The organism is Amycolatopsis sp. NPDC021455, assembly GCF_040640995.1.
GTDB lineage: Bacteria > Actinomycetota > Actinomycetes > Mycobacteriales > Pseudonocardiaceae > Amycolatopsis.
In genome coordinates, this window is record NZ_JBFACT010000070.1 from 1 (window position 1) to 47,308 (window position 47,308).

Here is a 47,308-nt window from a genome sequence, read left to right on the forward strand (position 1 = left end):
CGGTGATCGCCGAGCTGATGGGCCTGGACACCGCCTCCGACCGCACGCTGTGGCGCGACCGGGCGCTGGTCGAGCTGACCCTGGCGGCCCAGCACTCGTTCGGACAACGTGAATGGTGCTCATGAATTGCCGTCGGGCCGGTTCCGCCGCACGGGGCGCTGCGCGCCGGCCTGGGCCGCCACGGCGTGCGCGGTCAGCGCGGCGCTGAGGACGTTGATCCCGCGGACGCTGCCGGGGTGCAGGCCGGTCAGCTGCTCGATGCGCTGGATGCGGTAGTCGAGCGTGCTGCGGTGGATGATGAGCCGTTCCGCGGCCTGGCTGCGGTTGCCGTCGGTCGCCACCAGGACCTTGAGCGTCTCGAACAGGGCGGCGTGCTGCAGCAGCGGCTCGACGATCCGCACCAGGTTGTCGCTGACCGTGGGTTCGCAGGCGACCGCGAACTCGACGAGCATGTCCTCCAGCAGGTACACGCCGGGCCGGTGGTCGGCGGCGAGCGCGAGGGACAGGACCTTGGCGGCCTCCTGGCGGCCCCAGGCGACTTCGCCGCGCGGGCGCCACGAAACCGACATCCACACCCGGCCGGGCAGGGCGGCGTGCACCTGCCGGGCCAGCTGGGCCGCGCGGGCCTCGTCGCCGGCCGGCAGCAGGGCGAAGCCGCCCGCCGGCCCGAGCGCGGTCAGTGCGTCGTCCGCGGCCACCTGCTCGAACGTGCCGATCATCGTGGCCGTGTCGAGCGGTTCGCCGCAGTGCACGGCCACCACCGCGTAGGCGGGGGCGAGGTCGTAGTCGTCGCCGGTCTCGGAGCGGATTCCCCGCAGCAGTTCCTGGGCGCGCTGCGACCGGCCCTTGGCGAGGGTGCCGCGGCGCTTGCGGGCCGTGGTGTGGTGGGCGCCGGAAAGCAACTCGGCGACGAGCCTGCTGCCCACCGCGGACACCGCCCGCGGCGCGGCGGCGGGGTTCCCCGTGTCGCCGGCCATCACGACGTGGAGCACCCGGGAGGTCAGCTCGCTGACCATGCCGACGATCGGGGTGACGTCGGCGGTCGCCTCGGCGATCTTCCCGACGTTCGCGCGGATCCGCACGGCCGTTTCCTCGCACCAGGGGTCGTCCCCGCCCGCGGCCGACGCCATGAGCGGGATGGCGGACCGGAGCAGGGAGTGCAGTGCCGCATCGAGCGGTTCCGGCACGTCGCGCAGGATCGGCGCGACGTCCGCCCAGAGGCTCCTGGCGAGATCGGTGGTGACGACGAGGCCCGGCTCGGGACGCAGCGTTGTGGTCATGACATGACCCCCGTTCTGACCTGTGAATTCGCGGATGGGTGTGCCGAATCTAGCGGGGGCCGATCGGCGGAAGTAATCAGAGCCGTCGGGAAAGGTTTCAGCGATTTGCGTAACGGCCCGGCCCGGGCGGGAAACGGATGTTCCTCCGGGCAGGAAGTGTGCCCTAATACGCCGGGGTGTCCGCGCGGTGGGGGTAATTGAATCATTCCCGGGCCGGGTCGGTCCAGGAGATCCGCTGGTGGCGGCGGCCGGAGAGCCAAGCAAAGCGACTATCCGGACATATCGCCCGACCTGTTCGGGGGGCCGCAGTGCGCGGACAGCGTTCGGAAAGGTGCGGCCGTGGCGTCCGAACCGTTGCGGCAGGCGGGTGTTTCCCCGCTCACACTTCGATTTCGTCGAAGAATGTTCCGGTGTCCGCGCACTGAACGTCCGGTGTCCGGCCGATAACGTGGGGGAGATTTCGCTCGGTGGAGAAAGGCATCTGTGATGACCAGCACGTCGATCCGCGGCGAGGCGGCCTTCGCGTCCGGAGGACCGTCCTCGGCGCGGACGGCCTACCCGGCGGTGGCCGGGCTCCCGGCCGAGCTGCGGGCGGAGGTCGTGGCCGCGATCGAGGGGCAGCCCCGCGAGGCGCGAGCCGACGTGCGGCGGCTCCTCGGCGTCACGGTGGCCGCTCTCACGTCGGGTGACGACCGGGTGTGGACGTCGGCGCGCGAAGCCGAGGAAACCGCCCGCGTCGGCAGCGCGCTGGCCGCGGCGGGGGCGCTGCCGGACCCGCTGCTGGTGCTCATCGGCCGGCTCACGGCCTGGGCCGTCGAGCGGGCCGCGGCCGCGGGGCCGGGGGCCGCGGGCGCGCTGAAGGACGTCGTGCGCGTCGGGCACGCCGTGACACGGGGCCTGGCCGGCGGGTTCCACCGGTACGCCCGGTCGCGGACGGGCGTACCGCTCGACGGGGAACAGCTCGCGGCAGCCTTGCTGTCCGGGCAGCGCGTGCCGGAGGCGGCGTCGTCCTACCAGGTGCTCGCGGTGCGATGCGGCCACGGTGCCCTCGACCGGCTGCCCGCGCTCGGCGGCGTGGCACTGGTCCGGGGGAGCGCCGGATTCCTGCTCGTGCCGGAGGCCGGTCCCGGCCGCGGCCCGGAGCTGGCGGCGGAACTGCGTGCCGCGCACCCGGCGGCCTGGGTGGTGCCGCACTGGGCGCGGACCGCCGAGATCCCCGCGGCCGCGGAGACCGCGGGCGACGTCGTGGCGCTGGCGGTCGGCTCGGGTGCCCCCGCCGGCGTCCACCGGCTCGAGGACTTCGCGGTCGAGTACGCGGTGCTCCGGCATCCCTCGATCGAGGCGGAGATGCGGCGGCTGATCGAGCCGGTGCTCGGCGGCCCGGGGCTCGCCGAGACGCTGCGGGCGTTCGTCCAGGCCGACGGCAACCGCACCCGCGCGGCCGCGGAGCTGATCGTGCACCGCAGCACGCTCGACTACCGGCTCCGGCGGATCGCGCAGCTGACCGGGTACGACCCGGTGAAGCCGGCGGGCCTGCAGGTCCTGGCGATCGCGATGACGGCGTCGCGGGCGGCGGCGGTCCAGGCGCAGTTCGCCGCCGTGGCGGGCACGCGGTGACCGGCCCGGCATGACCCGGGACAGGGCCCGCCCGTGGTCGCTGCGCCGCCGCCTGGTGCTCACCGGCGGGCTGGTGGCGCTGGTGACGGTGCTCGCGATGAACCTCCTGGCCGTCGGCGGGTTCGTGGTGTACCAGCAGATCCGCAACCGGCAGCTGATCGACGCGAACCGCATGTACCAGGTCGCGCGCGTCGCGTACGCCGCCGAGCCGGACGGCTGCCTCGGCGGTTCCGACGACGACGGGGTGGTGCTGGTGCTGCGTCCCGACGGCGCGGTGGCCGAACGGATCGGGGTCCGCGCGGCGGGGTTCGAGGTGCCCGGCCCCGCGGTGCTGCGGGCCGCCGCGGCCGACGGCCGGTTCCGGTTCTTCGGCTGGTTCTACGGCGTGGTCGACCGGGTGGACGGCGGCCGGTTCGTGATCACCGCCCGCGCGCTGGGCGAACAGCTCGCCGTCGCGGCGCGGATGTCGGGGGCGATGGCCGTCCTGGACGCGGTCGTGTGCGTGCTGGCGATGGCGATCGCGGCCTCGCTGTTCCGGCGGACGCTGCGCCCGCTGGAGTCGTTCGCCGCGACCGCGGCCCGCGTCACCGCGGGCGAACCGGGTGGCCGGGTCGCCCTGACCGGGGTGCCCGCCGAGGTGTGCCGGCTCGGGACCGCGATGAACCGGATGCTCGGCAGGCTCGAAGCCTCCTACACCCGGCTGTCCGAAACGGACGACCGGCTGCGGCGGTTCGTCTCCGACGCCGGCCACGAGCTGCGGACGCCGCTGACGGTGATCATCGGGTACGCCCAGCTGCTGCGGCTCGGCGTGCTCGCCGACCACGACGCCCGCGAACACGCCGTGGTGGAGGTCGAACGCGAGGCGCGGCGGCTGACCGCACTGGCCGATCACCTGCTGCTGCTCGCGCGGATCGACGAAGGCCCTTCGGGGTGTTCCGGGCCGGTCGACCTCGACGTGCTGTGCCGCGAGGTGGTCGGGACGAGCCGGGCGGCTCACCCGGAGCACGAACTGGGCTACCGCTGCGAGGGGGAGCCGCCCGTGGTGCCCGGCGACGAACCGTGGCTGCGGGAGGCGGTGTCGTGCCTGCTGGCCAACGTCGGCATGCACACGCCGGCCGGGACGCACGCGGAGGTCGTGCTGCGCACCGAGGGCACCGACGCCGTGCTCGACGTCGTCGACCAGGGGCCGGGGATCGGCGCGGCGGACCGCCTGCGGGTCTTCGAGCGGTTCTTCCGCTGCGACGAGGCCCGGCGGCGGCCGCCGGACCGGCGCAGTGCCGGGCTGGGGCTGAGCGTCGTGCATTCGGTCGTCACGGCCTGCGGGGGGACGGTTTCGGTCCGGCCGAGCGAGCGCGGGACGTGGATCCGCGTCCGGTTGCCCGGAGTTCAGCGGAACACCGGGCAGGTTCCTCGGCCCGTCCATTGAAATGAAAATCATTGTCATCTAGTGTGGTCGCGTGATCTCGGAACACGGGCACGCGGCGGGCGAACGCGCCGTCGCGGGTGCCGACCTGGACGGCCTCGCGGCCCTGGTGGACCGCCTCGACGCGGTGGCGTTGGCGGCGATCGTGTTCACGCTGGGGCGCCACGGCTTGACCGGGACGCACCGCCTCGACGAGATCTACGCGGCCACGAAGGTCGCGCCGCGGCACCGGCGGATCGTCCGGCGGTGGCTGCGAGCCCTGGTCGCGGCGGGCCTCGCGGTGACCGAGGACGGCGGGTACCGGCTGCCGCGGCCGGTCGGGGCCGCCGAGGTCGAGGCCGCGCGCGCCGAGCTCGACGCCGCCGCCCGCGGCCTCGAGCACGGGGCCGGGCTCGCCCGCTTCTTCCAGCTCACCGTGTCGTACCTGCCCGAGCTGCTGCGGGACGAGGTCTCCCCGCAGGCGCTGCTGTTCGCCGACGGCGACCTCGACGTCGCCGGCGACGTCTACCAGCGCAACGTCGCCAGCCGGTACGCCAACGCGGCGGCCGCGGCGGTCGTCGCGTCCATGGCGCGCCCGGGGGTGCGGATCCTCGAGATCGGCGCGGGTGTCGGGGGCACGAGCGCGGTGGTGCTGCCCGCACTGGCGGACCACCGGCCGGACTACCTCTTCACCGATGTCTCGCGGTTCTTCCTGTCCTCGGCCAAGGAACGCTTCGCCGCCTACGACTGGGTCCGCTACGGGCTCTTCGACGTCAACGGCGACTTCGCCGCCCAGAGCTACGCGCCGGAGTCCTTCGACGTCGTGCTCGCGGCCAACGTGCTCCACAACGCCCGGCACGCGGGCGAAGTCCTCGCCGGGCTGCGGAAGCTGATCGCGCCCGGCGGCGCGCTCGTCTTCGTCGACACCACCGTCGAGCACCACCAGCTGCTGACCTCCCTGCAGTTCCTCATGTCACCCCCGGCCGGCGACCCGGAGGCCGACTTCGCCGACTTCCGGCAGGGCACCGACCGCATCTTCCCGAGTCGCGAGGAGTGGCTGGACTGCTTGCGCACGGCGGGTTTCCGGGCCGTCGAATGCCTCCCGCCCGCCGGGCACCCGCTCGGCCGGATCGGCCAGTACCTGTTCGTCGGACGCGTCTGACGTTTCTTTCCCTGCTGCCAAGGAATGGTTGATGAGTGAACCCCTCGCCGTCGTCGGTTTCGCCTGCCGGTACCCCGGTGCGCCCGACGCGGACGGCTTCTGGCGCCTGCTCGCCGAAGGCCGCGAAGCGCTGACCCGGTTCGACGACGCGGAACTGGCCGCACGCGGAGTTCCGGAGTCGTTGCGGCGTAACCCTTCCTACGTCCCGGTCGGCGGGTTGGTCGACGACCAGGACCGGTTCGACCCGGCGCCGTTCGGGCTGTCCGCCGCCGAGGCCGAGCTGCTCGACCCGCAGCAGCGCGTGTTCCTCGAAACCGCGTGGCACGCGCTGGAACACGCCGGGCACGCCGGCGGCCGGGACGCGGGCGTGGTCGGCACCTTCGCCGGGGCCGCGCTTTCGGCGTACCTCGCGACGAACCTCGCGCACCGGTTCGACCCGCTCGGCGGCGCCGACCCGGCGGGCAGCCTGCAACTGCACACCGGCAACGTCGCGGACTACCTGCCGCTGCGCACCGCGCACCGGTTCGGCTTCACCGGCCCGGCGATCGCGGTCGGCGCGACGTGCGCGACCTCGCTGGTCGCCGTGCACGTCGCCGCGCAGTCGTTGCTGGCCGGGGAGTGCGACACCGCGCTCGCCGGCGGCGTCTCGCTGCGGGTGCCACAGGGCCGTGGTTACCTGCACGTGCCGGACGGGCCGTTCTCGGCCGACGGCGTCACCCGGCCGTACTCCGCCGACGCGCGCGGGACCGTGTTCACCCAAGGCGCGGGCGTGGTCGTGCTGCGGCGGCTCGCGGACGCGCTGGAGGACGGCGACCGCGTGCACGCGGTGGTCCTGGGATCCGCCGTGGCGAACGACGGCGGCCGCCGGGCCGGGTTCACCGCGCCCTCGGCCGAAGGCCAGGCCCGCACGATCGCCGAAGCCCTCGCGGTGGCGGGCGTCGACCCCGCCGAGGTGTCCTATGTGGAGGGACACGGCACGGGAACCGTGCTCGGCGACCCGATCGAGGTGCAGGCGCTGCGGCGGGTCTTCGGGCCGGCCGAAACGCCGTGGTGCGGGCTCGGCTCGGTCAAGGGCACCATCGGGCACGCCGACTCCGCCGCCGGCATCGCCGGGTTCATCAAGACCGTGCTCGCGCTGGCGCACCGCACGATCCCGGCGTCCCTGCACAGCAGCCCGGTGAACCCGGAGCTGGGCCTGGCCGGCTCGGCGTTCCGGATCGTGGCCGAAACCGAGCCGTGGACCGCGGACGGCCCGCGCCGCGCCGGAGTCAGCTCGTTCGGCATCGGCGGCACCAACTGCCACGTCGTGCTGGAACAGGCGCCGCCGCCGGTGCCATCCACCAAGGACGAACGCGCGCAGCTGGTCGTCGTCTCGGCGGCCACGGCCGAGGCGTGCCGCGCGACGGCTCGTCGCTTGGCCGATGCGTCCATCGAGGACACCGCCGACGTCGCCCACACGCTCGCCGTGGGACGCAGGGAATTCCCGGTCCGGGTTGCCGTCGCGGTGGCGCCGGGCGAGGACGTCGCGGCGGCGCTGCGGGCGGCGCCGGTGGCCTCGCCGGTGTCGCGGGCGCCCCGGATCGTGTTCGGCTTCCCGGGCGGTGGCGCGCAGTACGCCGGGATGGCCGCCGGGCTGTACCACGACGAACCGGTGTTCGCCGACGCCGTCGACGAGCTGGCCGCGTTCTTCCCGGCCGAGGCCCGAGCCGTCCTGCTCGACCCGGCGCACGGGGCGGCGCGTGACCCCGGCATCGGGCTGCCCGCGCTGTTCACCGCGTCGGTCGCGATGGCGCGGCTGCTGGAGAGCTGGGGCGTGCGGCCGGATGCCGTGCTGGGACACAGCGTCGGCGAGTACGCCGCAGCAGTCGTCGCAGGCGTTTTGTCCACTTCGGACGCCGCCGCGCTGGTCGCCGAGCGGTCGCGGCTGATGACCGGGCTCGCCGGCGGCGGCATGCTGGCCGTCCCGCTGGGCGAGGGCGAGGTGAATCGCCTGCTCGCCCGGCACCCGGGGCTGGACCTCGCCGCGGTCAACGCCGAGGACGCCTGCGCGGTGTCCGGGGCCCGCGAAGACGTCGAGCGGCTGCGGGAGGAACTCGATGGCGTTCCCACGCGCTGGGTCGGCGTCGATGTCGCCGCGCACTCCCGGTTCGTCGAGCCCGCGATGCCCGCGTTCCGTGCGGTGACGGCCCGGCTTTCCCCGCGTCCGGCGGAGATCCCGCTGGTCACCACTTTGATCGGCAGCGATCCGGCCGACCCGGAGCACTGGGTCCGGCACCTGCGCGGCACGGTCCGCTTCGCCGAGGCCCTCGACACCGCGCTGGGGGAGGACGCCGTCCTCGTGCAGGTGGGGCCGGGCGGGATGATCGCGTCGCTGGCCGCGCGCCGCGGGCCGTCGGTCACGACGTTCCCGCGCGCGGACGAGGGCGGCGACGGCCGGGCCGCGGCGCTCGACGCACTAGGTCGCTTGTGGACACTCGGCGCCGACGTTTCGCCCGCGGCCACGCACCGCCCGGGGCGGCGACGCGTTCCGTTGCCCGGCTATGCGTTCCAGCGTGAGCGGTACTGGGTCGAGCCGGCGCCGCGCGTCACCGACGAGGCGAGCCCGAGCGAGCCCCTGCAACTGCCGGTGTGGCGGCAGCTGCCGCCGTTGCCTGCTGCGGCGCCGAGCGTGCGAGTCGTCGGGGAGGGGCCCTGGGCGGACGCGCTGCGGGTTGCGTCCGGCGACGGCGACCCGGTCGCCGTGGTCGTCTGCCCGCCGGACGGCTCCGGCGACGAGATGCGGCGGCTGGCCGACGTCGTCCTCGCCTACCGGGACCTGGGCGACCTGCCGGTGCTGCAGCTGACCGTGCACGGCGAGGCGGTCATCGGGACCGAGGACGTCGACCCGGTCGCGGCCGGGGTGCGGGGCCTGCCGCGGGTGCTGGGCCAGGAGCGCGGGGTCCGCTGGCGCGCCATGGACGTCACCGAGGTGCCCGACGCGCGGGCGGTGCTCGCCGAGGTCGCGGACCTGCTGGACGGGGAAGACGCCCAGGAGCTGGCGCTGCGCGGCGGCAAGCGGTGGCTGCGGCAGTGGGAGTCGTGGCGGCCCGGCGCGCCGGGTTCCCTGCCCGCCGAGCCGGTGGTCGTCGTGACCGGCGGTCTGGGCAACGTCGGCCAGGCCCTCGCGCGGCGGTTGCTGGCCGACGGGCCCGCCCACGTCGTGCTGGCGTCGCGGAACCCGCGTCCGGTGCCCGGGGTGCGGGTGGCGGCGGTGGACGTCACCGACGCGTCCGCGGTGGCCGCGCTGCTCGGCCGGGTGGTCGAGGAGCACGGCCGGATCGACCTGCTGGTGCACGCGCCGGTCGTCGTCGAGCTGGCCACACTGTCCGAAGTGGACGAAGAGACGGTGCTTCGTTCGCTGGCGCCCAAGGTGGCCGGCGTAGTCGCACTGCGGGAGGCCGTCGAAGGACTGCCGGTCCGGACGGTGCTGCTGATGTCGTCGGCGGCGGGCACGATCGGCGGGTTCGGGCTCGGCGCGTACGTCGCGGCGAGCCGGTTCGCCGACGGTTTCGCCCACGCGATGCGCGGCGCGGCGGCGACGTGGCTGGCGGTGGACTGGGACCGCTGGAGGTTCGGAACGGCGGCCGAGCGCGAGTCGGCGGCCGAGCTGACGATGCGCCACGCCCTCGACGCACCGGACGCGGTCGCGGCCCTGCTGAGGCTGGCGGCGGCGGAGGCGCCACCGGCTCAGGTGGCGGTGTCGCCGTCGGAGCTCAACAGCCGCTCGCGGGCACTGGCGACCCGGACGGTCCGGGCAGCGGCCGGCGGCTCGTCGGTGGCGAACGCGGCCGAGCGGCTGGTGGCGGAGTTGTGGAGCGAGGCGCTCGGGCGCGAGGTGACGAGCCGCGAGGACGACTTCTTCGCCCTGGGCGGCCATTCACTGCTGGCGACGCGGGTGCTGGCCCGGCTGCGTGACGAGCACGGGATCACGCTGAGGCTGCGGGACCTGCTGGCCCGGCCGACGGTGGCGGGGCTGGCGGAGCTGGTCGGGGAACCCCAGGCGGGAGGCGGTTCGGGCGCGCCTGCCGACGCGGCCGGAATGGTGTCGGGTGCCGACGGAACCGGCGGAGGGGCGCTGGCCGGCGTGGCCCGAGCCGGAGCGGGTTCGGGTGCGCTTGTCAGTGTGGCTGGCACTGCTGCCGAGGTGCTCGACGGTGCGGCCCGAGCCGGAGTGGGTTCGGGTGCGCTTGCCGGTGTGGCCGGCACTGCTGCCGAGGTGCTCGACGGTGCGGCCCGAGCCGGAGTGGGTTCGGGTGCGCTTGCCGGTGTGGCCGGCGCTGCTGCAGAGGTGCTCGACGGCGCCCCAGCCGGAGCAGGCTCGGGCGTGCCTGCCGGCGCGGCCGGAACCGCAGCCGAGGTGCTCGCCGACGCGGCCCAAGCCGAAGTGACCGCCATCGGAGCCTCGCCGGACTCCCGCGGGCCGTTTCCGCTCACCCGCGTCCAGCACGCCTACTGGGTCGGCCGCTCGGCCGGGTACGGCCTCGGCGAAGTCGCCTGCCACTTCTACCTCGAACACCTGGCCCCCGGCCTCGACATCGACCGCTACGAGCGCGCCTGGAACCGCGTGATCGCGCGCCACGAGATGCTCCGCTCGGTCGTCACCCCCGATGGCGAAAACCTCGTCCTGCCCGAAATACCCGGCTACCGGGTGCCGGTCCACGACGTCACCGAGCAAGGTCTCCTGGACCTGCGCGAGCGCCTCTCGCGGCGCGTGGCCGCCCCCGATCGGTGGCCGCTGATCGAAGCCCATGTCGCCCGGCTGCCCGATGGCGAACTCCGCGTGCTGCTCTCGGTCGACGTCCTGGTCTGCGACTCCGCCAGCTACCTGATCGCCGACCGCGAGCTGCGGACGCTCTACGAGCACCCCGACGCCGAACTGCCGCCCCTCACCACGACGTTCGCCGACTGCGTGGCCGCGCTGGAGCGGCGGCGGGGGAGCGTCGAGCACCGGCGTGCGGCGGGGTACTGGCTCGGCCGCGAGCTTCCGCCCGCGCCGCCGCTGCCGGTGCGGGAGCCGGACGGCCCTCCCCGCTTCGGCCGCCGCCGGGCGGTCGTCGGTGCCGGTCGGTGGGCGCGCCTGCGTGCGCGGGCCGCGGCCGCGGGGGTCACGCCGACCGCCGTCCTGCTCGCCGCCTACTCCGACGTGCTCGCCCAGTGGTCCGGCAGCGACCACTTCTGCCTGACGCTCACCGTGTTCGACCGTCCCGATCTGCAGGACGGCGCCGACCGGGTCGTCGGCGAGTTCTCGTCGCTGCTGCTGTTCGAAGCCGACCGGCGCGGGCTCACCGGGTTCGCCGCCCGGGCCGCCGCCGCGCAGGCGCGGCTGTTCGACGACCTCGACCACCGCGCCTTCTCCGGGCTGGAGGTGCTGGCCGAGCAGGCGCGCCGCACCGGACGGCAGGGCAACGTGCCCGTGGTCTTCACCGGGATGCTCGGCCTCGACACCCTCGGCGGCGAGCCGCACGACACCGAGTGGCTCGGCCCGGTCGTGCACGGCGTCAGCCAGACCCCGCAGGTGTGGCTCGACCACCAGGCCTACGAACGCCACGGCGAGCTGATCCTCCAGTGGGACGTCGCCGAGACCTCCCTGGACGCCGCCGACGCCGATCGCGCCTTCGCCGCCTACGTGGCCTGGCTGGAGAAGCTGGCCGACGCCGACTGGGCGACCGCCCCAAGCGCCCCAATGTGGCGTTCGGTGCGTCCAGCGCACCCAATGTGGCATTCGGTGCGTCCAACGCAACCAACGCCACATTGGGGCGCTCGGGCGGCCGAGGGAGGTGACCCGGTGCGCGACCGGCTCGCCGGGATCTGGGGCGAGCTGCTCGACCTCGACCCCGCCGGCATCGCCCCGGACACCTCCTTCCTCGCCGCGGGCGGGGACTCGCTGCTCGCCGTCCGGATGGCGTCCTTCATCCGCCGGCGCCTCGCCGTCGTCCTCACCCCCGCCGAGATCCGGGCCGAGGCGACGCTGGCCGAGCTGACCGACGTCGTCCGTGCCCGCTCGGTGGACGGCCCGGCCCCGCGCGCCTTGGCGACCCGCGTCAGGCGACGTCTCGACACCGAAGCGCCGTTCGGCCTGCTTCCGTTGCAGCAGGCCTACTTCGTCGGCCAGCAAGGCGGCTGGGAGCTGTCGTACGACTCCGCGCACGTCTGCACCGACGTTGCCTTGTCCGAAGTGGACGCCGAGCGCGCGCCCGCCGCGCTCGCCGATGCTCTTCGCCGCGTCACCGCCCACCAGCCGATGCTGCGCGCGCGGATCCTCCCCGACGGCACCCAGCGCATCCAGCCGGACGCCGAAATCCGCCTCGACGTCGTCGACCTCCGGGAAGGCGACGCAGGCGAGGTCCGGGCGATCCGCGACCGGATGGGCACCCACGGGCCGGACCCGGTGACCGGGCCGGGCCTGAAGATGTGCCTGGTCCTGCTGCCCGGCGGCCGGGGACGGCTGTTCACCTCGTTCAGCCTGCTGGTCGTGGACGGCTGGTCGGCCGCGGTCTTCGAGCGCGAACTGCTCGCCTACGTCGCCGACCCCAACACCGTCCTGCCGCCCCTGCTCGTCGACTTCGGCGACTACGCGGCGGCGCTCGCCGAGATCCGGCAGGGCGACGAATGGGCCGCCGACCGCGACTGGTGGTGGCAGCGCCTCGACACCCTGCCCGCCGCGCCGGACGTGCCGCTGCGCATCGAACCGCGGCACGTCGCCGCGACGCTCATGGCCGCCCGGGAGTCACGGCTGCCGTCGCCGGAGTGGGCCGCGCTGCGCGCCGGGTGCGCGCGCCGCGAGCTGACCCCGACGGCCGTCCTGCTCGCGGCCTACGCCGTCGCGCTGGCGAAGGCCGCCGGGCAGAGCCGGTTCCTGCTGAACAGCCTGCAGGCCAACCGCCTGCCGCTGCACCCGGACGTCGACCGCATGATCGGCGCGTTCTCCTCGACCGCCCTGCTCGGCGTCGACCTCGGCGACGGCGGCGCGTTCACCGGCCTGGCCCGCGGGGTGCAGGACGAGCTGACCCGGTCGCTGGCGCACAACCTCGTCAACGGCGTCGACGTCTCCCGGGAACTCGCCCGGCGGCGGGGCAGCACGCGGCCGGTGGCACCGTTCGTCTTCCAGAGCACGCTGGGCCTCGACAACGCCGTCGGCGGCGAGCGCCCGGAAACCGCCGGGCCGCTGGGCCGGATCGACGCCGGCGACTACGCCCAGCACATCCGGACCCCGCAGGTGTTCTTCGAACTGCGCGTCTTCGAGCTGGCCGGCGAGCTGGTGCTGAACGTCGCGGTCGTGGAGGACCTGTTCGGTCCCGAGCTGGTCGACAGCGTGTTCGCCGACGTCCTGACCCGGGTGCGCGAGCTGGCCGCGGGCCGGGGCTGGGACGAGCACGTCAGTCTCTCCGGGACCACCGCGGTCGCCACCACCGAAGCTCGTGCCGCCGCCGAGGCGGGCGCGCCGGCCGGAGAGACCGAACAGGCGATCGCCCGGCTCTGGACCGACCTGCTCGGCGTGTCCGAAGTGGACCGATCGGCCGACTTCTTCGCCCTGGGCGGGGATTCCCTCCTTTCCGTCCGGATGCTCGGCCGGCTGCCCGGGCCGCCGGTGCCACCGCGGGCGTTCCTCGCCGACCCGACCGTCGCCGGGCTCGCTCGCGCACTGCGCGCCGACGACGCCATCGCGGTCCCGCTCAAGCAGGGCACCGGCACACCGCTGTTCCTGCTGCACCCCTCCGGCGGCGACGTCCTCTGCTACACCGAGCTGACGCGGCGCCTCGACGCGCCGAACCCGGTCGTGGCGCTCACCGACCCGGGGCTCGTCGACGGCGTGGGCCCGGAAGGCATCCCGGAAATGGTGCGGCGGTACCTGCGCGTCATCCGCACCCATCAGCCGCACGGGCCCTACCTCCTCGGCGGCTGGTCGATGGGCGGCACGGTCGGCCACGAGGTCGCCTGCGCCCTGCGTGCCGACGGCGAAGACGTCGCGCTGCTGCTGATGATCGACGCCAACAGCCCGGAACGGATCGTCGCACTCGAAGGCCTCGACGCGGAGGAGAGCGAGGAGGAGACGCGGCTGCGCTACCTGCGCTCGGTCGAGTCGTTCCTCGGCTTCGACTACGGCGACGGGCTCGGCGCCGAGGCCCTGCGGCGGCGGCTGGAAGCCGACGGGCTGACCGTCGACGAACGGCGGTTCGAGGTGTTCGCCCGCCACCTGCGCGGCCTCGCCGGCCACCACGCGAGCCCGCTCGACGAGACCGTGCCCGTGCTGCTCCTGCGTGCGGGCGTGGTGTCCCCGCGCAACAGCCGGATCGGCATGGGCGTCGACGACTCCTTCGACGAACCCGAGCTCGGCTGGCGGCCGTACGTCGCGGGCGAGCTGACCGTCGAGGAGATCGCCGCCCACCACTACACGATCCTGCACGACCCCGCTGTGGCCGGAGTCGCGGCCCGGATTTCCGCCGCACTCGAGAAGACAGGACTCTGACTTGCTGCCCAACTGGCTCTACACCCAGAACCTCCTCCCGGCCGGGGTGGTCGCGGACGCGGCGAACCCGGCCGTGCCCCGGGCGGAGGTGATCGAGAAGCTCCTCGGCAGCCCGCTCGACGGCGCACCACGGCGCGGCGGCGTCTGGGAGCAGACCGGCCGTGCGCTGGCCGCGCTCGCGACGGTGTGCCCGGAGACGGCGATCGCGTTCGCCGGGCACCTGGCCGAGCAGTACCGCCGGGCCCGGCTGGGGCTGCCGGTTCGCGAGGGACTGCTGGCGGGGCCCGCCGACCCCGATGACCACCCGGGTACACAGCCTTACCTGGTCCAGGCCGCGCTACTCGCGTCGGCGGGAGTCGGGATCGCGACGACCGCGGTCCGCGCGAAGCCGGACGGCGCCGCGGCCACCGCCGTGCTCACCGCGCAGGCGGGCATCCTGCGGGTGCTGAGCATGCTCGACGTCCTCGGACTGTCCGGAAAGGACACCGGCGGCACGGTCTCGGCGAGCTTCCACACGGTGGTCCGGGGTTCGGTGCGGCTGCTCGAATCGGGCTGCCCGGACGTCCGCGTCGCGACGGACCACCCGGTGCTGCGCGACGAGCCGTGGCAGGACCGGGTGGAGCTGTCGCTGACCGGCGACTGGACCGGGTTCGGGGGTGCCGCGTGAGCCGGGAGTTTTCACGGCGGGCCGCGCTCGTCCTGGGCGGCGGGCTCGCGCTGGCGGCGTGCGGCAAGCCGGCCGCGGCGCCGTCGAGCGGCGGCACCCTGCGGTACGGCACGGTCGCCGCGGGCGGGGCGACGGCGGTCGCCGACCCGCACGGCGCGCTGTTCAACGAGTCCGACTGGGTCCGGATGGCCGCGCTCTACGACGTGCTGTGCGTGCCGGGGGAGAACGGCGAGGTGCTGCCGCGGCTGGCGACGTCGTGGAGTTCGTCGCCGGACGCCATGCGCTGGCGGTTCGAGCTGCGCACCGACGCGGCGTTCACCGACGGCCGCCCGGTCCGCGCCCGCGACGTGCTGTACTCGCTGCGTCGCATCGCGAGCAAGGCGGCGGCGAACGGGGCACGGCTCGGCACCGTCGACATCGGACAGTCCACTGCGGACGGAAACGTCCTCGAGCTGGTCACCGCCCAGCCGGACGCCGAGCTGCCCCGCACGCTGGCCGGCGTGACGTTCGTCGTGCCGGAAGGCACCGAGACGTTCGACGACCCGGTCGGCTCGGGGCCGTTCAAGCTGACGCGGGCCGACGCGCAGGGCATCGCGCTGGTCCGCAACGATCGCTGGTGGGGTGGCGGGCCGCACCTCGACGGGCTGGAGATCCGCGGGTTCGCCGACCCGCAGGCGCTGTCGGTCGCGGTGGTGTCGGACCTGATCGACGTGGCCGCGAACGTCAACCCGGCGACGGCCAGGACCGCCGAACGCACCGGACGGCTCGCGGTCACGTCCCGGCCGGACGCGCTGACCTACCCGCTGCTGATGCGGCTGGACAAGCCGCCGTTCGACCGGCCGGAGGTGCGGCGGGCGGTGAAGCTGGCGGTCGACCGGCAGGCGCTGGTCGACAGCGTCCTGCTCGGCTACGGCACGGTGGGCGACGACGCGCCGGGCCCGTCGGATCCGTCCGCCCCGCGCGATCTCGCCGTTCCCGCGCGCGACGTCGCCGAGGCGCGTTCGCTGGCGGGCGGGCTGTCGGTCGTGCTGAACACGACCACGGCGTACCCCGGAATGGTGTCCACGGCGACCGCCGTGGCCGGCCAGCTGCGCGAAGCGGGGATCACGGCCGAGGTGCGCCAGCACCCGGCGGAGACGTACTGGACGCAGGTGTACACGGTGGAGCCGTTCTGCCTGGGGTACACGACGGACCTGCCGTTCCCGGTGTGGGTGCGCCAGACCGCGCTGAGCACGTCGAGCTACAACGAAACCGGCTGGAAGGACCCGGCGACCGACCGCGACTTCGCCACGGCGATGGCGACGACCGACGCGGCCCGCCGCACCGGGCTGCTGCGCGGCATCCAGCGCCGGATGGCGGCCGACGGCGGCTGGGTGGTGTGGGGGAGCGCGGCGGCGCTGACGGTGGCGGCCCCGTCGGTCCGCGGGCTGCCGTCCGGGAGCGGGTTCGCGCGGATCTTCCTGGACGGCGTGTGGCTGCAACGCTGACCAGGGCGGCGCTGATGCCGGTCGCGGTGGTGACGGGCGTCTTCCTGCTGACGGCGTTGCTGCCCCAGGACGCGGCCCAGGTCCTCGCCGGGCGCCAGGCGGACCCGGCGCGGGTGGCGGCGCTGCGCGCGGACCTCGGCCTGGACCGGCCGCTGTGGGAGCGGTTCGGTGCGTGGCTGGGCGGTCTCGTCCACGGCGACCTGGGACGGTCCTATGTGGATGGACGACCGGTGGGGCCGGTGCTGGCGGACCGGCTGGGGGCGAGCGCGCTGATCGTCGTCCCGGCCTGGGTGCTGGCGGTGGTCTTCGGGGTCCTGGTGGCGCTGGTGGTCGCCCGGCGCCCGGCCGGATCGGCGCTGGTGGCGGCGTTCGCGGCGCTGCCGGAGGTGGTTCTGGTGACCGGGCTGGTGCTGGTGTTCGCGACGGCGCTGGGCCGGCTGCCGGCGGTGTCGCTGCTCCCGGTGGGCGGCTCGGCGTGGGACGCGCCGGAGGTGCTGGTGCTGCCGATCCTGGGGCTGGCGCTGCCGTCGGCTGCCTGGCTGGCCCGCTCGGTGCGCGGCCCGGTGGCGGACGTCCGGGAGCGGCCGTTCGTGGTGGACGCGCACTTGCGTGGCGTCTCCCCGGCGCGGGTGGCGGTGCGGCACGTGCTGCCCCACCTGGCGGGGCCGGTCGCCCAGGGGGCGGCGATCCTGGCGGGCGCCCTGCTCGCGGGGACGACGGTGGTGGAGTCACTGCTGGCGTATCCGGGGCTCGGGCAGCTGCTCGCGACGGCGGTGGCGAGCCGGGACGTGCCGGTGGTGCAGGCGGTCGCCTTGGTGGACGCGCTCGTGGTGCTGCCGGCGGTCCTGGCCGCGGACCGGATCGCGAAGGCGGGCGCCCGGTGAGCCCCTGGCCGCGTGTCCTGAACGACTCGTTCAAGACGTCCGGCGTCCTGAACGACTCGTTCATGGCATCGGGGAAGCCGCGTGTCCTGAACGACTCGTTCAGGTCGTCAGATGTCCTGAACGAGTCGTTCAGGACATCCCCCGGCGTCGGAGTGGGGGCGCGGTGAGGCGGTGGTGGCCCCTCGCGGGTCTTGCGCTCTTCGCCGCCGCGGTGCTGCTCGCGGGCGCCTTGGTCCCCGGCACCACCGCTGTCGTCGGGCTGCCGTGGACCCCGCCGGGTGCCGGGCACCCGCTCGGCACCGATGTCCTCGGCCGCGACGTGCTCGCCCGGACCCTCGCCGGTGGCGCCGCCGCGCTGGGGGTCGCCCTTCCCGCCGGGCTGCTGACCACCGCCCTCGGCACATTCGCCGGGCTCGCCGCCACCGCGAAAGGGGAGCGTCTCCTGGCCCGGCTCAGCGGGGGCGTGCTGATGCTGCCGTCGCTGCTGCTCGTCCTCATCGGCGCCGCCGTCCTGCCCTACTGGGCCGCGGTGCCGGTCGTCATGCTGCTGCTCGGCGTCCCGATGTCGGCCCGGGTGATCCACGCGACGGCCCGGCCGCTGCGGCGCGCCGGGTTCGTCGAGGCCGCCGCCGCCCACGGCGAAAGCCCCGTGCGCGAGCTGCTGCCCGCCGTCGCCGGGACCGTGCTCGGCGACCTCGGCCTGCGGATCGTCACCGCACTGCAGCTCGCCGTCGCCGTCACCGTCCTCGGGTTCGGCCCGCCGCCGCCCGCGCCGGACTGGGCGGCCATGCTGCGGGAGAACCTGCCCGGCGCCGACCTCAACCCCTGGTCCGTGCTCGCCCCCGCGGGCGCGCTCGCCGCTCTGGCCGTCGCCGTGACCCTCACCCTCGACCTCGCCGGTCACCGCCGCACCCGAAAACCGCTGATAGTCCACAAGAGACAGTCCGAAACGGACGGTCTCAGGCTCGAAGGCACCTGGCACGGCGGCGATCGTGTACTGGACCTGGACGTCCACGTGCCGGACGGGACGGTGCTCGGCGTGACCGGCGCGTCCGGCGCGGGCAAGACCAGCCTGCTGCGCCTGCTGCTCGGCGACCTCCCGCCGGCCACGACGTCGTGGCGCGGCTCGCTCACCCACCGTGGCACGACCATCCGCCCCGGGAGCGCGCGGGCCCGGCGCTGGCGACGGGCGCACGTCGGCTTCCTCGGCCAGGATCCCGCGCTGGACCCGTTGCGGCGCATCGGTTCCAGCGTCGCGGACGGCCGGCGCGACGCCCGGGCCGTGCGGGACCTGCTGTCCCGGCTCGGCCTGCCTGACGGCATCGCCCGCCGCTACCCGCACCAGATCTCCGGCGGCGAGGCACAGCGGGTCGCGCTCGCCCGGGCGCTCGCGGCCGATCCGGACGTCCTCGTGCTCGACGAACCGACCAGCGCGCTCGACGGCGAGACCCTCGACCGCGTCACCGCCGCCCTCTCCGGGCGCACCGCGATCGTGGTCAGCCACGACCGGGACTGGCTCGCCCGGGTCGCGGACGAGGTGCTCGACCTCGGCCAGGAGCCCCTCCCCGCCGGGCGTGAAGCCGTCCGTGTGGGCGAGCCGGTGTTCCGCGGCGGCGGTCTGGAGCTGCGCGAGGGCGAACTCGTCGTGCTGCTCGGGAAGTCGGGTGCGGGCAAGACGACACTGCTGCGGAACCTGGGCCGCACCGGCCTGATCCGGCGAGACGGCTGGGTCCGGCCGCGGCCGGGCGAAGTGGAGCTGCTCCGGCAGGACGTCTTCGGCGCGCTGAACCCGGCCCGCACCCTGGCCGACGCCGTGGGCCGCCCGCTGCGGGCCCTGCACGGCGTCCGCCGGCCGCGGCCGGAAGCCGTCCGGTTGCTCGCCGAAACCGGCCTCGGCCCCGAGTTCGCCGGGCGGCGGCCGGGCGAGTGCTCGGGCGGGCAGCGGCAGCGGGCCGGGCTCGCGCGAGCGCTGGCCGCGCGGCCGCGGGTGCTGCTGGCCGACGAACCGACGTCCGCCCTGGACGCGGCCACCGCCGGAGCGGTGCTCGGCGCCGTGGACCGGCGCCGGGCCCGTGGCCTGGCGGTTCTGCTGGTGACACACGACGAACGGCTCGCCGCGCGGGCCGACCGGGTCCTGAAACTCGAGGAAGGGCAGCTGCGGTGAAGTTCGACGACGTCTGGATCCAGGGCACCGGCCGGTACGCCGGGGAACCCCGGCCGGCACCGGACCACGTGACGGCGCACGCCGGGATCGTGTCCGTGGCGTGGTCCGGGCTTTCCGGTCCCGAGCTGGCCGTGCGGGCCGGGCGGCAGGCACTGGAGGCGGCCGGGCCCGGACCGGTCGGGCCGCACCTGCACGGCGCGATGGCCTACCCCGGGCTCGACATCTGGTCCGCGTCCTGCTGGGTCGCCGACCGGCTGCTGGCCGAAGCACCCGCCGTGTCGATGCAGTTCTCCGCGCTGTGCAACACTTCCGCGGCCGGGATCGAAACGGCGGCGAGCCTGCTGGCCGGACGTCCCGACTTCGCTCGCGTCCTGCTCACGGTGGGCGACCGCTTCCCGGAAACCGCCATCGACCGCTTCGAGGTCGACCCGGAGATCGCGCTCGGCGACGCGGGCGCGGCGGCGGTCCTCGGCCGCGGCGGCGGGCAGGCACGCGTGCTGTCCTGCGTGTCACGGACGGACCCTTCGCTGGAAGGTCTCCAGCGTGGCGACGAGCCGTTCCGGGACCGGCCGGCCGAGGGCCCGGCGGTGGTGCGCAAGCGGACCCGGCAGTTCTTCGCCGCGGGCACGCGGACGCCGGCGTCGGTGGTGCAAGCGCACGTGGACGGGGTGCGGGCGGTGGTGGCGGCGGCGCTGGCGGAAGCCGGCACGAGCGTCGCCGAAGCCCGCTGGGTCGTCCCGCCGTTCGTCGGCGTCAACGCGTTCGAGCACGGTTACGCGCGCCCGCTCGGCCTCGACCGCGAGCGGACGCTGGTCGAGGTGGGCCTGCGGCTGGGGCATCTGGGTGGCGGCGACCACCTGTACGCCCTCGACCACCTGCTGCGCGACGGGCTGGTGGCACCCGGCGACAAGATCGTGCTCGTCGGGGTCGGCGGCGGGTTCACGTTCACCTGCGTGGTCCTGGAAATCGCGACCCTCCGCTGATTTCGCGGACGGATTTCGTGAATTGCGCCGTTATCATGATGGATTCGCCCGGGGCCGGCGACCAGTAACCTTCGTGCTTGTCGAACTCCCGACAATCACGAAGGAATCGAACCATGAATGTTGTTGAGACCGCCGCCACCAAGCTGTTCGAGGGTGCCGCGGTGCAGCCGCTCGAGTTCCTCGGTGCCGAGACGCCGGTGAGCTGTGCGACGTTCGACGTGTTCCGGGTCGGCTGGGCGGCGCTGCGGGCCGCCGAGCGGGCGACGAACCACGCCGAAGCCAACCGCGTGGCCGAAGCGCTGATGCGCGCGCACGGTTTCGGCGGTTACGACGACGCCGCCGGCCTGCCCGCGCAGGGTGCCGTGGCGTTCGGTGACCAGCCGGCCGCCGGCCTGCTCGCGCTCCGGTCGTCGTTCGCCTGATCCCCGCACAACCGCCAGGCCGGGCAGCCCACCGCACACCCGAAGGGACGTGCGGTGGGCTGCCCGGATTTTCGCTTCGCGGGCAAAGAGAAACGGCCGCCCGGTGGGGAGGGCATCCACCGGGCGGCCGCTCGAGGGGGGCGGTTCAGCAGTGCGCCGAACGCGCCGCGATCAGGTCGGTGACCGCCACGCTGCCCGACGGCGCGCAGGCCACGCCGCTGTCGGCCACCGCGTTTCCGCCGAAGCCGCGGACCAGGTCGACCGCACGCTCGGCCCAGTGGGCCGCGGCGTGGTGCAGGCCCGCCATGCGGGCGAGCTGGGCGGTCAGCTCCGCGCCCTCGACGGTGGTGGCACAGCTGGTCGGCGAGACGGCGCGGAACAGGCCCAGCGGCTCCAGCACGCCACCGTCGGCCGGAACCTGCTGGACGGCGGCGGTTTCGATGACACTCATCATGGAAGTGATTCCTTTGCGAGATAGGGGCAATGCGCTTTCGAAGGTAACCAGCCGAAATACCGGCCTGCCCGGTTCCGGGCGCCTTTCCCCGGGAGACGGAGGACCGGTCCGTCCATTGAGGAGGGATCTCCGCCGGAAGGCCGATCCCGCTCAGCCCGGGATCGGCACGTCCACCCCCGCCCGGAACAGTTCCTGTTCCAGCCAGATCGCCGCTTTCGCCCCGTCTGCCGCACCCGTGATGACGAACGGCGTCGGACCGGGCAGCTCGGCCTGGCGGGCCGTGTCCCCGGCCGCGTACACGCCGGGGACCGTCGTCTGCTGCATGGCATTGACGCGCACACAGCCGTCCGGCAGCAGCTCGCAGCCCAGCCCCGCGGCCAGATCCGTGTGCTGCCGCTGCGCGGGCCGGTGGAACACCGCCGCCCGCGTCAGCGGCTCGCCCGAAACGAACTCGATCGTGACGTCGCCGTCCTCGCCCGCGAGCCGCGCGAGAGGTTCGTCGCGGACCGGGATTCCGGCGCGCGCCAAGGCGTCCCGCAGCTCCGGGCCGACCTGCACCGGCCCGTTCGCGCACAGGACGACGTCCTTCGCGAACCGGTCGGCGAGGTACAGCGCGAGCATCGCCTGCGAGAAGTCGCCGCCCAGCACCGCCAGCGGCCGGTCCGCCGCCTCGAACCCGTGGCAGAACGGGCAGTGGTACAGCCCCCGGCCGAACAGCCCGGCGACGCCGTCGATCTCCGGCAGCACGTCGACCTGCCCGGTCGCGAGGATCACCCGGCGTGCCCGCGCGGTGGTGCCGTCGGCGAACTCCGCCGTGAAGTCGTCGATCGTCCCGCCCAGGGCGGTGACCAGCCCGTCCCGGACCTCGACGGTCGGGTACTCCGCGAGCTCCGCGCGGCCGATCCGGCGCAGCGCCGCCGGGGGAAAGCCGTCCCGGGACAGGAACATGTGCATTTCGGACGCGGGCGCGTTGCGGGGCGCGCCGCTGTCCACCAGCAACGCCCGGCGGCGCTGCCGCCCCAGCGTCTGGGCCGCGTTGAGGCCGGCGGGACCGCCGCCGACGACCAGGACCTCGAACATTCAGTCTCCTTCGGTTTTCCGGGCGGCGGTGATCCGCCAGCCGCGGGCGTTCTCGCGCCGGGCGTGGAACTCGGCGTAGCGGCCGCCGAGCCGCAACAGCTCGTCGTGGCCGCCGTGTTCGGTGATCCGGCCGCCGTCGAGCACGAGGATCCGGTCGGCGGCCCGGGCGGTGGCCGTCCGGTGCGTGACGACGAGCAGCGTGCGCTCGCCGCGCAGTTCCTCGAGCGCCTGCGTGACGGCTCGCTCGGCGGCCGCGTCCAGGGCGGCGGTCGGCTCGTCGAGCAGGACGATCGGCGCGTCCTTCAGCAGCGCGCGGGCGAGTGAAACCCGCTGCCGTTCCCCGCCGGACAGCCGCGTGCCGCCCTCCCCGACGTGCGTCCGGGTCACCAGCCCGCCGATGCCCGCGCGGTCCGCGGCCGAGCGCACTTCCCGGTCGGTGGCGTCCGGCCGGCCGAACCGGATGTTGTCGGCGACCGTCCCGTCGAACAGGTAGGCGTTCTGGGAGACCAGGGCGATCCGGCGCAGCAGGTCCTCGCTTCGCAGATCGCGCACGTCGGCCCCGCCGACCCGGACGGCGCCGCCGTCGACGTCGAAGAACCGCGGCACCAGCCGCAGGATCGTGCTCTTGCCCGCGCCCGACGCCCCGACCAGCGCCGTCATCGTCCGTTCCGGCACGGTGAAGGTGACGTCTTCGAGCACCGGTGCGCCGCCGTGGCCGAACCGCACGCCGGCGAACTCGATCGACGGCGCGCCGAACGGCCGTGACACCCCGGGTTCGGGCAGCCGGGGCTCGGCCAGCACCCGTTCGACGCGGTCGAGCGCGCCGCCGGCCAGCCGGACGGCCGCGCCGAGCTCCGCGGCGACGAGCATCGGCTCGGTGAACCGGACGGCCAGGACGAGCGCGACCACCGTCGTCGGTATGTCGACACGCCCGCCGAGTGCCCCCGACACCGCGACCAGGATCAGCGCCGTGAACGCGGTCTGGACGGTCACCACGAACCCGGCCATCCCCGGCAGCGCGGTCTTGAGCATCCGGCGTGCCGCGGTCCGGTGCGCGGCCAGGGCGTCGTCGAGCAGCCGCAGCCCGGGCCCGCCGAGGCCGAAGGCCCGCAGCAGTGGCTGGTTGCGCGCGAACTCGACGACCCGGGCGGCGGCTTCGCCCGCGGCGGCGTTCGCGGCCTCGTCGGTGCGGCGGACCAGCCGGCCGGACCACCGGTAGGCCGCGACGGCGACTGGTGCGGCGGCGAGCGCGGCGACGCCCATCCGCCAGTCCACGGCGAACAGCGCGACCGCCGCGGCCGCGGGCGTCACGACGGCACCGATCAGCGGGTCGAGCAGGTGCGCGGGCACGCCCATGACGCTCATGACGTGCTGCGTGGCCAGCCGCCCCAGCGAGCCGACCCGGGCCGGGGTGAACCAGCCGAGCGGCAGGGTGACGACGTGGTCGCCGATCCGGCGGTGCAGGTCGGACGACAGCGTGTACCCGGCGTGCCGGGCCGTGACGACTCCGCGGTGGTAAACGATTCCGCACGCCGTGGTGGCGACGACCACCGCCACCAGCCAGGGCCAGGCGTCGTCCGGGGCACGCAGAATGGGCAACAGGAAGGCGAACACCGCGCCTTGGAGGGCGGCGGCGACGGCCAGTAACACCGCGGCGCGGTTCAGCGGCCGCGAGCGGTCGGGGCCGAGGAGGGCGGCCAGCCGGCGGATCATGCCGCGCACGCCCACAGCCGGGCGTACCCGCCGCCGGCGGCGACGAGCTCCTCGTGCGTGCCGCGTTCGGTGATCCGGCCCCGGTCCAGCACCACGATCTGGTCCACTCCGGTCACCGTGGCGAGGCGGTGCGCGATCACCAGCGTCGTCCGGCCGGCGACCAGCTCCGACAACGCGTCCTGGATCGCCGCTTCCGACTCCGGGTCCACCGACGCCGTCGCTTCGTCGAGGATCAGGACCGGCGTGTCGGCGAGCAGCGCCCGCGCGATCGCCAGGCGCTGGGCCTCGCCCGTCGAGAGCGTGACTTCTTGGCCGAGGACCGTGTCGTAGCCGCGGGGGAGCGCGAGCAGCCGCTCGTGGATCCGGGCCGCGCGCGCGGCGGCGTGGACGGCTTCGAGCGGCGCTTCGGGACGGCCGAGCCGGATGTTGTCCGCCACGCTCGTGCGCAGCACCCGCACGTCCTGCAGCACGAACCCGATGTGCCGGTACAGCCCGGACACCGGCAGGTCGCGCAGATCGGCGCCGCCGAGCCGGATCGCGCCGCCGGTGACGTCGTGGAAGCGCGCGGCCAGCGCCGCGACGGTCGACTTCCCGGAGCCCGACGGTCCGACGAGGGCGGTCACCGTGCCCGGCTCCAGGGTGAGGTCGATGTCGTGCAGGACGTCGGTTTCGCCGTCGTAGGTGAAGCGCACGGAGGCGAATTCCAGCCGGGCGCCTCGGCTGGTGGCCGATCCGGTGTCGGGCAACTCCGGAGTGGCGAGCAGCCCGGCGATGTCGGCGGCGGCCGCCTGGCCGGCGCGGGTGTCCTGGATGCCGTAACCCACGGCCAGCAGCGGCCCGGACAGCCCGGCGCTCAGGATCACGAACGGGACTGTGTCGGCCGGGGAGAACAGCAACCCGGCGAGGAGCAACACGCACAGCGCCACCACCGGGGACATCGCGAACTGGCTCCACGCCATCGCGGGCGTCACCGAGCGGGCCCAGCCCGCGACGAACTCGCCGTAGCGCGTGGCCGCCGCGTCGAACCGCCGGTGCGCGCGGCCGGTCTGCCCGAACGCCTTCACCTCGGCGATGCCGTCGAAGAACTCGACGACGGCCGAGTCGAGCGCGGCCGTGGCCGCCTGGTACTCCCGCATGCGCGCGCGGGCGTCCCGCATCGCCTTGCGGTGCAGGGCCAGGCCCGCGGCGAGCGGCACGACGGTGACGAGCGAGAGCAGCGGGTCGAGCGTGGCCAGGTACCCCGCGGCGGCCAGGGGCGCGACCACCGCCGTGGTCAGGTCGAGCAGCGCGTGCGCGACGAGGTGGTGCAGCGCGCCGACGTCGTCGGCGACCGCGCGCTTGACGCGGCCCGAGTCGTGTGCGGCGAACCAGCCCAGCGGGAGCCGGGTCAGGTGCCGGGCCAGCCGCCGCCGCAGGGACAGCTGCAGGTCGTTGTCGGCCAGGTGGGTCAGCGCCGAAGCCGCCACCAGCAGGGCGGCGCGGACCGGCAGGGCCGCGAGCGCGACGGCCACCAGCGGCCACGACGCCGTCATCGGCGTCCCCGCGAGGAGCCGGCGGCTCAGCTCGGCCGCGGCGATGAACGGGGTCATCCCGGCGATCGCCGCGCCGGCCTGGCAGCCCAGACCGCCGAGCAGCCGGCCACGGACCGGCGCGAGCAGGGCAGGCAGTGAGGTCACTTCCGGGTGTCCTGTCCTTCGGATGGGCTTGGTCACTCTCGCTCAGCGTAGTTGACAATGGTTATCGTTGTCGACAAGGTGGAGACACCGCTCGGGTGAGTGGTCATCCGTGAATGCGAGGAGCGTCTGTGAAGCACGATCCCACGGCCGGGGCCGCGTTGTTGCGTGAATGTGTCGCCGACCTCATCGGAGTGGCTCCCGGGGAAGTCGACCTCGCCCGCACTTTCGCCGAACTCGGCGTGGAATCCCTCGGAGCGCTGAAACTGCGCCGTGCTTTGGCGGCGAAATGCGGAGAAGAGGTTCCACTGACCGCGTTCCTCGGAGAAAACCCGGCCTTTCGCGTCCTCGAATCCCTGACCGGGAGCGCCGGCGCGGCGCCGCCGCCGGCTCCGGTGATTCCGGTCGAACCGGGAGAACCCGTTGCCCTGACACCGGTTCAGGGCGCCTACTGGGCCGGGCGCGGTACCGACTTCGCGCTCGGCGGGGTCGCCACCTTCTGGTACCACGAGTACGATCGGGAGACCGCGGACATCGACGTCCTCGAATCCGCGTTCGCCCGGCTCGTCGCCGGCCACCCGATGTTGCGGACGACGATCGGCCGGGACGGATTCCAGCGGGAAAACGCCGAAGTCCCGCCGTTCCGCATCGAGCGCACGGATTTGCGCGGAATGCGTACCGAAGACGCCGAAAGCGCGCTCGCGGAACTGCGTCACCGGCTTTCCCGCCAGGTCCGGCCGCCGCACGAGTGGCCGCTGTTCGACGTCCGGGCGGCGCTGCTGCCGGGTGGCGGGGCCCGGGTGTTCGTCGGCTTCGACGTGCTGATCCTCGACTTCGCGAGCTGGCGGCTGCTGATGACGCAGTGGGGACGGCTGGTCGCGGACCCGGAGGCCGCGCTGCCCGCGCCCCCGGCGGCGTTCCTCGACATCGTGCGGCACCGCGAGACCGACCCGGGGTACCAGGCGCGTCGAGACCGTGACCGCGCCTACTGGTCCGGTCGCGCACTCCCCGCGGGACCCCGGCTGCCGGTGCTGGACATCGCCGAGCCGCGGTTCCGCCGTCGCCAGTGCCGCCTCGACGCCGTCCGCTGGGCCGCGCTGCGGGCCCGGGCCGCCGAGCGCGGGCTGAGCCCGACGTCGGTGCTGCTCGCCGCGTTCGGCCTGGTGCTGCACCGCTGGGGCGCGACCGAGCCGTTCGCGCTCAACGCGACCCTGTTCGACCGGCCCGACAACGCGCGCGACGTCGTCGGCGACTTCACCACCACCGCGCTGGTCGCGATGCCCGCCCCGGCGTCCTTTGTGGACTACGCCAGGAAGACCAACGAGACGCTGTGGGAAGCGATCGACCACTGCTCGTACACCGGCGTCGAGGTGCGGCGCGAGACCGGCCACGCCTACCCCGTGGTGTTCACCTCGGGGATCGGCATCGGCGACGGCACCGCCCCGGCGGGCTGGCTCGGCGAGGAGGTGTTCGGGGTTTCGCAGACGCCGCAGGTGCTGCTCGACCACCTCGTCTGGGAGGAGGACGGCGCCGTCCGGCTGGTCTGGGACGCCGTCGAGGCGGCGTTTCCGGACGGCTACCTCGACGGCCTCGCCGGCGCCGAGTACACGCTGCTGACCCGGCTCGCCGAGGACGACCTGGCCTGGACCGCCGCCGACCTCGGCTGGGACCCGACGTTCGCCGCACCCGAGCCGCTGGACGTCACGCCGTTCGGGGACTGCGGCCCGCTGCTGGACGCGCCGCTGCGGCTCGCGGCGGACCGCACTCCGGAGGCCCCGGCGGTGATCGCGCCCGGAGAAAGGCTGTCGCACGGCGAACTCGCGGCCCGGGCGTCGGCGCTGGCCGGGTCGCTGGCGGCGGCCGGGGTGTCGGCGGGCGACCTCGTGCTGGTCGCGTTGCCGAAGTCGGCCGAGCAGATCGCCGCGGTGCTCGCCGTGCTGCGGTGCGGTGCCGGCTACGTCCCGGTCGACCCGGCGTGGCCGGCGGCCCGGATCGCCGCGGTGTGCTCACGGGCCGGGATCACCCGCGCTGTCGTGGCAGGCGACGTCCCCCTGCCGCCCGGAGTGACCACTGTGGACACTACCGCCGGTGATGTCCCGGTGGGGGAAGCCGATCCGGACGACCTCGCGTACGTCATCTTCACGTCGGGCTCGACGGGCGTGCCCAAGGGCGTGGCGATCGAACACCGGCAGGCGCGGACCACGGTCGACGACATCACCGACCGGTTCGGCATCACGTCCGCGGACCGCGTGCTCGCGTTGTCGGCGTTGAGCTTCGACCTGTCGGTGTACGACATCTTCGGCGTCCTCGGCGCGGGTGGCGCGATGGTGCTGCCCGACCCCGCCCGGCAGCGCGACCCGCAGCACTGGTGCGAGCTGGTCGAGGCCCACGGCGTGACGGTGTGGAACACGGCGCCGGCGTTGCTGGAGATGGTCGTGGAGTACGCGGAGTCCGACCCGGCCGCCCGGCTCGGCTCACTGCGGCTGGTGCTGCTGTCCGGCGACTGGATCCCGGTGAGCCTGCCGGACCGGCTGCGCGCGCTGGTGCCGGGGGCGCGCGTGATGAGCCTGGGCGGGGCGACGGAGGCGTCGATCTGGTCGATCACCCACCCGATCGGCTCGGTTGATCCGGAGTGGCCGAGCATTCCGTACGGCAGGCCGTTGCGGGGCCAGGGGTTCCACGTGCTGGACGAGGCCGGCCGGCCGTGCCCGGTCGGCGAGCCCGGCGAGCTGTTCATCGCCGGCGCGGGGGTCGCCCGCGGGTACATCGGCGACGCGGCGCAGACGGCCGAGCGGTTCGCGGTGCACCCGGTCCTCGGCGAACGGCTGTACCGGACGGGCGACCTCGGGCGCTGGCGCACGGACGGGACCATCCAGTTCCTCGGCCGCACCGACCGCCAGGTGAAGATCCGCGGCCACCGCGTCGAGCTGGGCGAGATCGAGTCGGCGCTGGATCGGCTGCCGCAGGTCCGCCAGGCCGTGGCGGCCGCGGCTCCCGGCCCGGACGGACGGCCGCGATTGGTGGCGTACGTGGTGCTCGCCGAGCCGTGTGCCGAGCGGGAGCTGGCGGCGCGGCTGGGCGAAGCGGTGCCGGACTACATGGTGCCGACGCGGTTCGTGCTGCTGGACGCCATGCCGGTGACAGCCAACGGAAAGGTGGACCACCAGGCGTTGCCGAACCCCTTCCGCCGCACCCCCACCCCGGAGCTTTCCCGTGAAAGCTCAGCGGAGACGGTTACTCCGGATCGCTTTCACGCGAAAGCTCCGCATGTGGCCGTGGGGGAGGTCGTCCGCGGTGTGCTCGGCGACGTCGACTTCGGCCTGGGCCTGATCGCCGCCGGGGCCAGTTCGCTCGATGTCGTGCGGCTCGCCAACGCCCTCGAAGACGCCACCGGCACCCGGCCGTCCTTCACCGAACTCGTCGCCCATCCGTCCATCGAGGACATGGTGCGGGCCTGCGCCGGATCGCGGCCATCCCCGGAAACGCCGGCCGGGCTGCCCGATCCGGGTGGGCTGGTGCTGGCCATGCGGCTCGAACGGCCCGAGGCCCGGCCCCTCGCCGACGCGCTCGCCGACGCCGGGCGCTGGCTGCGTGAGCTGCACGACTGGGCCGGCCACCACGGTTACCGCGTCGAGGAATCCCTGCCGTCCGGTGGGCGCGACCTCGTCGAAGTCCGGCTGCGCGGCGAGGAGACCACCGGGCCGTTCCCGCTCACCGAAATGCAGCTCGCCTACCTGGTCGGCCGGGCGGACACCTGGCTCGGCGACGCCGTAGCGCCGCACTACTACACCGAGGTCGACGTCCTCGACCTCGATCCCGACCGGCTCGCCGCGGCCCTGCGGACGGTGATCGCGCGGCACCCGATGCTGCGCGCGACGATCACGCCGGACACGCTGCAGACCGTCCGGGACGCCCCGCCGCCGTGCCGGGTCGACGTCTTCGACCTGCGGGGCCGTCCGGACGAAGCCCTGCGGATCCGCGAAGAACGTTCGCACCGAGTGCTCGACCCCGCCGGCGGTCCGCTGCTGCACGTCGCCGCCGGCCGGCTGGACGACCGGACGTGGCGGGTCCACTTCGGACTCGATCTGCTGTTCTGCGACGCGCAGAGCGCGGTCGTCCTCGCCGACGAACTGGTCACCGCCTACCACGACCCGGCGCGGCTGGCCGCGCCGCCGGCCGCGACGTTCCGCCAGTGGGTCACCGGCCGCGCCGAGGTGCCGGAAGAGTCTCGGGCGTACTGGCGGCGCGCGGCCGCCGAAATGGCCGACGGCCCCGCGCTGCCCGTCCGGGCCCCCGGCCCTGGCAAGGTCCGCTTCACGCGGCGGCACGCGGAAATCGAGGCCGCTCGCTGGGAGGCGTTGTGCGCCAACGCCCGCCGTCACGGCGTCACGCCCGCCGGGCTGCTGCTCTCGGCCCTGGCCGACACCCTGCACGCGGGCGGCGGCGGTGACCGGTTCACGCTCGTCGTGACCTCGTTCGACCGGCCCGCCGGCCACGAAGGCGTGATCGGCGACTACACCTCGACCGTGCTGCTGGACGTCGACCGCGTCGCGGGCAGCCACGCCGACCGCGCCCGGTCGGTGCAGCGGCGGCTCCTCGCCGACCTCGAACACGGGCAGGTGCACGGCAACGAGGTGCTGCGGGAGCTCGCGGCGCGGCGCGGCGGGCAGGTGCTGCTGCCGGTCGTCTTCTCCAGCGGGCTCGGCAGCACCCGCACCGCGGACGGCGCCTCCGCCGACGCGTCGCGGCTGCTGTCCCGCTTCGGCCGCACCGAATACGCCATCAGCCAGACCCCGCACGTCGTGCTGGACTGCCAGGTGTTCGAGGCGGGCGGAACGCTGCGGATCAACTGGGACGCCGTCGAAGCCGCCTTCCCGGACGGCTACCTCGACGCGCTGTTCGCCGCGTTCGTCGCGGCGGCGGGGGCGACGGAGTGGGACGAGCCCGACCCGGCCGGCCTGGCGGCCCGCGGGCTGACGCGCGGGCCGGTGCCGGCCAGCCGTCCGATGCCGCGGCAGCGAACCGGCAGCGCGGACCCGGCGATGGAACAGCGGATCGCCCGCGTGCTCGGCGGGCTGCTCGGCGTCCCGGCCGCCGAACTGGACCCGCTGCGGACGTTCTTCGAGCTGGGCGCGACGTCGCTGACGCTCGTGCGGGCCCACCGCGAGCTGGCGGCCGGGCTGGACCGGCCGGTCACCGTGCTGGACCTGTTCGCCCACCCGAGCATCCGCGAACTGGCCGCGTACCTGGCACCGGCGGCGGCGGAAACCGGGGACGACGTCCTGGCGGCGGCGCGGTCCCGGGGCCGCGCGAGGCGGGGACGGCTGGAGACGTCGCGATGACCGGCTCTTGGCCGCGCTCGTGGTTGTCGATGGCTCTCGGGCCGTCCGCGGATCCACCGCCTCCCCGACCACTGAACCCGGCCGGCGTTCACCGGCGGTCGTCGTGCGCCAGGAACGGGGCCAGCTCGTCCCGGGCGCGGCTCAGGTGGTCGTCCACGGCCTGAGCCGCGCCCTCGGCGTCGCCCGCTTCGATCGCCTCGAGGATCGCGGCGTGCTCGGCGGCGATCGCCGACGCCTCGAGCAGGCCGTGCGACTGCACCTGCGCCATGCACAGCCGCATCTCGCCCATGAGCGCGCGGTAGAGGCGGGAGACGCGCTCGCTGCCCATGCTGTCCACCAGGGACTCGTGGAACCGGACGTCGGGCTCCACGATGTCGAGTGACGAGGCGTCGCCGACCGAGGCGATCTCGGTGTGCGCCTGCCGGGCGGCGTCGGGCACCCGCTGCCGCCGGGCCAGCGTCCGGGCCACTTCGCGCTCGAGGAACATCCGGCTGAAGTAGAGGTCTTCGATGTCGGCGCGGCTCATCGCCGGCACTCGCGCGGTCTTGTGCGCGTCACGCCGGAGGAGCCCTTCGGCGACCAGCTTCTCGATGGCCGCCTTGGCCGTCGGCCGAGCCACCTCGTAACCGGTGGCCAGCTCGACCTCGGTCAGCCGGGTGTCCGGGGTGAGTTCGCCGCGGAAGATCCGCGAGCGCAGGTCCGCGGCGAGCGCTTCGGTGATCGACAGTGCCTGGGGCCTGCTCGGCATGTCCGTCCCCGTTCTTGACAGTCCGGCTATCTTGTCTTACAAGTATACAGACGACCGAGCCCCGGAGGAGAGTGGATGCTGCCGTGAGCACGTTGCGGGTGGTGGCCGCGCCGGACAAGTTCCGCGGCTCGGTCAGCGCCGTCGAAGCGGCGCAGGCGATGCACGACGCGGTGCTCGAGCACGGCGGGACGTGCTCGATGCTGCCGCTCGCCGACGGCGGCGAGGGAACCCTCGACGCGTTCGGCGGGGCCAACCGCTGGAGCGAGGTCACCGGCCCGCTCGGCACCCCGGTCCGGGCCGGGTGGCGGCTCGACGGGGAACGCGCCGTCATCGAGATGGCGCAGGCGTCGGGGCTGCTCGTCGCCGGCGGGAAGGAGCACAACGACGCGGAGGGGGCGACCACCCGCGGCGTCGGGGAGCTCGTCGCCGAGGCCGTGGACGCGGGCGCGACGCGGATCATCGTGGGGGTCGGCGGTTCCGCGACCACGGACGGCGGAGAAGGTGCCTTGGAGGTGCTGGCGGAGCCGGTGGCGGCCGAGATCCTCGTCTGCTGCGACGTCACCACCCGGTTCACCGACGCCGCACGGGTGTTCGGCCCGCAGAAAGGGGCGACGCCGGACCAGGTCGGCCGCCTCACCGCGCGGCTGGAACGTCTCCAGGACCGGTACCGGCACCGGTACGGCGTCGACGTTTCGGCGCTGCCCGGTTCCGGCGCCGCCGGCGGCCTGGCCGGCGGGCTCGCCGCCCTGGGTGCCCGGCTCGTGCCCGGCTTCCCCTTGGTGGCCGGGGAAACCGGGCTCGCCGGCGCGCTGGCCGGCGCCGACCTCGTCGTCACCGGCGAAGGGCTGCTCGACGAAGGCTCCTTCGCCGGGAAGGTGGTCGGCGGCGTGGTCTCGGTCGCGAGCGGCCTCGGCGTCCCGGTCCTGGCCGTGGTGGGCGAAGCGCGGCCGGAGGTGCGCGGCCGGATACCGACCCTCGCGCTGCTCGACCACTTCAGCGAAGCCGAAGCGTGGGACCGGACGCAGGACTGCATCCGGCGGATCACCGCGGCACACCTCGGCTACCACCGGTAGGTGCGGCGCAGGGCCTCCTTCACGACCTTGCCGGTCTCGTTGCGGGGCAGCTCGCCGACGAACACGACGTCGCGCGGCACCGCGAACCGCGCGAGGTGGTTCCGCACGTGGGCGCGGACCGTGTCGGCGTCGAGCCGCGCACCGGGGCCGAGCACGAGATACGCCGCGAGACGCTGCCCGTACTTCGCGTCGCCGACACCGACCACCGCGGCTTCCCGGACGCCGTCGAGCGTCAGCAGGACTTCCTCGACCGACGCCGGCGCCACGTTTTCCCCGCCCGACACGACCATGTCGTCCGCCCGGCCCTCGACGAACAGCCGGCCGTCGGCGTCGAGGTACCCGCGGTCGCCGGTGTCCATGAGCCCGTCGTGGCGGGCCGGCTGCGCCCCGTCGGTGTAGCCGTCGAACAGCATCTTGTTGCCGACGTAGAGGCGTCCGGTCGCGCCGGGCGGCACGGGCGTGCCCGCGTCGTCCAGGATCCGGATCCGCGTGCCGAGCGGGGGCCGCCCGGCCGTGCTCCGGGCCGCCCGCAGGTCGGCGGGGGTGGCGATCGCCGCCCAGGACACCTCGGTCGAGCCGTAGAGGTTGTAGAGGATGTCGCCGAAGGCGTCCATGAACTCCTCGGCCAGCCGGCCCGGCAGCGCGGCACCGGAGCTGGCCACCACCCGCAGCGACGACAGGTCGTAGCGGGCCCGGATCCGCTCGGGCACGTCGAGCAGGCACCGCAGCATGGTCGGCACGGCGAACAGCACCGTGCACCGGTGCTGTTCGAGCAGCCGCAACGTCGTTTCCGCGTCGAAGCGCCTGCGCAACACCAGGCTCGCCCGCAGGGCCATGCCGAGCTGGAGCGCGGCGAGGCCCCAGGTGTGGAACAGCGGCGCGGCGACCAGGATGCGCGCTTCGGCGCGCAACGGGATCACCGACAGGACGGCGGCCGCGTCCACGGGACCGCGCGGGGTGGGCCGGCGTGCGCCCTTGGGCGGGCCGGACGTGCCCGAGGTGAGCACGACGATCCGGCCCTGGCTCTTCGGGGGCGCGATCCGCTCCGCCGGCGTGCTCCGGATCAGCTCTTCCGTTCCTGCGCCGGGCTCGTCGCCGGAAGACCAGGTCCGGACCAGCGGTACGGAGGCGGGCAGGTGCCGGTCCAGCTCGGCGAACTCGTCGTCGGCCAGGACCAGCGCGCACCGGTGCCGGTGGGCGAACTCGGCCACGCTGCCCAGCGCCAGGCCGGTGTTCATGAGCACCACGTCCGCGCCGAGCTTGCCGCACGCGATCATCGCTTCGACCATCGCGTTGTGGTTGCGGCACATCAGGAGCACCCGCGACCCTTCGCCGACGTCGTAGCGCCGGAAGGCCGTCGCCAGCCGGGTGGTGCGCTCGTCGAGCTCGCCGAACTTCCGGCCGGACCGCTCGTCGCACAGCGCGAGCGAGTCGGCCGCCCGGCGGGCCCCGGACTCGAACCCGCCCGCCAAGGTCGGCCCCCACCGGCTCACGGCCTTCAGCTGCCGCAGCATCCCGGCGGGCTGGGCGGGGGTGAGCACGCCGGCCTTGATCAGGGACCGCCCGATCTCGAGCAGGGACTGGTGCGGCGGGAGCCGGTCCTCCGCCGGAACGCCCCCGAGGTGGTCGCTCGCGGCCTCGATGGCTTCGGTGATCCGCCGCCGGATCGCCGGCGCCCCCAGCGCCGGCGTGCCGAGGACGGCGAGCCACACCGTGACCGCGCAACCGCCGGGGACCGGCCGCAGGGTGACGGACAGCCGGTGGTGCCCGGCCTGGACGCTGGACCAGCCCAGCTGCTCGTTCCGGCGGTGGGTGAGGATTTCCACCACGTCCTCACCGCCGGCGAGGTACCGGTAACGCGCGCCCCGTCCGCGGCTCGTCGTCAGGCGCTCGCACCACGTGATTCCCCGGACAAATCGTGAATAAAGTTCAGGTCTTTCGACGATCGTCCACATTTCGGCCGGTGTTCGCGGCACGGTGACGTCGACCTCGATGAATTCGGGCTCCATCTCCACCTTCTGCGCGGGGAAAAGAGTCGCAGCATAGGGGCGCGCCGGTTCCCGTTCCGGCCGGAACTCGCGAGTAACCGGATTTTCCGCAGAACGCGGAAGTGGTTCCGCGCGGAGCCGCCGGACGCTGGGGGGCTTTCGCGAGCCACCGGCCGGAAAGGTCCCTCGGTCCTCGGAAATCACCTCGGTCTCCTGCGGATTACGCGCGCGGTGCCGGGCGTGGCACCTTACCCGGGTGACCGTTATCCGTTCCCCGGCGGAGTTCGACAGCGGCGACCTCTACGTCGATCTGCGCGAGAGCGTGGGTGTCCCGCTGTTCCTCAAATGCGAAGGCTTCAACTTCGCCCGGTCGATCAAGCTGAAGGCGGCGACCGAGATGGTCGACGGCGCCGAACGGCGGGGTGTCCTGCGGCCGGGGATGACGATCGTGGAGTCCTCCTCCGGCAACCTCGGCGTGGCGCTGAGCATGCTCGCGGCGAGCCGCGGCTACCAGTTCGTCTGCGTCACCGACGCGCGGTGCACGGTGTCCAGCCGGCGCATGATGCGGGCGCTGGGGGCCGAGGTGCACGTCATCACCGAGCCCAAGCCCGAAGGCGGTTTCCTCGCGGCCCGGATCGACCACGTGCGGGAACTCTGCGCGGGCGAACCCGGCGTGGTGTGGCTGAACCAGTACGCCAACCCGGACAACTGCGGCGCGCACTACCGGCGCACGGGCCCGGAGATCCTGGCCGCGTTCCCCGGCGTCGAAGTGCTCTTCGTGGGCGCCGGGACGACCGGGACGCTCATGGGCTGTGCCCGCTACCTGCGGGACCGGCGCCACGACGCCAAGGTCGTTGCGATCGACGTCGTGGGTTCGGTGACCTTCGGCGGTCCCGCGGGCGTGCGGATGATTCCCGGCCTCGGCACCGGGATCCGGCCCGCGCAGCTGGACGAGTCCCTGGTGGACGACGTGGTGATCGTCGAGGAGCGGGAAACGGTCGCGATGTGCCGCGAGCTCGCCGCGCGCGGCTTCGTCTTCGGCGGGTCCACCGGGACGGTCGTCAGCGGCGCCCGCCGCTGGCTGGCCCGGCACCGGCCGGACGCGGACGTCGTCGCCGTGGCGATCGCCCCTGACCTGGGGGAGAGCTACCTGGATTCGGTCTACAACGACGACTGGGTGCGCGACCTGCCCGGCTCGCCACCAAAGCCGTGAAGGCCTCCTTCCCGGCCATAAGAGCCGGGAAGGAGGCCTTCACGGACTTCAGGCGGAGTACGCGCGCTGCTCGTCGCACAGCAGCACGGTGATCGCCTTGTCCGGGGCCAGGTACTCCCGGGCCGCCGCCGTCACCTCGTCCGGCGTCACTGCGGCCAGCCGGGTGTCGTGCCCGCCGAGCCACGAAACCGGCAGCCCGTGCTGGTCCAGTTCGCACAGCGTCGCGGCCAGGCCCGTCAGGGTCGCCAGGCGCAGCCGCAGCGTGCCGACCGCGTAGCGGCGGGCGCGGTCCAGCTCGTCCGGTGTCACCGGCCGGTCCGCCATCCCGGTCAGCTCCGCGCGGACCTCCTCGGCCGCCGCGGCCGTGTTCGCCGTGACGACGTCGAGGGACACCGTGGCCAGGTGCGCTTCCGCCACGTGCAGCAGGGAACTGCGCGGTGCGTAGGAGAATCCCTTCTCCTCGCGGATGTTCTGCACGAGCCGGGACGAGAAGTAGCCGCCGAACGCCATCGCGGCCAGCGCCAGCGCCGGGTGGTCCGGGTCGTCGTACCGCGGCGCGGGCATCGCCATCCGCAGCAGCGACTGCGGCACGCCCGGCTCGTCCACAATGGACTCACCCGGTACCCAGGGGCTGGGACGGCGCATCGGCACACCCCGTCCCGGCCGCCACCCGCCCAGGGCACGCTCGACGAGCTCCGGCGCCGCGGCCGGCTCGAAATCGCCCGCGAGCACCAGGCACGCCCCGGTGGGCACGACCCGGTCGGCGTGCAGCGCGCGGACGGCGTCCCGATCGACACGCCGGAAGTCCTCCGGCCGCGGCACCGGCAGCCCGTACGGGTGGTCGCCGAACATCCGCGTGTTGAGCGCTTCGGCGACGTGGTGCGCCGGGCTCGCCAGGACGGCGATCGTGCCCTGGACGGCGTGGTCCACCGTGATCGCGAACTCCCCGGCCGGGTAGGCCGGATCGGTGACGATCTCCCCCAGCAGCGCGAGGAAGGCGGGAAGCTGGTCGGCGAGGACACTGCCGGCGATCCGGAGCCGGTCCGCGTCGACCGCCGCCGACAGGCCGCCGCCCATCGCCCGCACCCGGTCCTGGGTGCGGGCGTCGTCCGACAGCGCACCGGCCAGCAGCACGGCGGCCGCCGGGTCGGCGTGCGCGAACGGAACGCTCAGGCACACCTCGGCGAGCGGCGTGCTCACGCGGCGCGTGGCCAGCACCCGCAGGCCGTTGGCGAGTGTGTGTTCGTGGACGTCGGGGATCCGCAGGGGGCGCGGTGCGGGAACGTCGAGCAGGTCGAAGGTGGTCATCGTGCCGCTCCTGGGTGCGGTTGCGGCGGTGTGGCCGGCAGGCCGAGGGTGGTCATCGTGCCGCTCCCGGGTGCAGTTCGACGGTCGCCCGCCGGTCCGGGCGCAGCGTTGCCGCCGCGGCTCGGATGTCGGCGGTGGTCACGGCCCGGCTCAACGGGCCCAGTTCGTTGATCACACCGGCGTCGCCGTGCTGCAGCGCGAACACCGCCAAAAGACGGGCGCGGCCGGCGAGGCCGTCGAGCATGCGGACCAGCTGCGCGCTGATCGTCCGCGTCGCCGCGGTCAGCTCCGCCGGGGACGGTCCTTCGGTGGCGAGCCGCTCGGCCTCCTCGTCGACCGCCTTGAGGATCGCGTCGGTGCCCGGTCCGCCCGGCACCGGGCTCGCGGTCAGGACCAGGCACGTCGGGTCGCGGACGCCGAACACCTCGCCGGTGAGCCCCAGCGAACAGTCCACTGAGGACACCCAACGGTCCCGCCGGACCAGCCGGTGGAACAGCCTGCCCAGCGCGCTGTCGGTGAGCAGCAGGCACACCACCAGGTACGCGAGGTAGCCCCGCAGGTCGGCCGCCGGGTCGGGGACGCGCCACGCCGAAGCGAAGACCGGCAGCGGTGCCAGCGGGTCGACGGAGGAATCGCGGCGCTCGGCGGTGAGGTCCGGCTCGGCGATGACGGGCCGCCGCGGCACCCGGCGCGCCGGGATGTCCGAGAAGTACCGTTCGGCGAGCTCGATTCCACGATCCGCGGAAACGTCGCCCGCGAGGCACAGCACGGCGTTGGCCGGCGCGTAGTACTGCTCGAAGAAGGCGTGCGCCTGACCGGTCGTCGCGGTCCGCAGCTCTTCGATGGCGCCGTAACCGTTGTGCGCGTTCTCGAAGGTGTCGAACACCAGCGGCGCCAGCTGCAGCCACGGGAAACCGCCGTACGGCCGGGACACGATCGCGCCGGTGATCTCCTCGGCGACCACGTCGATCTGGTTGGCCAGGCTCGCTTCGGTCAGCGACGGCGCCCGCATGCGGTCGGCTTCGAGGAACACCGCGTGCTCCACCCCCGACGAGGGCAGCACCTGGTAGTACTCGGTGTAGTCCAGGTGGGTCGTGCCGTTGAAGACCCCGCCGCAGCTCTGGACGTAGTGCGCGTGCGCGCCGCGCGGCAGGTTCGCCGAACCCTGGAACATCAGGTGCTCGAAGAGGTGCGCGAACCCGCTGAAACCGCGGGGTTCCGAGCGGCTGCCGACGTCGTAGACGACCGTCGCGGCGACGACTTCGGCGTCGTGGTCGGGTGCGACGAGCACCCGCAGCCCGTTCGGCAGGACGTGCGGGGCGAGCTGGTAGCGCCGGCCGGCGCGGATGATCGTGTTCATGACCGTCGCCACGGTAGTCGTGGCCGGCGCCTCCGGGCGCGAGGTCATCACTTCGGCGGATGCGGCTTCCGTTTTTCACGGAACAGCGGATCCACCGCATTGACGGTGCCGATTCCGCCGTGTGACAACGGTTCCGCCGCCGGTGAAGGTCATCGGGCAGGGCGTATCGAACGACCGTATCGAACGACAAACGGAGCGACGCATGACACAGGCGGAAGTGGTCCCGGCCGGCGGGATGCTCGGCGTCGACAAGGCGCTGCGCGAGACCGAACTCCTCATTTCGGCGGGCATCATCCTCAGTTCGCTGGAATCGCTGGTGCGACCGCAGGACGTCGAGGACGACGGCCTGATCAGCTGGCGGATCGGGCGGACCCGGTCCAAGCGGATGGCCAGGGGCAAGACCGGCCAGGTCTTCGACAAGATCTTCACCAGCCCGGGCATCCAGGTGCTGACCTCGTTGCGGCTCACCGCCTCGACGCTGGTCGCGCTGCCCGGCACCAACCGGCAGACCAAGGCCGCGGCGATGACGTTCCTGGCCGTCTCGAACGTCCTCATGCAACTGCGCAGCAACTACGGCGCGGACGGCTCCGACCACGTCAACCTCGTCGTCTGCGCCGCGGTGGCGGCGAGCAAGTTCTTCCCGGACGACGAGAAGGCGCGCAAGGCCTGCACCGCCTTCATCGCCGGGCAGTCGGTGGTGTCGTACTTCGCGGCCGGGCTCGCCAAGGCGATTTCGCCGTACTGGCGCGACGGGAGCGCGATGCAGGGCATCTTCCGCACCAAGACCTACGGCCAGAAGCACGTCGGTGAACTGCTCAAGAAGTACCCCTGGCTGGCCCGCCTCGGCGGCTGGGGCGTGTGGGTGGGCGAAATGCTCTTCCCGCTCGCGCTGGTGGCGCCGAAGCCGATCGCGGCCGGCCTGCTCGGCACCGGCGTCTCCTTCCACGCCGGCAATGCCGCCTTCATGGGCCTCAACCGGTTCCTCTGGGCGTTCAGCGCCACCTACCCGAGCGTGGTCCACCACTCGAAGCACTTGTCCCAGCGCGTCACCGCGGGACAGTAGGGAATCGGCGTGTCCACTGAGAAGAAGAGGTCCGGCACCCGGACCGTCCTGCGCCTGCTGGCCCCCTACCGGGGAAAGCTGGGCGTCGCCGGGATCGTCGGGCTGGCCAGCGCCGTCGTGTCGCTGATCCAGCCGATGGTCGTCGGCGACGTCGTCGGTGCGCTGACCACCCGGACGCTCGCGGCGGGAACCCTGGTCCTGCTCGTCTCGCTGTTCCTCGGCGACATCGTCCTGCGCGTGATCGAGATGTACCTGCTCGGCCGCTGCGGCGCGCTGCTGGTCCTCGACACCCGGCGCTCGGTCGTGCGGCGGCTGCTGCGCGCCCCGATCAGGGCCCACCGGGAACGCCAGCGCGGCGACCTGTTCGTCGGCGCGGTCGCCGACACCGACCTGCTGCACGGGTCGCTGATGATGGGGATGATGAACATCGCCGCGAGCCTGGTGCTCGTCGTCGGCGGCGTCGCCTTCATGACCTTCATCGACCCGCTGCTCACCCTCGTGACGATCACGTGCCTGGCGGTGGCCGCGGTGGGGAGCGTCTTCGTCGCGCGTCAGGTGCGCAAGGCGATGGCGCAGAACCGCGAAGCCGTCGGCCGCTTCGGCGCCGCGCTGCAGCGGGCCCTGATCGCGATCGGCACGGTGAAGGTCAGCCGGGCCGAGGACCGCGAAGCCGAGCTGGTCCTGACGCACGCCGCGGACGCCACCAGCGCCGACATGCGCGCGGTGCGGCTGCAGGCCGCGATGACACCGCTGGTCAACCTCGGCATCCACGGCTCGTTCGCCGTCGTCTTCACCTTCGGCGCGGCCCGGATCGCCAGTGGCGCGCTCGACACCGCCGGGTTCGCGTCCTACCTGCTCTACCTGTTCTACATGCTGACGCCGCTCATCACGCTGTTCACCAGCTTCGCGCAGATCCAGCTGGGCGTGGCGGCCGGGCAGCGGGTGGAGGGCCTGCTCGACCTGCCGGACGAGCGCGTGGAATCCCCGGCCGCCGACCCGGTCTTCGCCTCCTCGGTGCTGGAGTACGAGTCCGTTTCGTTCGGGTACGCCGAAGGCAAGCCCGTGCTCCAGGACGTGTCGTTCGCCGCGCTCGAGCGGGGGCTGACGGCGGTCGTCGGCCCGTCGGGCACCGGGAAGACGACCTTGTTCTCGCTCGCCGCGGGGTTGTGGCGGCCCGAGGACGGCCGGATCCGGCTGGGCGGCGTCGACGTGGGCACTCTGGACCTGGAAACCCTGCGCGGCCGGATCGGTTACGTGGAGCAGGACGCCCCGGTCCTCGACGGCACGATCCGGGAGAACCTGCTCTACGCCAACCCGGCCGCGACCGAGGAGCAGATCCGGCACGCCGTCGAGCTGGCCCACCTCGCCGAGTGGGTGGACGGCCTCGAAGACGGGCTGGAGACCAAGGTCGGCGAGTCGGGGGCGGCGATCTCCGGCGGCCAGCGGCAGCGGATCGCGATCGCGCGGATGCTGTTGCTGGAGCCCGACGTGCTGCTGCTGGACGAAGCCACGTCGCAGCTGGACGCCGAAGCCGAGCTCGCCCTCCGCAAAGCCGTGGCCGAAGTTTCGCGGGACCGCGCGGTCGTGGCCGTCGCGCACCGGCTGTCCACTGTGGTCGAAGCCGACCGGATCGTCGTCCTCGACCGCGGCCGCGTCCGGGCGATCGGCGACCACCAGTCGCTCCTGGCGGGCGACGACCTCTACCAGCGCCTGGTGGCGACGCAGCTGTTGCCCGAGGCGACCGTCCTCACCGCAGGGAGGAACTCGTGAACCGGCTGGCACTGAAATGCGGCCTCACCGCGGCCGCCGGCGTGCTGACCGCCGCGCCGTTCGCGGCGGGCGCGGTCTACCAGAACGTGCTGACCCGCCGCGACAACCGTGACCTGCCCGGGCTCGGCGAACTCGTCGACGTCGACGGCCGCGCGGTGCACGTGCGCCGCATGGGCGGCCCCGCCGAGGGGCCCACGGTGGTCTTCGAGAGCGGCCTGTCCTCGCCGCTGGAGATGTGGAGCCGGATCCAGGAGGCGGTGGCGGAGGTCGCGCCGACCATCTCCTACGACCGCGCCGGCATCGGGTGGAGCGAGCCCGGTCCGCGGCCGCGGACCGCCGGGCGGATCCGCGGCGAGTTCGAGCGGCTCCTGGAAGTGCTCGACGTCCGCGGTCCGCTGGTCCTGGTCGGCCACTCCTACGGCGGCATGCTGCTGCGGGCCTTCGCCCAGGAGCACCCGGACCGGGTGGCCGGCGTCGTGCTGGTCGACGCGGCCCACCCCGAGCAGCTCGAACGCTCGGCCCGGCAGCGCCTCGGCCTGCCGCTGATGCGGGCGAGCGTGCGCAGCAGCCTGTTCTGGTCGCGCTTCGGCCGCAACCGCCTGCGCCCGGTCGGCAAGGACAGCCAGCTCACCGGCCTGCCCGAAGTGGAGCTGAAGACCACGATCGCGCGCATGATGACCACCCGCAACTGGGCCGCGTCGGAGGCCGAGATCGACGCGTGGCTCGCCCACGTCGTCGACGAGGTCCGGGCCGCCACCCTCCCCGCCGACGTGCCGCTCTTCGTCGTGACGGCGGAGGAAACGGAGAAGGCCGACCCGGTCCACGGCGAGCTGCAGCGCGAGCTGGCGTCGCTGTCCGCGGTGTCGGTGCAGCAGACCGTCCCGGGAGCCACGCACCTCGGGATGTTGTGCTCGGCCGGGTCCGCCAGGGGCGTGACCGCGGCCGTGCTCGAAGTCGTCGACGCGGCCCGCACGGGCCGGGCCGTCAAACCCGTCGAACTCGAACCACCGGGAGACCAGCCGTGAGCACCTCGACCCGCACCCTCGCCAGGCTCAGCGCCCGTTACGCCCTCTACGGCGTCCTCGGCAGCTGGCTCGTCGCCACCACCCTGAGCCAGGACCCCACCCGGAAGTTCGACAAGATCCGCAAGTGGGACCCGACCGGCTCGCTCATCCCGGACTGGCGGTTCTTCGCGCCGCGGCCCGGCATGCACGACTACCACCTGCTGATCCGGGACGAGCTGCCCGAAGGCGAGGTCACGCCGTGGAAGGAGTACTGCCAGGTCGAAGAGCGCAAGTGGCAGCACTTCTTCTGGTACCCGGGCCGCCGGGCGGAGAAGGTCGTCACCGACGCCGTGTCGGGCCTGATCCAGATGCAGCCGGACCTGAAGGACCGCAAGGAAGACGTCCAGGTCTCCGTGCCGTACCTGACCCTGCTGAACTACGCGACCCACCAGGTGCCCCACCACCCGGAGGCCAAGCGGGTGCAGTTCCTGATCGCGACGTCGGCGGGGTACGACGAGACGGAGGAGCCGATGATGCTCTTCCTGTCGAACCCGCACCCGCTGGCCTGACGATGACGGGCGGCGACGGGGTCACGGTCCTCGTGACGGGTTCGTTCAGCGTCCCGGCCGGCAACATCCGCTGGCTGCGGGCCAACGCGCCGGAAATCGCCGCGGTGGAGCTGGTGGTGGACCGGGACCAGTTGTGCACCCGGGCGAGCGCGGCCGAGAAGGCCGTGGGGATCGTCGACGCGGCGACCCCCGAACTGCCCGCGCTCGCGGAGCGGTTCGGCACGGTCGCCGTGGGCGGGATCCTCGCGGTCACGGCCGATCCGGCCGAGGACCACGTCGTCGGGCTGTTCGCCCGGGGTGTGACGGGGGTGGTCCTCACCTCCAGCCCCGCCGAGGAGCTCGTCACGGCGATCCGCGGGGTGGCTTCGGGCCACTGGTTCGCGCCACCGAGGTACCTGCCCGCGCTGGCGGAGACCGTGGTCCGGAACCCGCGCGGGCCCCGGGCCCGGCAGCTGCGCGAACTGCTGACCGAGCGGGAGCTGGAGGTGCTGCTCCTGCTGGCCGCGGGCAGCGCCAACCAGGAGATCGCCGACAAGCTGGGGATTTCGGTGACGACGGTGCGCAGTCACGTACTGAGCATCCTGCGGAAGCTGAACGTGCCCAACCGCACGGCGGCGGCGATCTGCGCCTACCGCTCCGGCCTCGCTTGAGCGGTGGGCGAGCGGCTCATTCCTGCCGGTGCCTGGCAGGAATGAGCCGCTCGGATCAGCCGCTGGTACCCGGCGGGCGGGCGCACGCGGCCAGCACGGTGCCGCCCATCTTGATGCGCAGCTGGGTCGCCGTGGCCTCGCCGAACAGCTGCCCGGTCGGGGTCAGGGGCGGTGGCCCGGGACAGAGGATGGTTCCGTTGTCACTGCGGTAGATGCCCAGCCCGGCGACCGTGGTGCCGGTGGGAGCGAAGACGAAGAACGCGTCGCCGGTCCCGACGCTGAACTGGACGCCCGGTGGGCTCACCGCCGCCGAGCTCGCCAGGACACTCAGGATCGGCCGCTCGGTGGGTGGCGTGGTGGTGAAGTCCACAAGGGACACCGAGCGGGTACCGCCGCCGGACGGCGTCTCCAGGATCAGGACGTGGTTGTGGGTACCGATGAACATGTACCTCGACACGCCGGCGCCGAGTGTCTGGTGGAACACCGACCCGGTCGGGCCGCTGACGACGAGCCCGGGCAGCCCGGTGGTGGTCCGGGTGACGGTCCGGTCGCCCATGGTGGTGGCCGGCGCCGAGGACCAGGCGAGCGCGGCGCTGTTGTTGAACAGGCCGGTGGAAATGGTGATCGGGTTCGCGGCCGCCGCCGGGACCGCGGCCGTGATCACGGCCGTCAGGACGGCGCCCACCACCAGCGCCGCGCGACGTGCGGGGCTCATTGGTGCGCCCAGGTGACCGCGAAGTTCTGGCCGTTCGTGCTGGTGTCGCCGGTCGTGGCGTACGTCGTGGTCGCGTCCTGTTCCTGGATCTTCGTCCGCTGCCAGGTCGAGCTGGCGGTCATCGACCCGCTGTGGCCGGCGTTGTCGCTGCCGACCGAGTTGTTCATCAGCGCGCGGCCGTAGTTCGCCAGCGGGAAGAAGTCGCTGGTCCCGAACCGGCCCACCGCCTCGACGATCCAGTCGGCGCTGCTGCGCGAGCAGACGAGGTTGGCCGCGCACGTCTGGGTGGTGGTGAAACTCGTGTGCTGGGTGGCGTCGGCGACGGTGATCGTGTACTGCGCGGTGGCCGCGTTGTAGGTGACGTCCGCGCTCACGGAGTCGCCGGCGTTGATGGTCAGGACCGGCTGGATGGCGTTGGTCGGGAACATCTCCCACCAGAGCTGGTAGACCGGGGTGCCGTTGACGCACCGGGCCGAGCTGCCGCCCTGTTCGACCGTGCCGTTGGTCCACCCGTCGAAGCCGACCCAGAAGATGGCCCAGGCGTCCGACGCCGGGCAGGTTATCGGCCGCTGCGTCCACGAACCGTGCACGTGGGTGAACGTGGCGGCGGGCGTGGCCAACGAGGTGATGGCGTAGCCGGCCCAGTTCCGTGAGGTCGCGTTGACCAGCGGACCGGCCACCGCGGGAGTGAGCCCGCCGGGCACGGTGGTGTGCCGGGCCGCGCCGGCGAACGGGCTGCCGGCGTACCCGAGGGGTGTTCGCGCGGCGCTCGCGGGCGCCGCCGCCCCGGCGCCGACCACGACCGCCACCGCCGCGAGGGCGGTGAGCGGCAGGAGCCGTCGGAATTTCATGGGTGTCCCGTCTGCGAAGATCGGCACCGGCATCCGTATCCGGGCCCGCGCCGACCCTGGCAGGCGGCGCTGATGCGAGCCTGAAGCGACGCTGAAAAGGCACGTCGGACGTCGCCGATCGGGGGACACGCTGGATGCCGGGCCCGCGCGCACACTCTGGGGGCGTAGGGGCGCGCGGGCCCGGCGGTGGGGCCGGCCGCCCGGGAACTGGGCACCGGGCCCGGCCATGGGAAAAGCGTAGGGGCCCGCGCCGTCCCGGCACCACCGGCGTTTCCCGGAATCAGGCCCGCCGGTTCGCGGAGAGGTGGCGCAGGGCCCGCGCGGCGGCGTTCGCGCCGCACATGCCGTGCGCGCCCGCACCGGGCGGGGTCGCCGCCGAGCACAGGTACATGCCGGGCACGCCGACGTCGTACGGGGACAGCGTGACGCGGGGCCCGAACACGAGCCGGCGGACGGTCGTGGCGCCGGTGATGACGTCGCCGCCGACGTAGTTGGGGTTGTACACCGCCATCTCGGTGGCCGAGCGCACGGCGGTGCCGACGATCCGGTCGCGGAAGCCGGGCGCGAACCGTTCGATCTGCCCGATGATGGCTTCGGTGGCGTCGCCCGGATAACCGTGCGGCACGTGGGCGTACGTCCACAATGGATGGACGTTGCCCGCCGAGCGCCCGGGATCGGCCAGGTACTGCTGGCCGACGAGGACGAACGGCCGTTCCGGCAGGCGGCCGGCGTGGATTTCGCGCTCGCTCGCGGCGAGCTCGGCGTACGTCCCTCCCAAGTGGACGGTGCCTGCCCGGCGGACGTCCGCGTTGGCCCACGGCACGCCTTCCGCCACGGCGAAGTCGACCTTGAACGCCCCCGGGCCGTGCCGGTACCGGCGGTAGGCACGCGCGATCCGGGGCGGCAGGCGGTCGCCGAGGATGTCCGCGACCGCGCCGGGGGCGAGGTCGAACAGCGTGACGTCGGCGGGCGGCAGCTGCGCGGCCGAGGTGACCCGCACGCCCGTCTCGACCCGGCCGCCGAGGTCGGCCAGCAGCTTCGCCAGCGCGGTGGTGATCGACCCGGACCCGCCGGCGGCGACCGGCCAGCCGTGCCGGTGCCCGGCGGCGATGATGCCGAGGCCGACGGCCGAGGTCATCGGGTGGTGCAGCGGCCGGAACGCGTGCGCGGCGATCCCGCCGAACAGCGCCCGCGCCCGCTCGGTGGCGAACAGCCGCGCGAAGACCGAGCCGGGCAGCAGGGCGGGCAGGCCGAACCGGGCCAGTGTCAGGGGGTGCTTCGGGAACCGCAGCAGCGGGCCCATGATGTCCTCGGCGAGCGCGTCGAACCGCGCCGCCGGGCGGCCGAACGCGCGCCGCCAGCGCACGCCGTCCCGGCCGAGCGCGGCTTCGGTGTCCTCGACGGACCGGTGCAGCAGCGCCGCGTCCCCGCCGTCGAGCGGGTGCGCGCAGTCGATCTCCGGCCATGCCCAGGACAGCCCGTACCGGTCCAGGCCCAGCTCGGCGAGGAACGCCGAGCCGGCGGCCATCGGGTGGAAGGCCGAGCAGTCGTCGTGCAGCAGGCCGGGCAGGATCGCCTCGGTCGACCGGGCACCACCGCCGATCCGGCCGGCGGCTTCGAGCACGGTGACCTCGACGCCCGCGCGGGCGAGGGCCACGGCGGCGGCGAGCCCGTTGGGGCCGCCCCCGACGACGACGGCGGTGCTCATGGTCTGCTCCCGATCATCCCGGAGATCACGGAAGCCCAGTTTCGGCGAACAGCCGCGGCCGGCGGTGGAATGCCGCCGGATCAGGGGGAAGTTTCCGCGAAAGGCGGACGCGTGCGGTCGTGAGGGATTTCCCCATCCCGGTCCGGCGGGCCGGTGCGAGAAGGCCCGGGGATGGTGCCATGAGGGGAACAGGCGCAAGCCGGGAAGGAGCGGCGGGATGGGCACCGGAGCACAGGTGGTCGTGGCCGCGGTGGCGGCCCTGGTGGTGCTGACGCGGCTCGCGGTCGCGCTCTGCCAAGCGCGGACGGACGGTCGGATCGCGGCCCGCCGCGCCCGCGAAGACCGCCGGGTGCCGACGGGCTAGCGTCCCGGCCCGGCGATGCGCCCCAATGTGGCGTTGGTTGCGTTGGACGCACCCAATGTGGCGTTCGGTGCGTTGGACGCACCGAACG

The 47,308-nt window shown here is 73.9% G+C and carries 31 protein-coding genes and 1 pseudogene; 20 read left to right on the forward strand and 12 right to left on the reverse strand.

The genetic code is table 11. The annotated features are described in order from the left end of the window. Nucleotides 1–101: pseudogene (locus tag AB0G28_RS41220) on the forward strand (nitric oxide synthase oxygenase); the annotation flags it as partial. An 18-nt stretch (nucleotides 102–119) separates the two neighbouring features. Here the strand turns inward: AB0G28_RS41220 and AB0G28_RS41225 are convergent. Continuing rightward, nucleotides 120–1,280 carry a helix-turn-helix domain-containing protein gene (locus AB0G28_RS41225; RefSeq protein ID WP_361102751.1) on the reverse strand — a complete coding sequence of 387 codons (1,161 nt, stop codon included), beginning with the start codon at nucleotides 1,278–1,280 and terminating at the stop codon, nucleotides 120–122. A gap of 486 nt (nucleotides 1,281–1,766) precedes the next feature. Here AB0G28_RS41225 and AB0G28_RS41230 point away from each other — a divergent pair, with 486 nt between their 5' ends. From AB0G28_RS41230 to AB0G28_RS41275, 10 genes are all read left to right on the forward strand, one after another. Further along, complete coding sequence (locus AB0G28_RS41230) at nucleotides 1,767–2,897, forward strand: helix-turn-helix domain-containing protein (RefSeq protein ID WP_361102753.1); 1,131 nt, start codon at nucleotides 1,767–1,769, stop codon at nucleotides 2,895–2,897. Nucleotides 2,898–2,907: 10 nt separating this feature from the next. Then, nucleotides 2,908–4,323: a HAMP domain-containing sensor histidine kinase gene (locus AB0G28_RS41235; RefSeq protein ID WP_361102755.1), complete on the forward strand. Its 1,416-nt coding sequence runs from the start codon at nucleotides 2,908–2,910 to the stop codon at nucleotides 4,321–4,323. A gap of 31 nt (nucleotides 4,324–4,354) precedes the next feature. Continuing rightward, nucleotides 4,355–5,461 carry a methyltransferase gene (locus AB0G28_RS41240; RefSeq protein WP_361102757.1) on the forward strand — a complete coding sequence of 369 codons (1,107 nt, stop codon included), beginning with the start codon at nucleotides 4,355–4,357 and terminating at the stop codon, nucleotides 5,459–5,461. Nucleotides 5,462–5,492: 31 nt separating this feature from the next. After that, a complete protein-coding gene (locus AB0G28_RS41245) occupies nucleotides 5,493–13,967 on the forward strand; it encodes an SDR family NAD(P)-dependent oxidoreductase (protein ID WP_361102759.1) in 8,475 nt (2,824 codons plus the stop codon). A gap of 1 nt (nucleotide 13,968) precedes the next feature. Continuing rightward, nucleotides 13,969–14,634, forward strand: coding sequence for a hypothetical protein (locus tag AB0G28_RS41250; protein ID WP_361102761.1), 666 nt, complete (start codon nucleotides 13,969–13,971; stop codon nucleotides 14,632–14,634). Further along, the gene (locus AB0G28_RS41255; protein ID WP_361102763.1) at nucleotides 14,631–16,121 is read left to right on the forward strand and encodes an ABC transporter substrate-binding protein; all 1,491 of its coding nucleotides are present in this window, start codon (nucleotides 14,631–14,633) and stop codon (nucleotides 16,119–16,121) included. Before AB0G28_RS41250 ends, AB0G28_RS41255 begins: the two co-directional genes overlap by 4 nt. Further along, nucleotides 16,106–17,005 carry an ABC transporter permease gene (locus AB0G28_RS41260; protein WP_361102765.1) on the forward strand — a complete coding sequence of 300 codons (900 nt, stop codon included), beginning with the start codon at nucleotides 16,106–16,108 and terminating at the stop codon, nucleotides 17,003–17,005. Before AB0G28_RS41255 ends, AB0G28_RS41260 begins: the two co-directional genes overlap by 16 nt. A 163-nt stretch (nucleotides 17,006–17,168) precedes the next feature. Continuing rightward, entirely contained in the window at nucleotides 17,169–19,169 is a 2,001-nt protein-coding gene (locus tag AB0G28_RS41265; RefSeq protein WP_361102767.1) for an ATP-binding cassette domain-containing protein, read from the forward strand. Continuing rightward, a complete protein-coding gene (locus AB0G28_RS41270) occupies nucleotides 19,166–20,152 on the forward strand; it encodes a 3-oxoacyl-[acyl-carrier-protein] synthase III C-terminal domain-containing protein (protein ID WP_361102769.1) in 987 nt (328 codons plus the stop codon). The genes AB0G28_RS41265 and AB0G28_RS41270 overlap by 4 nt, the downstream gene beginning before the upstream one ends. A 113-nt stretch (nucleotides 20,153–20,265) precedes the next feature. After that, the gene (locus AB0G28_RS41275) at nucleotides 20,266–20,574 is read left to right on the forward strand and encodes a hypothetical protein (protein ID WP_361102771.1); all 309 of its coding nucleotides are present in this window, start codon (nucleotides 20,266–20,268) and stop codon (nucleotides 20,572–20,574) included. Between the two features lie 145 nt (nucleotides 20,575–20,719). On the opposite strand, the gene AB0G28_RS41280 is transcribed toward AB0G28_RS41275, so the two are convergent. The 4 genes from AB0G28_RS41280 to AB0G28_RS41295 all read right to left on the reverse strand — a co-directional run bounded on the left by AB0G28_RS41280 (nucleotide 20,720) and on the right by AB0G28_RS41295 (nucleotide 25,497). Then, a complete protein-coding gene (locus AB0G28_RS41280) occupies nucleotides 20,720–21,025 on the reverse strand; it encodes a hypothetical protein (RefSeq protein ID WP_361102773.1) in 306 nt (101 codons plus the stop codon). A gap of 153 nt (nucleotides 21,026–21,178) precedes the next feature. Continuing rightward, on the reverse strand, nucleotides 21,179–22,108 hold the full coding sequence (locus tag AB0G28_RS41285) for an NAD(P)/FAD-dependent oxidoreductase (RefSeq protein ID WP_361102775.1): 930 nt from the start codon (nucleotides 22,106–22,108) through the stop codon (nucleotides 21,179–21,181). Next, nucleotides 22,109–23,821, reverse strand: coding sequence for an ABC transporter ATP-binding protein (locus tag AB0G28_RS41290; RefSeq protein ID WP_361102811.1), 1,713 nt, complete (start codon nucleotides 23,819–23,821; stop codon nucleotides 22,109–22,111). Further along, nucleotides 23,818–25,497, reverse strand: a complete 1,680-nt coding sequence (locus AB0G28_RS41295; protein WP_361102777.1) for an ABC transporter ATP-binding protein — start codon at nucleotides 25,495–25,497, stop codon at nucleotides 23,818–23,820. The genes AB0G28_RS41290 and AB0G28_RS41295 overlap by 4 nt, the downstream gene beginning before the upstream one ends. Nucleotides 25,498–25,625: 128 nt before the next feature. Between AB0G28_RS41295 and AB0G28_RS41300 the strand changes: the two genes are divergently transcribed. Continuing rightward, complete coding sequence (locus AB0G28_RS41300) at nucleotides 25,626–30,836, forward strand: amino acid adenylation domain-containing protein (protein ID WP_361102779.1); 5,211 nt, start codon at nucleotides 25,626–25,628, stop codon at nucleotides 30,834–30,836. 88 nt (nucleotides 30,837–30,924) lie between these two features. On the opposite strand, the gene AB0G28_RS41305 is transcribed toward AB0G28_RS41300, so the two are convergent. Beyond that, nucleotides 30,925–31,584 carry a GntR family transcriptional regulator gene (locus tag AB0G28_RS41305; RefSeq protein ID WP_361102781.1) on the reverse strand — a complete coding sequence of 220 codons (660 nt, stop codon included), beginning with the start codon at nucleotides 31,582–31,584 and terminating at the stop codon, nucleotides 30,925–30,927. A gap of 83 nt (nucleotides 31,585–31,667) precedes the next feature. On the opposite strand from AB0G28_RS41305, the gene AB0G28_RS41310 reads away from it, so the two are divergent. Then, nucleotides 31,668–32,657, forward strand: coding sequence for a glycerate kinase (locus tag AB0G28_RS41310; protein WP_361102783.1), 990 nt, complete (start codon nucleotides 31,668–31,670; stop codon nucleotides 32,655–32,657). Here the strand turns inward: AB0G28_RS41310 and AB0G28_RS41315 are convergent. Beyond that, the gene (locus AB0G28_RS41315) at nucleotides 32,645–34,666 is read right to left on the reverse strand and encodes an AMP-binding protein (protein ID WP_361102785.1); all 2,022 of its coding nucleotides are present in this window, start codon (nucleotides 34,664–34,666) and stop codon (nucleotides 32,645–32,647) included. The genes AB0G28_RS41310 and AB0G28_RS41315 overlap by 13 nt on opposite strands. A gap of 235 nt (nucleotides 34,667–34,901) precedes the next feature. Here AB0G28_RS41315 and sbnA point away from each other — a divergent pair, with 235 nt between their 5' ends. After that, nucleotides 34,902–35,858 (forward strand): 2,3-diaminopropionate biosynthesis protein SbnA, encoded by a 957-nt coding sequence (gene sbnA, locus AB0G28_RS41320; protein WP_361102787.1) that lies wholly within the window; start codon nucleotides 34,902–34,904, stop codon nucleotides 35,856–35,858. Between the two features lie 48 nt (nucleotides 35,859–35,906). On the opposite strand, the gene AB0G28_RS41325 is transcribed toward sbnA, so the two are convergent. Both AB0G28_RS41325 and AB0G28_RS41330 read right to left on the reverse strand, forming a co-directional pair. Further along, nucleotides 35,907–37,166 (reverse strand): pitrilysin family protein, encoded by a 1,260-nt coding sequence (locus AB0G28_RS41325; RefSeq protein WP_361102789.1) that lies wholly within the window; start codon nucleotides 37,164–37,166, stop codon nucleotides 35,907–35,909. 52 nt (nucleotides 37,167–37,218) lie between these two features. Beyond that, complete coding sequence (locus AB0G28_RS41330; protein WP_361102791.1) at nucleotides 37,219–38,526, reverse strand: pitrilysin family protein; 1,308 nt, start codon at nucleotides 38,524–38,526, stop codon at nucleotides 37,219–37,221. A 202-nt stretch (nucleotides 38,527–38,728) separates the two neighbouring features. Between AB0G28_RS41330 and AB0G28_RS41335 the strand changes: the two genes are divergently transcribed. The 5 genes from AB0G28_RS41335 to AB0G28_RS41355 are packed head-to-tail and all read left to right on the forward strand — an operon-like array spanning nucleotide 38,729 to nucleotide 43,582. Beyond that, nucleotides 38,729–39,589 carry a hypothetical protein gene (locus tag AB0G28_RS41335; protein WP_361102793.1) on the forward strand — a complete coding sequence of 287 codons (861 nt, stop codon included), beginning with the start codon at nucleotides 38,729–38,731 and terminating at the stop codon, nucleotides 39,587–39,589. A 9-nt stretch (nucleotides 39,590–39,598) separates the two neighbouring features. Continuing rightward, complete coding sequence (locus tag AB0G28_RS41340) at nucleotides 39,599–41,359, forward strand: ABC transporter ATP-binding protein (protein ID WP_361102795.1); 1,761 nt, start codon at nucleotides 39,599–39,601, stop codon at nucleotides 41,357–41,359. After that, the gene (locus tag AB0G28_RS41345; protein WP_361102797.1) at nucleotides 41,356–42,384 is read left to right on the forward strand and encodes an alpha/beta hydrolase; all 1,029 of its coding nucleotides are present in this window, start codon (nucleotides 41,356–41,358) and stop codon (nucleotides 42,382–42,384) included. The genes AB0G28_RS41340 and AB0G28_RS41345 overlap by 4 nt, the downstream gene beginning before the upstream one ends. Beyond that, the gene (locus tag AB0G28_RS41350; protein WP_361102799.1) at nucleotides 42,381–42,932 is read left to right on the forward strand and encodes a hypothetical protein; all 552 of its coding nucleotides are present in this window, start codon (nucleotides 42,381–42,383) and stop codon (nucleotides 42,930–42,932) included. Before AB0G28_RS41345 ends, AB0G28_RS41350 begins: the two co-directional genes overlap by 4 nt. 2 nt (nucleotides 42,933–42,934) lie before the next feature. Further along, nucleotides 42,935–43,582, forward strand: a complete 648-nt coding sequence (locus AB0G28_RS41355) for a response regulator transcription factor (protein WP_361102801.1) — start codon at nucleotides 42,935–42,937, stop codon at nucleotides 43,580–43,582. 55 nt (nucleotides 43,583–43,637) lie between these two features. Here AB0G28_RS41355 and AB0G28_RS41360 read toward each other — a convergent pair whose 3' ends face one another. The 3 genes from AB0G28_RS41360 to AB0G28_RS41370 all read right to left on the reverse strand — a co-directional run bounded on the left by AB0G28_RS41360 (nucleotide 43,638) and on the right by AB0G28_RS41370 (nucleotide 46,856). Further along, the gene (locus tag AB0G28_RS41360; protein WP_361102803.1) at nucleotides 43,638–44,297 is read right to left on the reverse strand and encodes a hypothetical protein; all 660 of its coding nucleotides are present in this window, start codon (nucleotides 44,295–44,297) and stop codon (nucleotides 43,638–43,640) included. Then, on the reverse strand, nucleotides 44,294–45,148 hold the full coding sequence (locus tag AB0G28_RS41365; protein WP_361102805.1) for a G1 family glutamic endopeptidase: 855 nt from the start codon (nucleotides 45,146–45,148) through the stop codon (nucleotides 44,294–44,296). Before AB0G28_RS41365 ends, AB0G28_RS41360 begins: the two co-directional genes overlap by 4 nt. Nucleotides 45,149–45,428: 280 nt before the next feature. Beyond that, the gene (locus AB0G28_RS41370; protein WP_361102807.1) at nucleotides 45,429–46,856 is read right to left on the reverse strand and encodes an NAD(P)/FAD-dependent oxidoreductase; all 1,428 of its coding nucleotides are present in this window, start codon (nucleotides 46,854–46,856) and stop codon (nucleotides 45,429–45,431) included. 217 nt (nucleotides 46,857–47,073) lie between these two features. Between AB0G28_RS41370 and AB0G28_RS41375 the strand changes: the two genes are divergently transcribed. Continuing rightward, nucleotides 47,074–47,220, forward strand: coding sequence for a hypothetical protein (locus AB0G28_RS41375; RefSeq protein ID WP_361102809.1), 147 nt, complete (start codon nucleotides 47,074–47,076; stop codon nucleotides 47,218–47,220). The last annotated feature ends 88 nt before the right edge of the window (nucleotides 47,221–47,308 follow it).

Coding starts and splice junctions, on each gene's coding strand:
- AB0G28_RS41225 (WP_361102751.1), bottom strand. CDS start 1,280: ATGACCACAACGCTGCGTCCCGAGCCGGGCCTCGTCGTCACCACCGAT.
- AB0G28_RS41230 (WP_361102753.1), top strand. CDS start 1,767: ATGACCAGCACGTCGATCCGCGGCGAGGCGGCCTTCGCGTCCGGAGGA.
- AB0G28_RS41235 (WP_361102755.1), top strand. CDS start 2,908: ATGACCCGGGACAGGGCCCGCCCGTGGTCGCTGCGCCGCCGCCTGGTG.
- AB0G28_RS41245 (WP_361102759.1), top strand. CDS start 5,493: ATGAGTGAACCCCTCGCCGTCGTCGGTTTCGCCTGCCGGTACCCCGGT.
- AB0G28_RS41275 (WP_361102771.1), top strand. CDS start 20,266: ATGAATGTTGTTGAGACCGCCGCCACCAAGCTGTTCGAGGGTGCCGCG.
- AB0G28_RS41280 (WP_361102773.1), bottom strand. CDS start 21,025: ATGAGTGTCATCGAAACCGCCGCCGTCCAGCAGGTTCCGGCCGACGGT.
- AB0G28_RS41285 (WP_361102775.1), bottom strand. CDS start 22,108: ATGTTCGAGGTCCTGGTCGTCGGCGGCGGTCCCGCCGGCCTCAACGCG.
- AB0G28_RS41290 (WP_361102811.1), bottom strand. CDS start 23,821: ATGATCCGCCGGCTGGCCGCCCTCCTCGGCCCCGACCGCTCGCGGCCG.
- AB0G28_RS41305 (WP_361102781.1), bottom strand. CDS start 31,584: ATGCCGAGCAGGCCCCAGGCACTGTCGATCACCGAAGCGCTCGCCGCG.
- AB0G28_RS41315 (WP_361102785.1), bottom strand. CDS start 34,666: ATGGAGCCCGAATTCATCGAGGTCGACGTCACCGTGCCGCGAACACCG.
- AB0G28_RS41325 (WP_361102789.1), bottom strand. CDS start 37,166: ATGACCACCTTCGACCTGCTCGACGTTCCCGCACCGCGCCCCCTGCGG.
- AB0G28_RS41330 (WP_361102791.1), bottom strand. CDS start 38,526: ATGAACACGATCATCCGCGCCGGCCGGCGCTACCAGCTCGCCCCGCAC.
- AB0G28_RS41335 (WP_361102793.1), top strand. CDS start 38,729: ATGACACAGGCGGAAGTGGTCCCGGCCGGCGGGATGCTCGGCGTCGAC.
- AB0G28_RS41355 (WP_361102801.1), top strand. CDS start 42,935: ATGACGGGCGGCGACGGGGTCACGGTCCTCGTGACGGGTTCGTTCAGC.
- AB0G28_RS41360 (WP_361102803.1), bottom strand. CDS start 44,297: ATGAGCCCCGCACGTCGCGCGGCGCTGGTGGTGGGCGCCGTCCTGACG.
- AB0G28_RS41365 (WP_361102805.1), bottom strand. CDS start 45,148: ATGAAATTCCGACGGCTCCTGCCGCTCACCGCCCTCGCGGCGGTGGCG.
- AB0G28_RS41370 (WP_361102807.1), bottom strand. CDS start 46,856: ATGAGCACCGCCGTCGTCGTCGGGGGCGGCCCCAACGGGCTCGCCGCC.
- AB0G28_RS41375 (WP_361102809.1), top strand. CDS start 47,074: ATGGGCACCGGAGCACAGGTGGTCGTGGCCGCGGTGGCGGCCCTGGTG.